This is a genomic window from Zarconia sp. (genome assembly GCF_057467645.1).
Genome location: NZ_JBRJXU010000034.1, coordinates 1 through 54,750, shown reverse-complemented (window position 1 = coordinate 54,750; position 54,750 = coordinate 1). Strand labels below are relative to the sequence as shown.

Here is a 54,750-nt window from a genome sequence, read left to right as displayed (position 1 = left end):
GCCAATCATCGAAGAACCATCTACGGAGGAAGACTCAAACACCGAGCCTCCCTCAGATTCAGAGCCGCCAATCATCGAAGAACCATCTACGGAGGAAGACTCAAACACCGAGCCTCCCTCAGATTCAGAGCCGCCAATCATCGAAGAACCATCTACGGAGGAAGACTCAAACACCGAGCCTCCTTCAGATTTAGAGCCACCAATCATCGAAGAACCATCTACGGAGATAAACCTAAACATCAATCCTCCTCCAGGTTCAGATCCATGGGTCAAAGAGCCGTCAGCAGTATACTTTCGACCTCCCATCGAGCGTGAAGAAAGTAAGTGATTTGTCAAAAGGGAGTTCTTCAGAACAGAGACATCGCGTACCACTCTCTATCTCATCGGTTGGACTGATGTTTAGACACTACCCCTAAAACTCAATACTCTGCGGTGCGCGGGGAAAGGGAATCACGTCCCGAATATTTCCCATACCCGTCATAAACTGCACCAACCGCTCGAATCCCAACCCAAATCCAGCGTGGGGAACGGTTCCGTAGCGCCGCAAGTCGCGATACCACCAGTAATCCTCAATCTCCAAACCTTGCGCCGCAATCCGCTTCTCCAAAACATCCAGCCGTTCCTCCCGCTGGGAACCGCCGATAATTTCTCCCACCCCCGGCGCTAACACGTCCATTGCCGCCACTGTTTTTTCATCGTCGTTGAGGCGCATGTAGAAGGCTTTAATTTCGATCGGATAATCAGTAACGATCGTCGGCTTTTTAAATAACTCTTCAGCTAAATAGCGCTCGTGTTCCGATTGCAAATCCACCCCCCATTCCACGGGATATTCAAACTTGCGCTTTGCCTTCTCCAAATGGGCGATCGCCTCAGTATAGGAAATCCGCGCAAATTCGCTATTAATAATATTCTCCGCCCGTTCTAACACGGATTTATCGATCCGCTTATTGAAAAACTCGATATCCTCGGGGCAGTTATCTAAGACGAATTTGAAAATATACTTTAAAAAGGCTTCTGCCAAATCCATATCCCCCTGGAGATCGCAAAATGCCATTTCCGGCTCGATCATCCAAAATTCAGCCAGGTGGCGGGAGGTGTTAGAATTTTCAGCGCGGAATGTCGGTCCGAAAGTATAGACATTACTAAACGCCATCGCCATCACTTCAGCTTCGAGTTGTCCGCTGACGGTGAGATAGGCGGGTTTGCCGAAAAAGTCCTGGCTGTAATCGATTTCTTTGGTGTCGGTGAGGGGAACGTTTTTTAAGTCCAGACTCGTCACTGCCAACATTTCTCCGGCCCCTTCACAGTCACTCGCCGTGAGGATGGGGGTATGCACCCACATAAAGCCCCGTTCTTGGAAAAACTGGTGAATGGCGGTGCTGGCGGCGTTGCGGACGCGGAATACCGCCCCGAGGGTATTGGTGCGCGATCGCAAATGTCCCAAGCTGCGCAGAAACTCGAAGGAGTGGCGTTTTTTCTGCAACGGGTAGGTTTGGGCGTCGGATTCTCCCACTACCGTTACCGTTTGCGCTTTCAGCTCGATGCGCTGTCCTTTCGCCGGAGACTCCACCAACGTCCCCGACACTTCCACAGAAGCCCCAGTACTGAGCTGTTTGAAGATATCGGCACTGTTGGGTAAATCTGCGTCGAGTACCACTTGCAGATTGGCGAGGGAGGAACCATCATTGACTTCCATAAAGGCGAAGTCTTTCAACTCCCGCACGGTGCGTACCCAACCTTTGACTGCCACTGTGTCTTCGGGTTCGCCGCTCCGCAAAATCTCGATAATTCGTCGCATTCCCATATTGGCTTCGTGTCTATAACTGGCGATCGGACTTATTGTATTGTGGCACGGTATTCTGGCATTGAAGCAATCTCGTGGGATTCGATCGCTCAAGGAGAGCTTCCGGAGAAAGGGAAGTTGGGGGAGCGGGGGAAGCGGGGGAAGCGGGGGGAGCTGGGGGAGTAAGTCCCGGTAGAGTTACAGCTGTAACTGGCGACTGCGATACCTTCAACTCCCCCTTCGCAAAGGTGGTGTTAATGCAAAATGCGATCGCGCGCCATGGTTCTGAAATCTTCTGCGTTATCCGCGCATTGCTTCAGTGTGTTGAAAACGATGAGATGGCGAACTTGAGGCATCAATCTTCGCAACGCTTGCAGATAAGCCTCTGCATCGTTCCGGCGACTGAATCGAGCGACGGTCAGTCGCTGCAAGGAAGGCAACTGACGCACGATGTACCAAGGCTGAAGTTTATCCCGGTAGGTCAGTTGAGCGGGTATATGTGTTGGTATCATAGATGTATCCTTCCCACGTTGTGGGTTGTGAAAGAAATGCGATCGCCCTTGATTTTCCAGGTCGGAGGGCGATTGCTTGCTCTTAAAGAAGTTTCTTCTCGAACGGGTATTCCCTACACGACGATTGCTACTTATGCAAAATCGACAGGCATGGCAACTGTAGACTATACGGCTTTACACAAAATCGCTCGTGTTTTTGACATTTCGATCGAAGATGTGGTGGAAATCGTAGAAGAGTAAACGAGTTCCGGGTGAGTCAGACTCTTGCGCTCAACTCGAACAAGACTTCAACATCCAACCAATAACCAGACCCAATCCGCCGTAACGCACGGCTTGCCAGAAGGGTTCTCGCAGCGTTTCCCAAGACACCAGAGTTGTTTCTAAGCGAATTTCCAACTCTTCGATTTGTTGGGCAATTTGCTGCAGTTGAGTCTGTAACTGAGCGCTCGATTGGGGGGTGACGGTGCGGCGCAGTTGCTTTTTGAGTCGATCCTGCTCGTCGGTGAGTTCGGCATGGCGTTGGGTGTCACGCTGAATCTGGCGGTAGCGTTGTTTGAGTGCTTCCAGGGAGACTTCGACTTCTGCGATCGCGGCGTTGAAATCCGAGTCTTCGCCGTTGTTGCTTCTTGGGGAAGGATTGGGGTCGGGAGGCGATGTCATGCGGTCGGGAAAGTCTGTGAATTGGGCCGATGTTGCTCGGGTCGATCGCCAGTATAGCAGTAGTAATATTCGTTAGGGCACAAGTGACCGTAGGCCCTGGAAGCCCTGGAGGCAGGTTAACAAGTGTAGTTTTTTGACAATCTGGCAATTTCAGGTGGTGACGGCAACGAAAATTCAAGGGTTTTGCTCCCACCGCGATGGCCTGCTCAAATCCACCCAAATATTCAAAACCTACACTTGTCAGCTGGAGGCAGGGGGGAAAGATTGCGAGTTAATGACATCAGTATCCGGCATTGTCCGCGCCCGCCCTGACGGTTGCTATACAATACACAAATATATCAGTTCTCCTAAGATCCATGACAGAATCTGCGCCCATCCCAACGTTTCGCCCCACGGCACTGAGCGATCCCAAACTGAGTCGCCTCGATGAGATCGAAACCCTAGAACTCGCCCAAACCCTTGCCCAACGGCTGGCATTGGGGGAACGAGACTGGCACCGACTCAAGAGCGATCGCAACGTGCGGGCGCGCGAACAGGTGGCAGCCGCTTTGGTGTTTCTACTCAAGGGCAACTCAGAGGAAGCTCTCCCTCGCCTGGAACAGGCTGTGGGTTGGCTAAATCGCTCGATTTCGGCTCCCCCTTGTCCGCAACATGGGACGAAGGGGAACAAATCGCGCTAAAATTCGACAGAAAAGCAGAATGAGTTGGATTCGGATTGGATTCTTAGGTGAAGGCGAGCGCCCGGGACGCTTTCACCTGCTTGCACAGTTGCAGTTCGCAACGTTGCGGATTCCATTCGACCCGATCGAAAATCTGTTGGAGAATAAACATTCCCCGACCGCATTCCGATTCATGTTCGGGTAGAGCTTGCTCTTCGGAGCAATTGCAGGGATCGCTGCCGCGACTTCCACCATCTGAGATCGACCATTGATAGGTTTCTCCCCGGATACAAAACCGAACTTCAACGGTTTTACTCGGATCGAGTTGGTTTCCGTGCTTAACCGCATTCACCAGGGCTTCTTGGAGTCCGAGTCGAAGTTCGGGTTCTATGCGGTCTGGAACTTCGGCGAGTAAGAGGTCTAAAACGGAACCGAGGTACAAGGTCGAGGTAAAACTGATCGTACCGGATTGGCGTCCGGGGGGACGCTTTGCTAGAGCCATTACGGAAAAAATCACTGCTCTTTACGGGTTTATAGACATTAGCTGACGAAGTAGTGACCCTGAGAAGGAAGAGTCATTTTGGTTAGAACTCAATCTGAAAGATACTGAGTCTGCGTTCACCATACCAAAGCTACCCTGCCGTAGATTTCTTGACTGAATAAAAAGATTTCTGAAACCAAATTCAAGTATCGATTTTTCGATCGATTCGGTAAGCCAGCGAAAGTCAACCGTTTATCCTCTGATTAATCGTTAGCCAGCGATCGTACGCGGATCTAGAAAAGTTGGAGAGTCAGAGGTTAAGATTGCTTCAATTTAGAGTTCGAGAGTCGCGTTTTTTCAGGAAAGCCATAGAAGTGAATTGAAGCATTAAGCTAAATTACCGATTGACGACTGACTCTTCTATTGTAGCGAAATATGCCCAAAAATCTAGAAAAATCGAGAGTCAGCTTCGCTTCATTTGAGTAATTTCCCCCATTGCGCCACCACGAAATCCCGGCCAGGATGGATATTTGACTCGATCGGCTCGAGATCGCGAATCTTTGAGAAAACACGAGGATGCCCGCTAAAATATCAACTCAGATCGCATCCTTCATTCACGAAAGAACATTCAACGCGGTTTGACTTCACATCGAGAGCAAGATTGCTTTTGTATCGAAATTCACAGTATAAAAAATTTAAATAGTAGGAAATACCCAAGAATCCCGTGACATCAATTTGGCTCGAAATCGACAAGATGTTACAGCAGTTTCAACGGTTTGGCGTCCATCTTGGCTTAGAGCGCATCGAAGAACTGCTCGATCGATTAGGCAACCCTCAAGATTCCGTTCCCACCATCCACGTTGCCGGAACCAATGGCAAAGGTTCCGTCTGCGCCTACCTCTCCTCCATCCTGACCCAGGCTGGCTACCGCGTCGGACGCTATACGTCTCCCCATCTGGTGCATTGGTGCGAGCGAATTTGCCTTAACGATCGCCCCATCGCCCCCGAAGACCTGGTAGATTGTCTCGATCGCGTTCGAGAAGCCATCGACCCCGAATCCCCCTCTCCCACCCAGTTTGAAGTCATCACAGCCGCTGCATGGCTCTATTTTGCCGATCGCAAGGTGGATGTAGCAGTTATCGAAGTGGGGTTGGGGGGACGCTTGGATGCCACCAACGTCATCGATCGCCCCGCAGCCAGTATCATCACCTCCATCAGCCGCGAACACTGGCAGCGTTTGGGAGATACCCTGGGTAAAATCGCCACGGAGAAGGCAGGTATTCTCAAGCCGGGATGTCCGGCAATTATCGGCGAGTTGCCCCCAGAAGCGAATATCGTTGTCGAAGAACGCATTCGGGAACTCAATTGTCGGGCTGTATGGGTGGAAGCCGCCCGGCCCGTAGAATCGGCAAATGCCTTCCCCCGAGCCAATTCTCGCGGCATCGAATATCCCTTACCCTTATTGGGGGACGTGCAGTTAACCAACTCTGCCCTCGCCGTTGCCACCATCCAGGGTTTGCGAGAACGCGGTTGGAAGATTGCCGACGATGCGATCGAAACGGGGATGGCAAATGCTCGATGGCCTGGACGGCTGCAATGGATGGAGTGGCGCGATCTCCCCTTACTCGTCGATGGAGCGCACAACGTCGCCGCGGCTGGAGTATTGCGCCGCTACGCCGACACTCAACCGCAACCGGTGACCTGGGTGATGGGAATGCTGGCCACCAAAGACCACGAGGGGATTTTTCGGATGCTGCTGCGCGGAGGCGATCGATTGTTTCTCGTTCCGGTTCCCGATCGCACCTCTGCCGATCCCATTGAACTCACCACCTTAGCCCGCAGCATCTGCCCGGATTTAGCTGAATGTCGAGCGGAATCGAACCTCGTCGCTGGATTAGAAGCCGCCCGCGCGTCGTCGGATAATCTGACAATTCTGTGCGGTTCTCTGTATCTACTCGGACATTTTTTCCACACAGAGGGATTTACCCCGTAGAAACTTACGTGAATGGACAATTGACAATTGACAATTGACAATGGGTGAATCGTTTTTCTATGTGTCACCAGACTTTCCCCTTCTAGTGTCCTTTCTCCCGAGCTGAGAAGGGGTTGGGGGATGAGGTGACGTCCGCCTTGTCTCTCTTTTACCCTGAATGAGTACAGCGCTAAAACCCTCAACCTCGCCAACGGCGATCGCCGTTAAGTTTATCCGTTTGGCGATCGCCACCATGGCATTGGTGCTGCTGGTGTTTCTCATCTACACCGTCGCCACCACTACCATTCCCTTCGATAACGACGAAGCCAACCACGCCGTGGATGGATGGCAGGTGTACTGGGCGCTGATGCATCTCAACCCCACAGATTTATACCGGGCGATCGTCTCTCAATCTTTTTATCCCCCCGTTCACTCAGTTTTCGTGGCCCTCTCCTATACCCTGGGGGAACCCGGTATTGCTGCCAGCCGAATGCCGACGGTGTTGGTTGCGGCAATTACCGTCCTTGGAATGGCCCGATTCGTCTTTCGAGTCGCCCGAGAAGACTCCGAAACCGATCGCTGGCTGCCCCTAGCGGGTGCGATATTGAGCGTCACCCTGGCGATTTTTAGCCTCACCTTCATTGTCAACTCAGTGCTGTGTATGTTGGAAATGACGGGGGCGATGCTGGGGGTCGTCTTAATCGCGATCGCCCATCGGATCGATCGCGGCAATCGATGGCGTTCTGGATGGGTTGCCCTGAGTGCGATCGTGGTGATGGCGATTTTTCTGACGAAATATTCCTTCGGGTTATTTTTCGGATGCGGACTCATTGCCGCTCTTTTGGGGAAAGACTTTCCGCGGGCAATCTGGACTCAACCCACGGCACTATTCGATCGGCGAACCCGGCGGGACTTGGTGACGGTTCTGGGCATTTACGCCACAATTTTAGGAACCTGGCTGCTGGTCACCCATCGCCCGACGATGTGGCTATTTTTTACCGGTCATCCGAGTTACGCCCCCTTCTGGTCGATGGAAAACCTCCTCTTTTACCCGAAAGTTTGGTTGAGCAGCTATTCGAGTAATGCCATTGTCGGACTGTTTGCTTTCATTTTGGCGATCGTCGGTGCGGTGGGCTACTGGGATCGCCTCTGCGTCCGCGTTGCTGCCGGGTCGCTTTTGGCAGCAACCGGTATTCTGACGATTTCCACCACCAATTCACTGCGGCATCTCTTTGTCGTCGTACCGGTCATGTGGATGTTGGCGGGATTGGGGCTAGCCAACGTGTTGCGGTTTCTGCGGCATCGTGGGGGAGACGCTGTTGTGGTGCGGGCGATGGTGCTGTTGTGGGCGTTGATGGTTGTGAGTGCGATTAAACCGGCATTGCAACTGCACGGCGAACTTTTGAGCGCCTTTGAAGGATTGCCCGTTTACACTCAAATGCAGGAGTTTGCCCTGGAAAATGTCGATCTCGATCGCCCCGGACTGTTAGTGGGCTGGACGAGCGACCAATATCGCTTGCTGGCAATCCGTTGGCGGGCCGCTCTGGGGTCAGATCGAAGCTTGGACGATCTCGATCTCGATTATTATCCCTTCGACAAACGAGAACGATCGCTCCATCGCACCCATCGCAAACCCCAAATGGCTTCGATCGATCCGAACTTCCCCCGCGAACCCCTGCCAGCGGTTCTCGAGACCGGATACTATGCTTGGGCGATCGAGACTCGCAAGAGCGACGAACCCGCCGATCCGTCCCTCGCAGTCCTGCAAGCCTATCCGAGTACCACCCGTGTTTTTGAGGATTGGCAAGTGACGGTCTACCAACTCTTCCAACAACCCTAGCCTGGATTATTATTGTGTATCTCTGCCTATTTTTCAAATGCAAGCAACTCGGGTGGATTCATTTTTGAGGGGTCGCCAAAGTAGTAATCGAGGATCGCATCTACCGAATCTTAAAATGTACTCGTGCAGCATCGCAGAAATAAACGATCGGCATCCAACCCGTGGAAGCTATGTATAGTCAGCATTTTTAATTTTTAATTTTTAATTTTTAATTCTGCCTAGCAGCACTAGTCACTCCGAGCCTAATCTGTTAGTCTAACTTAAATAAGTCTTGGGAACAGTAACAATAGTGGATATTTCAATTGGGCGAGGTAAGACTGCTCGCCGAGCTTACGGAATTGACGAGATCGCCCTCGCTCCGGGAGTGCGCACCCTCGATCCGACCCTTGCGGATACGAGTTGGAGTATTGGCGGAATCGAGCGCGACATCCCGATTCTCGCCAGTGCGATGGATGGTGTCGTCGATGTTCGTATGGCGGTTCGACTCTCAGAGTTGGGGGCCTTAGGTGTATTGAACCTCGAAGGCATCCAAACGCGCTACGACGATCCCAATCCGATTCTCGATCGCATCGCTTCGGTGAGCAAAACGGAATTTGTCACCTTGATGCAAGAACTCTACGCTAAGCCGATTCAACCGGAACTCATCGAACGGCGAATAGCTGAAATTAAAGAGGGAGGTGGAATTGCCGCCGTTAGCGTCACCCCGGCAGGGGCGGTCAAATACGGTTCGACGATTGCCAAAGCGGCCGCAGATTTAGTTTTCGTACAAGCCACGGTGGTTTCTACCGCTCACTTATCCCCCGAGTCGGTTACCCCTCTGGATTTGGCGGACTTCTGCAAAGAAATGCCCATGCCGGTGGCGTTAGGAAACTGCGTGACTTACGAGGTCACGTTACAACTGATGAAAGCTGGCGCTGCGGCGGTCCTCGTGGGGATCGGACCGGGGGCGGCTTGTACCTCTCGCGGCGTTCTCGGGGTGGGCGTTCCCCAGGCGACGGCCGTTGCCGATTGTGCGGCGGCGCGGGATGACTTCTTGAACGAAACGGGCACTTACGTTCCCATCATTGCCGATGGTGGCTTGATTACCGGGGGCGATATTTGCAAAAGTATTGCTTGCGGGGCCGACGGCGTGATGATCGGTTCTCCCATCGCTCGGGCGGCCGAAGCACCGGGACGAGGCTTCCACTGGGGTATGGCAACGCCAAGTCCGGTTCTGCCGCGCGGTACTCGGATTAACGTGGGAACCACGGGAACCATCGAACAAATTCTCCGAGGACCGGCCCAACTCGATGACGGCACTCACAACTTCCTTGGGGCGCTGCAAACGAGCATGGGAACCTTGGGAGCTAAGAACCTGAAGGAAATGCAGCAAGTGGAGGTGACCATCGCTCCATCGCTGCTGACGGAAGGGAAAGTCTACCAGAAAGCCCAGCAACTGGGTATGGGTAAATAACGTCAGGCACTCGATCGAACAGTGACTGGTGAAGGTGGGGTATAGGGTGTAGGGGAAAAGGGAATCGAATCCTAGATGAAAGCCTCCGTCGATCGATTCTCCTTTCTATACAAGATCCGAACCCACCTCGCTGCCCCACCACTCGAAGCTCCTTAACCCGCGTCTGGCGTTAAGTCACATCAGTATCGCTTCGATCGAACTGAATTGTTGCGATCGAAGCGAGAAAAACGCTTCAATTCCCTACGGTAAAGGATGATGCTCGGCAATGAGTTTTTCCACTCGGGCTTCATCAATGCGAGTGGTAAATTTTTTGGCTTCGTGTAAATCTCGGGTCGTTTTCGCGACGTTAAACGCCGAACCGACGGAAAATAGCAATCCCATGCCCATAAAACCCTTCGTCCAATTATCGGCAGGTAGATAAATAATGCCGGCAGTTGTCGCACTAATGGCAAGGATAAAAGAAGCCCACGCTTGAAAAATCCAAGCCGCGCTATGAGATTGTTTTGTATATTGTTCTTGCATCGTTTTCCTCCTGAGGCGAAGATATCACTCTTGAGAACAACTAGATAGACGATGTCATAAATTTGGATTCATGAGTAAAGAGAACGGGACAGTTTTTGAAGTGGATTAGTCTCGAATGAGGGTATAACATCGCCCTTGAGACGAAGTAAAGTCAGGTCTCTTGGGAATGCAAATTGTTTGGATATTTTAGGTTTAAAATTCGCTCAAACATACAATAGTCTCCTTCAATTGAGACTCGACTTTATCGGCGCGATCGACATTGACGATTCGAGGGAAATTGTAAAGTTTATTGAAGAATAAAAGCCGTAAAGGTTGCCCGTCGCGAATTGTCCCCTCCAAGGCGTAAAATCGATCGAGTAACGCGCGCGAAAACTGGCTCGAACCGTGACTCAAAAACCCACTTCCCCAACACAGCCCGATCGCTCTGTTTCTGGCATCGAGAACGTGCATCGTTGGTGGCGACGAGGGCGATCGTTATTGCTTCCGATCGTCGCCTTGCTGTGTCTGTCCGGTTGCGTGCGCTACGATGTGGGGGTGAACTTCGACAGCCAAACCCACGGCACGATCGTGCAGCGAATCGATCTGTCAGAGCGGCTGGCAAATTTGAGTGCCGGTACGGTGCAAGAGTGGTTGGATAGCATCGAGCGCCGCACCCGCAAACTCCACGGAAAAGCCAAGCGAACTTCCGATCGCGAAATCCAGGTCACCATCCCCTTCAATAACGGTGCCGAATTGGTGGAAAGATTTAACGGATTTTTTAATCCTGAAGAAGACGCTTCTCAAGAGGGAGAACCGGATACCTCGCAGCTTCCCAAACTGACATCCCATCTGGGTCTCAAGCAATATAACTGGGTTTTTGCCCTGTACAATCGCTTGAGTTTGGATTTAGATTTGCGCGCGCTGGGGGCGATTTCCGACGGCGATCGCATTGTCATCACTCCAGACTCGATCGTCGATTTGAGCTTCCAACTCAATACCCCCTGGGGGGCTACTCGCGTTCAACCCAATGGCAAGAAAGCCAATCTCGAGAGCGATACCGACGATCTTCAACTGGCGTGGCATCTAGAATCGGGTCAGCTCAACCACCTCGAAGCGGTCTTTTGGGTTCCCAGTCCCATCGGCATCGGAACGGCGATTATCGTTGCCCTGTCGATTGCCGGACATTTTCTCAAACATCGCCTCCTGCCTGCTTGGGGACTCGATCGTCAGCCTCGCACCCGGCGTCGCCCTCAAATGCCTTAGTACTGACCCTGTTTAGGATGGTGACGGGTTTGGGGGCTTGAGATCTAGTTTTTCAAATCTAACGTCAGTGCCGGATATCCCCCATGCCGATCTCTTTTAACGCTATCTCAATCTCGTCAAACGACCGACATTGCAGACTCAAAAAAAATTTGATAGAATATTCAGCGATTATTTAGACTAACAGCGTTCTAATTCATTAATCGTTCACAAGCGTTAAGTCTAATCGTTACGCTTAAAACTTGCGCGCTTTTCAAACAGCTCGAAAAATTTAAGTACCTATTGTACTGAGTCAAATTTAAATCGACAAGTCGTGCAGACGCGAGTATTTTTCTGCAAATCTTATTGCTCGCTTTGCCTTCGGGGTGAATCTTAAGTTATAAATTTGTCAATTTTAATTTGAAAATACTCTTATCGATTTTCATCAATCGTGAGGTTAACTCAAGCATAATTTTTCTATTCAGAATTCATTTATTTTACTCTCAAACTTAGCGACATTACTTCCAGTCGATTTAATGTTATGCAGTAAACCGTAACGCAATTCACGCAATGAAGAGGTGCTAGTCGGTGACTCAGATAAACTTGCAAATCCAAAATAATAATGCCCGGTAGCCTACCCCAAAACCCAATTTTTACTCCGAATCCCGCTCAACCTCTTTACAATCTTGGCAAGGTTTTAGCGAAGCAGGAAAAGTGGTCGGAAGCCGTCGAAGCCTATCGTCAAGCCCTCAAAATATCGCCCCATTACAAAATTCATCTAGCTTTGGCTGTGGCATTCGAAAACCAAGGAGAAATCGCCGAGGCGATCGAGTGTTACGGCACAGTGCTCGAACTTCAGCCAGACCTGAAGGAAGTCCGCCAAAAACTTGAATCTCTGCAAAATGCAACATTTCAAATTCAATCCCCATCGCGGAATGCTGCGCCCGAGCTAAGTGAAATCAAAATTTTCTTAGAAAAAGCCCAAGCCTGTTTTGACAATCGGGAGTGGGATGAGGCAATTTCCCTGTGCGAACGGGCATTGCAAATTCAACCGGAAGCTGCGGAAATTCACGCGCTACTGGGCAATATCTTCTACGGAAAGCGAGAACTGGAAACGGCGAAAAATAGATATCAAAAAGCGCTCGAACTCCAGCCCCACTTAGCAGATGTGCGAGCAAATTTGGGCAGCGTCTATGCCGAACTCCAGCAACCGGAAGCGGCGATCGAATGTTATCGCGGGTCGACTCAAATCGACGACAATCAACCTCGGGTGTACTCTAACTGGGGGCGGTTGCTACTGCGCTTGGAGCGATTTGAGGAGGCGGCTGGATGCTATCAAAAAGCCATCGACCTGGAACCGGATTTCGTCAAAGCGCATCTCGGTTTGGCGGAGGCATTCACTCGCCAGGAAACCTGGGCAAAGGCAGTCGAGTGCTATCGCCACCTCCTCACCCTCGAACCGGATTCGATCGCGGCGCAAACTCGGCTGGCAAAGGCACTGCACCGTCAAAGTCAGGCATTGCTCGATGAGTCCGTGGGGATTTACGCCGAGGCGATCGCCACAAAGCCCTATGAGGTGGATTTGTATCATAGCGCTTTGGAGGTCGATCCGCGCAACGCCCGATTGTATTTTGGCTTGGCTAAAGCCTTGGAAGAACGGGGAGAGACTGCCCAGGCGATCGTCTTTTACAATCTCGCCCTCGGGCAAGATCCCGATCGAACCGAAGAAGCCCTCACTGCCTACGGTCGCCTAATGCCCGACGAACCCGGTGCCCTGAAGCGCAAACTAAGCGAAGCCTATGCTAATGCCGGTCGGGTTAGCTTGGATAAAGCCCTCAACGCTTACCAAAGGGCCCTCGAACTCGATCCCGACAATCCCCAGTTTTACTATCAGGCAATCGATGCCAATCGCAGCAATGCCCGGTTGTATTTCGGATTGGCAAATGCGTTGTGGCATCGCAGCGATCGTGGCGGTGCGATTTCGGCCTATCTGAAGGGACTCAAAATCGATCCGGATAATGCAGAGGCGATCGCCCATCTTAACGAGTTATTCCGGCAGCCGGGTGGGAAGGTTGAGGAAAATCGCGATCCGATCCCCGATAGTCTGGCAGTTCCCCAGCCAGAGCGATCGATTTCCGATTTCGACTGGACGTTTTATATCGAATCCCACGACGATTTGAGCCATTTTTCCACCTTTGAGGAAGCCTACCAACACTGGCTAGAGGTTGGGAAAAAAGAAGGTCGCATCGCCACCCCAGAGCAGTTTTGGGCGGCCTACGGAGATCGAAAATCCGATTTGCCGGCAGATTTTAACTGGTCCGATTATCTCGAACTCAATCCCGACTTAAAATCGGGTATCAAATCCAAGTGGCTGGCGATTCGTCACTTCTTAGCCCACGGCATTCAAGAAGGGCGGTTGCATTCCTTCAATCAACTTTATTACAAAACCCCCGAGGCTCAAACTCAAACCGAACCTCAAACTCAGGTCGAACCAACCTCAAATTTATCCAAACAGTCGAACCTCGATCTCGATGCCGAATTTGATTGGCGATTTTATCTCGAATACAACAAAGATTTAAGTCATCTCTCAACAGAGGAAGAAGCTCGATCGCATTGGTTTAAATTTGGTAAAGCTGAAGGTCGAATTGCTTCTGAGGCGCAGTTTTACGAAGACCACGGGTTTAACCCATCCTTGCTCCCCGTAGACTTCGATTGGCAGGGGTATTTAGACTTACATCTCGACCTCAAAGAAAATATTAGCTCGAAATGGCGGGCGATCGCCCACTACTTAACGATTGGTCGGCAAGAAAAACGGATTTACGCGATCGACCAACTTCACAAAGGGTCGCAAGTTGCCTCCAAATCCAAAATTCAGATTCCCGCAACGCCGGTTGATGCCTCTGGGGTGCGACGACTGGCGGTCTTCTTCCACCTCTACTACTTCGATTTATGGGAAGAAATTCGCGGATACATTCGCAATATTCCCGAAGAGTTCGATTTATATATCAATATCGTTGAAAGTATCTGGAAGCCGGAAATGCACGATCGCCTCCGCCAGGATTTCCCGAATGCAAGTATTGGGATTTCACCCAATCGCGGCAAGGATATTGGCGGTCATTTAGCCTCGATGGAACGGGTTGATTTTTCCGCTTACGATCTGTTTTGTACCATCCATACCAAGAAAAGCCCTCACGTCAGCCATTTGATTTCCGATCGCTGGCGGCAAGATTTATTCGAGGCGATTTTGGGAACCCCGGAAAAAGTCAAAGAAAACTTAGAAATTATGCGCACTGACCCGTCGGTGGGGTTAATCGGTTCTCGATATTGGCGCAATACCGATGTGTTGAATAATGCCGACCATTACGATCGCCTTTTGGATGTGTTTGAAATTGAAGGAGATGCACGCGAGTGCGAGTATCTTTCCGGGACGATGATGTGGGTGCGACCGCAGATTTGGAAAACGATGTACGACAAGTTTAAAAATGACGATCTCGAAACGGGAGATGGCAAAGATTTAAACTTCCAAAAAGACGGACAAATTGCCCATTCTCTCGAACGCATTATCGGCAATTTGGTACGGCAAAATGGAATGCGATTGTTCTGGCAGGAGTGAGGTTAATGATAGTACGATGAAAATAATCTTTGTTTCCCATGCTTCTTCCCTCACCGGCGCGCCGAAAGTGGTGTTCGAGTTAGCGAAAATCTTTGCCAGCCGCCATCAGGTGATTTTCGCAACTAAGAAAGATGGTCCGCTATTACAGCAGGCAATGCAGGATAATCCCGAGGGAATCAAGTACTTCAATATCAATAACAGCCACGAAGTGCGCCTGAGTCCTTTTCAGGAAAAGGTGGAAACGGCAAAAGCATTTATCTCGGAGCACCAACCGGATTTAGTTTACGTCAACTCCGTGGCTTCGGGAGAGTGGGTGGTGGCTTCGAGGTTGTGCGGGGTTAAAAATATTTTCCACGTTCATGAGATGCGCGATGAATGCCTCAGTTTGCTGCGGGTTCGATGCGCAACACTGGATATTATGAACTATGTGGATTTATTGGTTTGCGTCTCTCAAGATGTGGAACGGGACGTGCGATACTTTTTTGACTCGATGCCACCAGCTTGTACGATCGTCGATCACTTTTTTGATTGCGAAAAGATACAGTTGCGATCGCAAGTTGAGGAATCCTTGCCGAAAAATGCAAAGGGTGGCATAATAAGTCGAAATCGACCCATTATTTGTGCCTGTGGAGTGGCATCCGATCGCAAAGGAACGGATATCTTTTTTGACACGGCAATTCGGCTGCCTCAAATTCAGTTTCTCTGGATCGGTAAATGGCATTCTACGGATATTGCTCACAATCCTGTTGAGGAGAGATACGAACGGGAGCAACTTGATAACTTTTTCATTTCCGGGGAAGTAACGAATCCTTACTTCTATCTCAATTTAGCGGATTTATTCGTTCTCTGTTCCCGTGAAGATCCGCAGCCGTTGATTGTCTTTGAAGCGTTGATTTTAGGGAAACCTGCGGTGTGTTTCAGCCACGCGGGGGGAAGTAAGTTTATTCTCGATCGATTTGGGTATGTTTTGCATGGAGAAGCGAGTATCGATCGATTGGTTTCGTTTATCGAAGGCTTGTTTCCTTCAACAGGCGATCGGTTTGAGTCGGGATGGTTGACGGGTGTGCAGAAATTAATGCTCGATCGATATGATAAGCGAGAGGTCTTGCCAAAGTTTGAGCAGCTTATTGAGGCGATTCGATAGTAATTATAAACACTTTTTGCCATTATATATATTTAATTAAATATAAAAGATGAAAATACTGGTAATTGGAAAACCTAAAAGTGGAACATCCATGCTAGCTGGCAGAATAAAAACGGGTATGGATGCTTATTTAGGTCTTGATTCTCAGCTATTATTTGAACCAAAAGAAAACGATTGGTTGAATAAAGTTCAAGATAATAACATTACGAAAATTTTGTACACATCCAGTCCTAAAAATATTTCAAATATTGAAGAGGCAAAAAAGATAGGCGTTCATTTTGACAAGAAAATTATTATTTGCCGAGACCCAAGGGATATTTTGATTAGTGGGACGTTATATCGTTGGTTTTATGGTCATAAGCCGAAAGAAGAATACTTTAAGCAAGCTTTTGATTTAGTATGCCAAAAAGAAAAAAATCCTTCTTCAGTCAACTTGTATGAAATATCTACTATTAGTATTCGTCAAGGTCGCCACAAATTATTAAATAAATATAAAGAGAGTCTAAAAAATGAATACAATATTTTTGTTGAAGACACTTTAAAACTACATAAAGAAGACTGGTATGTGGTGAAGTATGAAGATGTAATAACTAATCAAATTAACTCACTCAATCAATATATAGGTTTTGAAATTCCTCAAGAAATAAATTCTACTAAAAGAGTTTTTCGGATAACAGCTCGTTCTAAAAAATATGGCAATTGGAGAAACTGGTTCACTGAAGATGATATAACTTTTTTCAAGCCTGTGTTTAACAATACATTGAACCAATTAGGGTATGACATCAATGATTGGGAACTTAATTCCCCACAACAGATTTCTTCCGAAACCGCATCGGAATACATGAAAAGTATATTTGACAGGAAAATTTTGAAGGATAATTAGTGCAATATTTTTTAGCGATTCTATATTCTATATAGATGCTGATGATTAAAATTAAGCTAATAGTCTAAGATTACTTATAATTAAATTGAAAAAATAATTATATGTTCGCACTCGATTTTACTTTAGTTTGAGACCATGAAAGATCCGATTGTCATATTGGGACCTGGAAGGTGTGGTAGTACCCTATTACAGAGAATTTTGAATACCTCAAGTGAGATTACAATTTGGGGAGAGCATTCGGGTTTTTTGGCTAAGCTATCTGAGTCCTATTATATATTAACAAAAGATAAAGGAATACAACAAAACTTATATTCTCGATCGAGACCTCTCGACCCTTCAATTGTCACGGGTCAATTAAGCAATTATTCCATCGATATTAGCTGGATTAATCCATTCGATTGCGAAATAGCTAAAGAAGTCTATATCAATCTAATCGTTCAGCTATTTGCTCGAAAAATAAATCCAGAACAAGTAGCTTGGGGATTTAAAGAAATTCGATATACCCAAGAAGATCCGGCATTAAAAATGATACTGGAACTTTTTCCAGAAACTCGGATCGTTTTTTCAATTAGAAATCCGTTTGATGTGATTAAAAGCATGATACTTGCTTGGGTTCCACCCACTCGGCTCGAAAAAAAATTTCAAAAATCGGAAAGTCAAGTTGCTCTCAAAACTGTTCTTCACTACGCCAAGCGATGGAACGATGTGGCGAGTAGTTTTCAGTATTGGATCGCGCAACACCCAAACTGGAATTATCATATCGATCGATACGAGCATCTCGTACAAGCTCCAGAGTCAGTAATTAAAGAACTTTTTGAGTTTCTAAATGTTCCCATGCCAGACACAGCACTCAAGCCAATGTCTGCGAAAGCGGGAAAGTCTCCAAAACGGACTACAAGTTACGAACCGAAGGTGCGGCACGCAATCTACAGCGCGCGTCACCAGATTTGGGATTTACTCGAAAAACCCGCTGAATATTTTAATTACGAGCTAGACAGCGTGAATTCTTTTAATGCTTAACGATAGCCAACTGGTTTGATCTAGTTATTAAAATGGTAAAGATTATGCAATCTCCACAATTCAAAGTTGTTATTGTTATAACAGTCAAAAACGAAGCCGCTTATTTACTTGAATGGATTGCATACCATAGAGCGATCGGAGCTGACCATTTCCTCATTTATAACAATGACAGTACCGATGAAACCCCCCAAATATTACAGTGTCTTGACAAATCCGGAATTATTACTTATGTAGAATGGCCCAGTCAACCGAATTGTAACAACCAACTTGAAGCTTATCGCGATGCTTGCAAGCGTTTAGATGGAAAATGCGAATGGGTCGCTTTTATTGATTGTGATGAATTCATCGTTCCCACTCAGGATAGCGACTTACCAAGCTTCTTATCGAAGTATGAAGATGTAGCTGGTCTTGCCGTTAACTGGAAGCTATTTGGCTCTTCAGGACACCTGAGTAAAACGGAGGGTTTAGTGATGGAGCGATTTACTCGGTGTGCAAGTTCGGATTTTCATATGCATCAACGTTTTAAAACCATTGCTCGCCTGAAATTTCTGAAGGACGTTGGAATTCATATGTGTGAATTCGAGCCAGGGGAAACCTATTGCTATGCAGATCGCGTTCTTACTCCAAAAAAGCGTCTAGGGAGAGGAGAACATATTACCTACGATCTGATTCAAATTAATCACTATTTTAATAAAAGTCGAGCAGAATGGGATTTAAAAAGAGCGAGAGGACGAGCAACTCAAGATGTAGACGGTTTAAGTAAAATTCGAAAAGAACAAGGATTTAATCTCCACGATCGAAACAAAGAAAAAAATTTATCAATTCTTGATTTTTTAGAAACAACCAAAAAAGAAATAAAAGGCTTAAAAAATATACTGAACTTACATTCAATTCAGACTTTTATCTCAACACCAAAAGATACGATTAAAATCTCACAATGGTTACCATTAATAAAGTACAATAAAAAGTTGTTGGTTGGCTCTCATATAGGTTTACCTAAGGTGGGAGCAGAGGTCGAGTCAACGTCGGTTAAGATTTCGGGTTGGGTTCTCGGACGAGATGCAACAGCCACTACTGTAGAGATTATCTGTAATGGTCGTATTTTATCTGAAGCTTCTGTTGATAAAGCTCGTCCCGATGTAGCAAAAGCACATCCAACATCTCCACATGCTCAAAACAGTGGATTTTCAACTTCAGTTTCCCTAATGGGGATGCCTAGCCAATCGGTGATTCTCGTTCAAGGTATTTTAGAAAATGAGAGTCGCGTGCCGCTCTATCTAATTAAATATCATAGTTCTGAAAATTCTTTAACTGTTAATGAAATTGAACCTGAGAAATACCAATTAGCCAAGACTCCACTGCTGACACCCAAAGCAAATAAGTTTTTGAAAGATTTTTTATCTAAGAATATAGATGCTAGAGTTTTAGAGTTTGGTAGTGGAGCATCGACTGTCTGGCTATCAAAGCGGACTGGAAATCTGGTTTCCATCGAACACGATCGAGATTGGTACGATAACGTTAAAAATTCTATCGAACAACATGAATCATGTAGCTCGGTAGATTTAAAAATTTTACCCACTCCTTACTATTCAGTTTGCAATGAATTTCCCGACGAACACTTTGATGTAATTATTGTCGATGGTCGAGATCGAATCAAATGTCTAGAATCCTCAATTCGGATTTTGAAAAAAGGAGGATTTTTGATATTAGATGATGCTCAACGAGCACGCTACGAAAAAGCGGCTTGGTTACTTCAAGATTGGGAATTTACCCGATCGATTAGCCCAACACGTCAAACCCATTGGTGGCAAAAACCGCTAAAGTTTGAGGCTCTTGCTTCAGACTGGAGCAAAGTACTCGAACAAAATTCTATTCGATTGTATGCAGGAGATTTAACTGGACGCGCGCGCAAAGATGGATGGGTTGGGGTGAGTAATAGAAAATCAGACGAGAATCATATCCAGCATGACTTAACCAAACCCTTCCCCATTCCCGATGCAGTCGTTAATGCATTTCTATCCGAAGACGTTTTTCAGTTGATTCAGCCCTATAAGCTCTTAACCGCTACATTTCCCGAACTTTACCGCATCCTCAAGCCCGGTGGTTTTATACGGATGGCATTACCGGACTATCGTTGCGATTTGTTGCAAGATGGCGTTGGGAAAGACGATCGATCGCAATCTGGTTCTGCAAACTCAAATATTGCTCATCGCGGTCACGTTTGGTTTCCCACCTATGAAACCCTCAAGGGATTAATCGAACTCTCTCCACTTCGCGATTGCCAAGTGCACTGGTTGCATTATTACGATACCAACGGCGAACCCGTAATGAATGAGATTGACTATTCAAAAGGATTCGTGAAAAGAACGCCCGATAACGATCCTCGCGTTCAAAATCCTCGCCGTCCGATGTCGATTGTGGTCGATCTTTATAAAGTTTCAATTTAGCTTGGGGTAGAAAAACTAGCTCGATCGAACTTTCAAAATTAGACCTTAAGAAAAAATACAAAAATGGGCGATCGTCTGACCTCACAGAAAATCAAAGTAGAAGCAAGAAGGCAAGAATCTAAAACCTTCATTGAGGCAGCGAGGCAATTTATGGAAAAAGGTAATCTTCAAGAAAGCCTGACTTATTTTAAAAAAGGCATCTCAATCGAAGAAGATTTGCCTGCGCAGGTTTACCACGAAATTGGTAATCTATTGGTAAAATTAGGTCAGCCATTAGAAGCTATCGTATATTATGAGAACGCTTTAAGTCGTAATCCAAGCAATCCTCATGTTCTATATTTAAAAGTTGGTAATATTTTCAAAAGTAATCGAGAATTTGATAGCGCGATTAATGCCTATAAAAAATCGCTTCAATTTAAACAAAATTGGCATCAGCCCTATGAAAAACTAGCAGAATTAATGGCTAAAAAATCTCTATTAAAGGAGGCGATTGGATACCAAGAAATAGCCGTAAAACTAGCTCCAAAAAACGAACGCTCTAGATTTAATTTCATTAACTTATGTAAACGCAATGAAAATCAGTTGGGACTAGAAAAATATAACTATCAAGTTATTTCTTTAGGTCTGGATTGTTTATCAAGAACTTTACCGACTAGATGGGGAATTAAAAAAGTTAAATCGCAAGGAGAAGTCAGTATGCCCTTCGATTTATCTGTTCATCCTTACTCCAGTATTTGTGCGCTAATAGAAAATGATTTTCGGGACTATTTAAATCCCGATTTATTGAAGGTATTTACCAGTAAAAAAAAATCTATATCGTGGATAGAAAATTCTCAATATAATTGTTCTTTTAATCACGAACAAGGAAATTATTGGTCGGATAATAAATTTAAAAATTTCATCGAAAGATATCAAACTAGAATTCACAATTTTTATAATGCTATCGATCGAGGAAATATTGTTTTTATCTTACATGTCTCTAAAAATAGCGTCGATATATCTTGTCTGTTATATATACTAGAAAGTAAATTTACTAATTTATTTTTTAAGCTTGTTGTGATTGATACAAGTATTCAAAATAAATCGATAAAAGTTGTAAATAGTTTGACAAGCTCAAATCTTGTAACAATCCAAGTTTCTAGACCTTATAAAGGCTATAAATGGCCGAATCCGACTCATTATCAATCCTCAGCTGGACTATTATTTGAAGAAAATATATCAAATTCTATCATTAAAGTGATTAAAGAAAATTTTCCCCAAAAATAAAATCTTAAACTTAACTAAAAATCAAAATTTTTTTCTTGATTAAATAATTAAAACAATCAATCAAGTCAACAAATTAAATTTTAATCTTTATTAGCTTTTCCAGCTCTTCGTTATAAGGTTGAAAATACTCATCCAGCCTTTGCTTTACTTCTGGGGGAGGTTCCGGATAATTACTCTGAAAAACCGGTTGAACATCTCTGAGTAAAAAGTCTTGTAACCCCAGAAACCCAAAAACCTTTTCAACAAATCGATCGGGATCGGTTTCCAACTCGTGATAATCTAGAACTAGTATCTGCTCTTTAGGGAACACCTCAAACCAGTTTTTCAGGTGCTGGGCGTATAATCCGTTTCTAATGTAGTGCTCGGTTGAAGAGAGTGGCTTTTTCCCAATCTTTGCCAGTTCTGCTTCGCTAAAAGCTGTCTCGATCGATCTCTTTTCATTTTGCACCCGCTTCACCTGGTGGTAGTACTGGGAGATTGCCCGATCGGTGGGATTTCTCAGAGAGGCGATAATTTTGGTGTTGGGGAAGAATTTTCGAACTCGTGCCGGTGCTTCTGGATCAACTAAATACGTGGGACTGGCTTCTCCGGTTAATAAAGGTTTGCCCTGCAGATTTTCCCGAACTGGGGAAAACTGCGAGAGATACCAATCCAATCCTCGATCGAAATACAGAGTGAAGAAATGTAGCTCTTTGGGATAGCGACGAATGACGCGAGGATGATGGCTGAGATAATCGTAAATTGCCGAGGTTGCCGCTTTCATCGCGCCGATAATCAGAAAGTCGGGACCGAGTTTTTCCACCGAATCGTATTCGAGGAGCTGGCAACTGAATTGAACTCGGAAAAGTGGTTCTAGGCTACCATCTTCAAAAACTGCTTGGATGAGGAGTTGCGAGGCTTCCGTCTCGCAGATAGCTTCCATTGCCAGTGCTGTGGAAAAGCCGACATTTTCTGGAGACACCGAAACATCTGAATGCGCTTTAAGTACGTCCGGACGGGGATGATTTAACTGGGTCTTGTGTAACAGTTTACCTTCAACGATAAACTCAAGAGATACGATCGGGGACTTTTTGCTGAGTACCCACCCTGCGAATGGTAAATGATGAGTATCGTAATTATCTCCTTTTCTGGGGCGATCGAGATGGTAGGCGTAGATCGAGCCGGAATTTTTCGAGCCAAGTCGAGTGAAGTCGAGAATCCGAACGATTGGTTTTTGCAGCATTTTCTCAGTCCTAACGTGATGAATCAATAAGTATAGCTAAGCACCGTGGCGCTGATGAGAAATTGAAAACTGAGAAGCTAGACACAGTAGAGCTTTTACTGAGGGCTGAAAGCTGAATGCTAAGTGCTCTGGGCTATATTTGCTCGATCGTTTTCATCGAGTTCGAAATAGAAAACAATGTTAGGAATCTGGGCTACCTTCGAAGACTCGCCACCTGCCAGGAATGACGAGATTCTCCTTCAACCGATCGAACCCTGGTATCGGGCTATTCTCAAAGCACAGACGCAATTAACTCTCTCCACTCGAGGGAGTTACTTAAACCGTGAAAATCTAGTTCGCAATCGTATTCTTTGGTATACCAAACAAATGTTTGTACCCAAGCCGATAGGGTTTTAGAAACCGAAAATGGCGAGTACTCGATCGATTTTTTTAGATACCGAACCATCTCGCGAGTGCGGTTAGTATAGCACAATCGCCACGCAATCCACACAAGAGTAGCGTAACAGGATAACTGTTCCACATCTCGCAAATGGTCGGGTAAATCGGGTCGCTCGAAAAAGTTGCGCCGCACGGCCCAGGATTCCTCCGCTTGCACGAGGGTATTGAGAGAATCGTTGCGATCGTGCTGTCGGTAATCGACAGTGATTTGTCGCACCCAAGCCGTCTGGCAACCCATCAGCATCAGGCGCTGCACCAAATCCACATCGCAGGCTTGCTTGTATTGCGAATCCAGAGGGCCGACACGATTAAGACAAGTGCGGCAAAACATCATCGCGCTGAAGAGAACCGGCATCCATTGCAACCAACCAGCCGCATCTAGGGTAGGGACGTGGTGCCACATTTCTACGTTCGACTGGGGTTTGCCCTCGGCATCGACCCGCTGCCAGCCGCTATGAACGATATCCACCTCCGGATTCTCCTCGAAACTCGCCACCTGAAGAGCGAGTTTTTCGGGGTAGCAGATATCATCTTGATCGAGGAAAACGACGAACTCCCCACGAGACTCTTGCAGACCTCTATTTCGGGCCGCTGCAACCCCTTGATTGGCTTGGGGAATGTAGCGCAGGCGATCGAAATAAGGTTCGAGAACTTGGCGAGTTCGATCGGTAGACCCATCGTCGATGACGAGAATTTCAAAATCTCGATAGGTTTGACATAACACGCTTTCGACAGCCTGGACGATATAGCGATCGCCGTTGTAGGCGGGGATGATAATGCTAACTCGGGGGTTGGGAGTGTTTAAAGTGTTTGAAACCATGGAATGCTGTATCTCGATTTGGGGCGAATGTCTCGAGTGGAGTTCCGATCTCGGGTAATGCACCACTGCCGCAATCTTGAGGAGGAATGAGTAAATCCCTTAGAAGCAAGCTATTTAACCTCAACCTCAACCTCATACCGTTTCCCTGACCCGTGGGGTAAATTGTTGAACGAGAGATTCCGGGATTAGCTCGACTTGTCTGAGCCAATAACTCCACCACAGAGGCGATCGCGCATCATTTCACCGGGGCAACTCCCTCCTTGAGAACCCTTACGACAAAGCTCGATCGAACTCAAATCTTGCCTCAATTCAGGTCAATTTTGAGTCAATTCTAAAGTTATACATAACTTATACGCGACTTGAACTCCAAAACGAACACCCGCATTTCATTATAAATATCAGTTACACCCCTAATAGACATGTCCTACCGCCCTTACTGGTTACTCAAACTAGAGAGGGTGATTTTTTTTGAGGGTGCGCACCTGGGATGTTGCTGGGTTGAGAAAGCTTAAGAATTCGATCTCGCCTGGGAACTGATGCTCTGTGAGAAACCGATTATTTTCCCCAGCCTGAAAGATCCTTCTCCAAAACATCAGCGCGCAACAGGACACAATTTGCGATTTTTCCAGGAACGTCTCAGAGGAAAGTTTCAGCTTAGCAGTACAAGTACGGAGTCTTGAAGGCAATTTTAAAAAACCGTCCGTAAAACAACGTATAAGATGATGCGATCGAAGTCGATCGCGATCTCGTTTCCAGCCAAGAATTCGGAATTGAAGATCGACGAGACCTTAAACGCCCGACATCGCGCTCTTGATGCCGAGTTGAATTTCAGCACAATAACGGATAGAAAATATCATTTGAGTCATTTAAAATTTGAGATATAGCGCTCGCGAAATCATAACGCAGCGTATGGATGAAAAATCAATAAAACTTGTAGACTGTATCCATCGCCTCAACGTTCATCGTACAGTCTACAAAAAACACTCCAATTTATTTTGGCTCTAGACTAAGCTCTAACTTAAATATGCTATTCTACATTCGCTCTCAGAATTTAGCAAAAAATATACAAGATTTTTTCCTAAAAACGATTAAGAGTGTTCTCTTCATTGCTTCTTTTGTCATTGTACTTGTCTTAATTCTTCCTTTGGCTTGGCTCTCTGAAAAAGTTCTAGACAGTCATCCAGATAAAAATGAGACCGATCGATGATGACGCTGATGTATTGGAAAAGGGTGAGGAGACGAAAAATCTGAGGTCGGTCCTAATATTACTCTCGAGGAAACATTTTGATTCTCTCGATCGCGATTGTAGGTGACGGGTTTAGCTTGTGAGACACTTGTCAATAATAATGGGTTACTCGAAAACGATTTTAGATTTGGTGTCTTCAAGATGAGCATCGAGCTGTTATCTAAAATCGTCGAAATCTGAATCCTCGATTGAGCAGTAATACTTAATTTTTGGACTTAAAAACTTAGATGTAGCATGGTTCTCGTCTAATATTTAATCATTTTTGCCAAAGCCAACTTGTTTTTAGAGCGCTAATTTTTAGTTCGGGACTTAGAGATTCACTTTTAGCCATCCGCTTTACAGAAACTCAAGTGAAGAACATCATTTTGCGGTACCGATTCAGCAATCGAAAATAGTCTAAGTATTTAACCCCTAATTATGCATGTAAATAAAGAATAAAGAAATTAAAAAGTTTGCGTAAAAGTTCGATCGAAAATTATTAGAGTTCGAGACCAACCTTGTACGATTACTGAAGTTATACATGACTAGATAGTGATGTATTTTGCGTGAGTCTATTGAACTTGAGTCTTAACGAATCATGATGTTATCTAACCCGAAGCTCTTCAACCTAAAACAATTGGCGATCGCCACCAGTACCCTCACCAGCTTAGGAATTCTGGCGACTACTCCAGCTCGTGCGGCGATGGTTGAATTCGATCTGAAGTTTTTTGAGAATGACGTACAAGTCGGTTTTGGGGAATTTAGCTACGATGACGCGCAACCCCTCGAAGAAACTTTTGTCGGTGAGGTTGGAGTGTTCGAGATTGTTGCGAAAGATGGATGGTTCGAGCTAACGAGTTTTTCGGCAACCATCGGAGATTTATCTTGGGATTTAGGGGATTCTGTTTTTGATGCGATCTCTTGGATTCCAGAGCCACCCGATTTTTCTTTGGGGGGTGTTTCCTACGATCGTGAAGGGGTACCGAAGCTTCAAAATCATTGGCTATTTGGCGGTGTTATAACATTGCCCGTCATGGCAATGTTTCCCGATGGGAGTTGGTTTCAATCCGAACAGGTGAATAGCCTCGTAGGAACCTGGGAAGCCGAAGCGCGCGTCACGGTCACTCCCGTTCCAGAACCCTCCACAACGCTCTTAATGTCGGGTTTGGTCTTGGGAGGTGGCAGCCTGCTCAAAAAACGCAGCAGTGGTGCAAAACACAGCGCAAACGGACGCGGATAAGACCAGAGCAATAGCCGTCGCTAGATCGGACGCGCACACAAGTGACCGTGCGCTTCGGGGGTGGAGGAAACCCGAGAAGCGACCGGAGGCAGAGGGAGAGTGAATGGACAACGGACAATTTACAGTGGGTTATTTACAACCCTCTTCTCCCTTATAGTTCTATTCACTGTAGTGAGGGACTTGCCAAAAAATAAGATACCGATCTGCTGTAGGGGTCAACGGCCGCATTCCCCCTACGGTTGGTATGTTATTTTCCCGCAGATCCCTTAGGACACTTCCAGCAATCGTATCGTTGGAAACGCGAGTAAGATGTTTGTGCGCTCCGCACACGCACGCGCGGCGCGCACTATTGTCCTAACGGGACTTAATACGGCTATATCTCCCCCCTGGAGCGTCACCCCTTCACCTAACAGGGAATGGTTTTTGACCATTGGGCAATTGTCGGTGATGAGGTCAAGGAAAATGCAAGGGTTCGGCGATGGCCAGCAACGCCTGCTCCCCCAGCTCAAATCCATCCAACAGTTAAAAACCATTCCTTGTCAGCACCGCTTCCCCCCATCTACCCCGGAATCGAGATTCCCCGATTTTGGTTTTTTTTCTTCGATCGCCCCCAAAAGAGTTGACAGGTACCCCAAGTTACTTTAATGTAAGAAGTCGCGATTGAAATTCGCATCCAGCGGAACTGGCGGAATTGGTAGACGCGCTAGATTCAGGTTCTAGTGTTCGCAAGGACTTCCGGGTTCAAGTCCCGGGTTCCGCATCCAGCCATTAGTACGTATAAAATCGAAGTCGATCGAGACTTCTAAAACGAAAGCAGAGTTGGGTTCTCCAGCTCTGCTTTCAAGTGTTAGATATTGAAGGGATGTTGGACGGTTCGTCCTCAGTCAACTTTGGCGCGATTGTCAGATGACTCCGATTCAGAGGTTTCATCGTGGATATACCCACTACTGGGTAACTCTAAACAATACCCCGCACCATAGACGGTTTTAATGAATTGAGGATGACGGGGATCGGGTTCCATTTTCGTTCTCAGATGGCGAATATGGACTCGAATCGTCTCAATATCGTCATCGGGATCGTAACCCCAAACTTCTTTGAGAATTTCGCTGGGGGACACGGTCTGACCGTGACGCTGAAGCAAACAGTGCAACAGCTCGAATTCCAAATGGGTGAGTTTGACGGTTTTATCGAACCAAATGGCTTCAAACCGTTCCGGGACGAGCGTCAGCGCTCCGTAACTGAGAATTTCCGTGTGTTTCGCCGCTTGGGGGATGCGATCGGTTCGTCGCAACAGCGCTCGCACGCGGGCAAGCATTTCTTCTAGCTCGAAGGGCTTGGTCAGATAATCATCAGCACCGGCGTTGAAGCCTTCGACTTTATCCTGGGTCTGACCCAAGGCGGTCAACATCAATATAGGAATATCCGCGGTACGTTCGTCGCGACGTAAGCGCTGGCATACGGTAAATCCATCAACCCGAGGCAACATCAGATCGAGCAGTATCATGTCGGGCACGAGCTGAACCGCTAGCGCCTGACCTTTGATACCATCTTCGGCCTGACTCACTTCGTAGCCAGCCATCTCTAGATTGACAGAGACGAGTTCTGAAATTGCAGGGTCATCGTCGATGACGAGTATCCGGGGCATCACTCACCATAAAGAAATGTGTACGATCGAATTGAGCACGAAAGCCAATAATTTTGACGCTTCGTTTACAACTATTAAATAGTATAAAGAAGACTGTCATAATTATAAGCAAACATGACAGATTTCTGCGAGAGAGAATTCTGTTTTGGTAAAAATACGATACAAATCTCAAAAGATCTGCCCGTTCGCTAGGAAATTCGATCGCTTTGAGAGTCGATTTGCCCCGCCCGAACCCCCAAAATTTGGGAGGTTTTCAACCACTGAGCGTCAAATGCCCCCAGGTGGGTGGTGGTAATGAGCGTTTGGAAGCGATCTTCAATGGCTTCGAGCAATTGATTTTGGCGGTTGGGGTCGAGTTCGGCAAGCACGTCATCGAGTAGCAAGACAGGAGGTTCCCCCACCACCTCTTCGATTAACTTCAACTGAGCCAACTTCAGCGCCAGTACCAGGGTGCGCTGTTGCCCTTGCGAGGCGTATTGGCGGGCGGGAGTCTCGTTAATCAAAAGCGCCACTTCATCTCGATGGGGGCCCACCAGGGTCGTGCCGCGATGGTATTCGGCGATCGCTTTTTCTTGGATGCGATCGAGAAACCCTTGCCGCAGAACCTCTGGTTTTTCCCACATCCCCAGCGGTTCCGGCAAGGTGACATTGGCCGCATACCGAATCGATAACTGCTCCGCTCCACCGCCAATAGAATCGTGCCAGGCACGGGCGATGGGGGTGAGGCGTTCGATGGCCCGCGCCCGCCGACGCATCACTTTCGTCCCCAGTGTCGCCAGTTGAACGTTCAACACCGGTAGTGCCGAATCCGTTCCAGGGGGCATGGAAAACTGGGAATCGCGGTTCTTTCTTAACAGGGCATTGCGTTGGCGCAGAACTCGCTCGTACTGTTTTAATAGATGGGCGTAGAGGGGTTCGAGCTGGACCACCAAACCATCCAACCAGTGCCGTCGGGATTCGGGGCTACCGCGCACCAATTCCAAATCGAGGCTGGAAAACTCGACCACATTGAAAATGCCTAAGAAATCCAATTGTCGTCGGCACCCTTGACGATCGACGGCCACCGTACGCCGTCCGGTTCTGCGCAGGGTGACGCTCAACTCGATGGGGGCAATTAGTCGATCGACGAGACCGCAAACCCGTCCCACATCAGTCCCTTCGCGGATTAAATCCCGATCGCTCGCGCTGCGATAGCTTTTGAGGGTGGAAAGTAATGCCGCGCCTTCGAGGAGATTGGATTTGCCTTGGGCGTTGTCTCCGACCAAAATCGTTTTCGGCGCTCTGAACTCCACGTGTCGATCCCGATAGTTGCGAAAGTCTCGCAGGTGCAGCCTTTTTAAATACACGATCGGGAAATATTCGGAATCAGGACGCAGAATGGAGAAAAGAGAAACAGGGAATGGGTCAAGGTTATCACATTACCACCGTCTAAAGTCATACCCGATCGAGGTATGCCCAATTCGGTCGATCGCCTCCGCGCGAACGGAACCACCCACTTCATAAAGAAGTTTGCATCTGGCTAGCTGACTTCATCGAGTTAATTATGAGTGCTTGTACCAATGAAACCGATCGACCTTCTGAGATACCTGGCGATGGTCATAATTTTGGCAGCAGCCTATGTTGGGTTGAGCCAATCGATCGCCCTTTGGGCGAACCCCGTTGTCCAACAGGCTTTAGTCGGGGTTCCCACCAGCATCGCCCTCGCCATCGCCATCTTGATGGGAAAACAATATTGCGCGGCTATCTTTTTGGGAAGCGCGTTCGCCGCTGGGTTCGAGGGAATGCCTTGGGGCATTGCGATCGCGATCGCCAGCACTCAGGCGATTTCTGCGTGGGTGGGGGCGACCCTACTCGCAGCGAGGGACTTCGATCGGGAGTTGAGTCGCACTCGAGATGTCATCTGGTTTGTCGTTCTGGCCGGATTAACATCCACTCTCTTGGAAACGACCTTTGAAACTTTTATTCAATGTGGTGCGGGACTCGAGACCTGTAGCAGCGTGCGGCGATTGTTCTGGTCGGGTTGGATTGCGATGACCGCAGCAGTGTTGGTTGTGGTGCCGATATTTTTGACCCTGTTCGTCCGCCACCAGGATTTGATGCCCCATCCATCCCAATGGTCTCGATGGCGAAGATTGGAAGCCATGAGTCTGGTGCTGTTACTACTTCTGGTCAGTTGGACGATTTTCGCCTCCCGCACCCGCGTTTACATGGCCAGCTACCCGTTGGAATACCTGCCGTTTCCCCTACTCGTGTGGACGGGATTGCGCTTTGGCAAGCGGGGAACGGTCTTCGCAAACGTGCCGATCGCGATCGTCGCAATTTGGGGCATTGCCCGCGACAGCGGTCCCTTCCTCCTCCACGGCAACGGAGATTTTGGGGCGGTCATTTCCCTACAGATTTTTACCGGTGCTTTGTCCGTCACGTCCCTGGTGTTGGCGACCGCGATCGTCGGTCGCCAGCAGGCGGAGATGTACCTCCAGCAAAGTCAGCGCAATCTCGCCAACGCCCAGCGAATCGGTCAGTTGGGAAGCTGGGACTGGAACGCCATCGACGGTCGGTTGCGCTGGTCTGAGGAAATGTATCGGATTTTGGGTGTGACTCGCCAACCGGGATTGCCCGACTGGGAACGGCGGCTGGAATTGGTGCATCGCGACGATCGCGCCACGGTTCGGCAGTGCCGGGAACGAGCTTTAACAGAAGCGAGCGCTTACTGCCTCGATTACCGGATGTTCCGAGGGGATGGGGAAGAGCGCATCGTTCGCGAACGGGTGGAAGTGCAAGGACATTTAATCACCGGAACCCTGCAAGATATTACCGAACACAAACGATCTGAAGAACTCAGACAAGCCAAAGAAGCAGCGGAAGCGGCTAACAAAGCCAAAAGTGCCTTCTTGACCACGGTGACTCACGAACTTCGCACCCCGCTCCACGCCATTATCGGTTATAGCGAGATTCTCGAAGAAGAAGCCCTCGAACTCGGTCAGCGGCTGTTACTTCAAGATGTGGGGAAGATTAAAGCTGCAGGCAAACATTTGCTCTCTTCCGTCGACGACATTCTCAGTATCTCCAAAATTGAAGCGGGGGATATCAAATTGCACCGGGAACCGATTGAGGTGTCGAAGTTGATCTGGGAAGTTGCAGCGACGGTTCGATCGCTCGTCGCCAGAAATGGCAATACCTTAGACATCGATTGCGACGAGAGTCTGGGTCATATCTGGGCCGATCGCGCTAAAATCCAAAAAGTTTTGCTCCATTGCCTGAGCAACGCCAGTAAATTTACCCGCAACGGTCAAATTACCCTAAAAGTGTATTGGGACGCCTCCCAAGAGCCAAAAGAGCCGCAGTCCTCAAAATCGATCGCATTTGCCATTAGCGATACGGGCATCGGCATGGCACCGGAGCAACTACCTCAGGTGTTCGAGCCATTTTCCCAAGCTGATTCTTCGATCGAGCGCAAATACGAGGGAACGGGACTGGGTTTAACCATCACCAAAAAGTTATGTCAGTTGATGGGGGGAGATATTACCGCCGAAAGCCAACCCGAGATCGGATCCACTTTTACCATCTCTCTTCCCGTAGAAACGATCTAGGGGGAGCGTGGGGGGAGAATTAAAAATGCACGCATTCAAAATTCAAAATTCCAGGTTTTCCGCGTCACCGTGTCTCTGCGTCTCCGCGTCTTCCCCCTCTCCCTTATCTCCCTCCAAATCACCCATCACCATGTCCCAATTTTGCATTTTTAATTTTTAATTTTTAATTATCTCCCCCGTCGAGATCTCAAAATCTGACCGGCCAACACGGCTGCCCCAAAACCATTATCGATATTCACCACCCCAATTCCCGGCGCGCAGGAATTGAGCATCGTCAGGAGGGGGGCAATGCCATCGAAACTGGCACCGTAGCCGATGCTGGTGGGAACGGCAATCGTCGGACAGGCCGCCAAACCCGCCACGACACTGGGTAGGGCCCCCTCCATCCCCGCCACCACGATGATGACATCTGCAGCGGCGATCGCATCTCGGTAAGCCAGCAGTCGGTGAATCCCCGCCACCCCCACATCCGTAATCCGCTGCACCGAAAAGCCGCTGAGTTCGAGCGTTACGGCCGCTTCTTCAGCCACCGGAAGATCGGAAGTCCCGGCACAAAACAGGGCGATATTACCCGAATGCTGGGGTGGTGGCAGTTCCGGGAGGATGGCGCAAATCCGAGGCATCGCGTAGTATTCCACGTCTGGAACTTTCTCCCGCAGTTGCTCGTAAACCACCGGGGACACCCGCGTTGCCATCACCACCCCCCCATCTTGTCGCATCACCTCCATAATTTGGGCGATTTGTTCCGGGGTTTTATCCTGTCCCCAAATCACTTCGGGAAATCCCGTCCGCCGGCTGCGATGGCGATCGATTTTGGCAAAGTCCCCCACGGGTTCGAAGGTGACGTGTTTGAGTTGATCGAGGGCGAGTTCCGGCGACAGTTCCCCGGCAGCAACGGATTCGAGCAGAGATTGTAAAGTGTCGGCATTCATCGGCAACGAGCTGAAAATATTAATTGACGTCTAATATGAACGATCGCGCAACCCTGGTGAGAGTGCGGAATGGGGAATCGAATCGGTGGTCAAAAGTCACGAAAAAGTAAGAATTTGAGCGTTTATTACCCATTCGGCATCATTTGAGAATATCGTTGAGCCGATGTGAACGGTTCGGCGGGCACTACTCTTGGGGTTCCTCGGCAACATCGAGTTCGTATATGTTCCAGAACGCACCCCCCAGGGCAGAGAACTGCAAGTTTTCTACGGTATTGCGAACGGCAGCCATCGAGAAGGGATTCACCAGGTAAATAAAGGGTAAGTTTTCTTGGGCGAGAATCTGCGTTTTGCCGTAAATTTCTTTGCGTTTGGCTTCGTCAAATTCTTGTGCCCCGCGAATATACAACTGGGCGATTTCTCGCTCCCAATCGGCAATTTCGCGACCGACAATCGGGGGATCTTCACGATTTTGATTAAAAGAGTGCAATCGTCCCTCAGTCGACCAAATCGTCGTGCCGCCGTGGGGTTCGACCCCGCCGGTAAATCCGATTAGGTGGCACTCCCAGTTGAGGGAGTCCTGAATTTTGGTGACCAAAGTATTGAAGGCAATGGGTTGGAAATCGACTTTGATGCCGATTTTGGCTAAGTCTTGCTGAATTTGCACCCCAATCGCCTCTCGAATTTGATTGCCACTATTGGTAACGAGCTCAAATTGAACTCGATTGCCCCCAGCATCTTCAAGTTGTCCGAGGTTATTATATTTAAATCCGGCTTCTAATAACAGTTGCTTGGCTTTTTCGAGATCGTAATTGTAGGTGGGCAATCCTTCTTCTGGAGAAAGATAGTAAGGACTCGGCACGGAAATGGGAGAATGTTGCAGGCTTCCCAGTCCCCGATAGATATTATTAATCATCGTTTGCCGATCGATGGAATAAGCAATCGCTTTGCGAAAGTTTAAGTTGTTAAACCAAGCGGATTTGACGGGATTGACTAAGGGATTGCCCTTTTCATCTTTGGCTTTATTTAAGTTGAACGTAATAAAGGTTGTCCCCATCGCCGGACCATCTTCATGAATGGTAAAGTTTCCCCGCTCTTCCTCGCGCTTGAGAAGTGAAAAATAGGGCGGCGATACAGATATTGAGGTTAACCCACCCGATCGAAATTGTAAAAGCTGCGTATCTTGATTTTCGACAATTTGCCAAATAATCCGATCGATATTCGGCAACGCCTTCCCGGCATCATCTTTTCGCCAATAGTAAGGATTGCGCTCGAAAATTAATCGCTGACTGGGAATATATTCTTTCAGTTGGTAGGGGCCGTTTACCACTAGTTTTTCGGGGGGGGTATTGGTTCCCCAAGTGGATAAAAATAACGGGTTTCCTTTATCATCTAAAGTCTCGACCGACTCTCGTAGAATATGAGCCGGTAAAATCTCTGCCCCGCCCATCGCACGAATGACCGGAGAAAAGGGTTCGGGTAACGTAAATTCAACGCGGCGATCGTCTAACTTTTTTACCGTCGGCCGAGTCCCACTTTCACCAATCCGCAAAACGTCACCGGTGGGGGCGGGAATTTTATCGTTCAGATAAATATCTTGGAACGAAAACACCACGTCATCTGCTGTAATAGGTTCTCCATCCGACCATTTTAGATCCTCTCTTAGAGTGAAGACGATTTTCTTTTTATCGGCCGAAATTTCGGGTAAGGCTTCGGCAATTCCCGGCTCTATTTCTGCTTGCCCGTTTGAGATTAATAAGCCTTCATAGACGTAGCCAAAAATATTCGGAGATTCTTGGGAAAGGGCGGCGTTAAACGTTTTCGGATCGCTAATTTGTCCCAAAACAATTTGGGGAACTTGGGCCGATTCTGTTTTTAAGTTATCGGTGCTGCACCCAGACACGATCGCGATCGCCACAAACCCGATCGCCAACCCGATCGTTCGGCGAACGAGACTGAAAAAATGGGTGTTGAGATTTATCATGTTTCTCGGACTGAACGATCGTCTGTCAATATTTATAGCAGTTCGCGCCGGTATCATTACAAATTTTCAGTCATGGGGAATGGGGAATGGGCATTGGTGAGGCGGTTTTGCTTGTATGCTACTTGTGTCTTGGGGTGTGGGGTGTAGGGTGTAGGGTGTGGGGTTGGGGTGCGCGAAGAGAGTTGGTGTGGGGTCTGAGCATCGAGCGCTCATCGGAAACAGTCTAGATCCCAAGAGTCAACCGAGGGGTCACACTAAATATGGGGCTTGACAAACGAGCGATTTCCTGAAGCTTTCACCAATGGGGAATGGGGAATAGAAAATACCGATGTCTTCGATGATTGTAAAGAGACGGCGACCGTTGCGCGATAAATGTTACGGGTGAATTGTCCTCAATGACGCGCATCTGGACGATTGCATGTTGGTAAATTCCTCAAACTTTACTGATGGCTTTCTCCCCTAGAGGCAGTAACATCGATAACTGATGACGCATTTGGATGAAGCATTTGAGAGAGGTTAGAACTGCTGGCGATTTGTCAAGCCCCGCACCTAACACCCCACACCCCTTGAAAAAAGGCACACAACTTAACCTTTCACGAGTGTCGATTACGAGTTTTCGATCGCACTGAGCAAGGCAACGGCGTAGGCGGAAATTCCCTCTTCTCGTCCCACGGGACCGAGTTTTTCATTGGTGGTGGCTTTGATACCAATGCGATCGAGATCTAATTTTAAAACACTCGCGAGGCGATCGCCCATCGCATTCAAATGGGGTTTGAGTTTGGGACGTTCGGCAACCACCACCGAATCGATATTGCTCACTTCCCATCCCCGATCGCGAATTAGTTGGTTCACCTGGGCCAACAATACCAAACTATCGGCCCCTTTCCAGCGATCGTCCGTGGGGGGAAAGTAGTGACCGATATCCCCCAAACTCAATGCCCCCAGCATCGCATCCATTATCGCGTGAGTGAGGACATCGGCATCGCTGTGACCGAGCAACCCCAACTCGTGGGGAATTTCCACACCGCCTAAAATTAACCGACGATTCTCTCCCAAGCGATGAATATCGTATCCGTTGCCAATGCGAATGTCGATCTTCATTTCCCATCAGATATAGAGTGCCGACAAATTGTACAATAGAGCAATTCCATTGAGGAGAGCGATCGTGCCACAAGCCGTTGGAGTGATTGAAACCCTGGGTTTTCCCGCCGTCCTCGCCGCTGCCGATGCAATGGTGAAAGGGGCGCGAGTGACGTTAGTCTCTTTTGACAAAGCCGAACGGGGAAACTTCTTCGTGGCGGTTCGGGGAAGTGTCTCGGAAGTGAAGTCGGCGATGGATGCGGGACTCGAAGCCGCTGAAAATACCTATGGGGGTAAGGTGATGCTTCACTATACCGTCCCCAATCCCCCAGAAAATATAGTGACGGTTTTACCCATCCACTATACAGAAGCGAGCGAGCCTTTCCGATAGCCCCAGATCGATTGATTCGATCGAAGTATCCACAAGACTAACGAGACTTGAGGGCGGCTTCACACAACTTCGCGCTCCATAAAAACGACCGTACACCCCCGTACAATGAGCTACCCTGCCAGCACCCTCCGCGACGCTTTACCCTGCGCTCTACTCCGCAACGGAGGGCGATCGATCTCCAAGTGCCCGTTCGTCGCGCAGAGCGAGCGTCGCGTGGGAATAGCCGGTCGGGTATAGTATTCAAAGCAGGTAAAACCAACAAGTGTTAATCGCCGCCTGTCAACTCAAACAAATTCAAGAACAGAACCGGTGCGGAGGGGCATCCCGTATCGTTACTAAAGCTTACCGAGCAACCGAAGCAATAGCTGGTGTTGGTAAGAAGCCTGCGCTCTCGGGCACTTGGGAGCGTCGGGAGTATGTCACTGCGGTTCAACTCAAAATTCAATCTAGGAGAATAATAGAAAGTGACACAGCAAGCAGTGGGATCGTTGGAAACAAAAGGATTTCCAGGTATTTTGGCTGCCTCCGATGCAATGGTGAAAGCCGCGCGGGTCACCTTAGTCGGCTATATTCGCGTCGGCAGCGCCCGATTTAACGTCAATATCCGGGGAGATGTCTCCGAGGTCAAAACGGCCATGGAGGCGGGAATAGCCGCCGTAGAAACAGCTTATGGCGCAACCCTTGAATCTTGGGTGATTATTCCCCGTCCCCACGAAAATATCGTTGCTGTCTTACCCATCGATTTTTCGCCGGATGTGGAAGTCTATCGCGATGCCGTCGAAGGTCGGCGTTTGCCGGGATTGTCGGGAACGCGCACTTGAGGAAGCTTTCGGAGGCAGGGAACGAGAGATCTTCGTCAATTCCGCGCCTCCAAATTCCCGATCTTCAGACGAGCGGTTTCAGATCGCGATATTCGGCTTCCATCTCCTCGGCACTCAAACTATCCGCAGCCGTTTGGGGACTCCACAGCAACTCCAACACCATCAAATCTTCGGGCGGCATTCGAGTCAGGGTTTCGAGAATCCGTTTCAACCCAGAATGCGACAAGGCAGACTCGTCCCCGACACCATCCCATCCTCGCCAATCGCCAGCGATTCCCAGCAGCAGCGTCACCACAATGTAAGCCGGCGTACCCCTATCTTCAACCAGCGGTGGCGGAGTTTGGGCGATACAGCCGTCAATATTGGTCAGGGTTTCGGCGCTAAATTTACTGCGTTCTTCCGTCGAAAGCAAATCGAAAAATGTTTGGGCTTCGTTGGGAGAATCGAACGTGCGAGAGGATGCCCCGGCGTGCGTCCAAAACTGGGCAGATTCGACGATCGATCGCACTACTCCTTGCAGCAGTTGCCACAATCCAGGCTGCGTTTGAGTATCTGCTTCCAGACTCAAGTTCGTCAGCGTCGATTGCACCCCAGAAGCATCTGCACCCAGGGCAATTTGCAGTTTACTCACCGTAATGCTCATCTCGCTTCATCCGATCTAAAAAATTCACGTCTAGCTGTCGTCACGACTGTTTGGACACTTCGATCGTTAACCCGCGATCTTTCTGCCCCCACTCACCAACACCAGAATCTAAAAAACTCGCCCGTTGAACGCCCCACCTCCCCCCCCTTTTCCCACATTAGGCTAAAATAAGTGCGATGCGTTCGGATGCCAACCGTTGCGTGGCTCCGAGCCTGCCAATCTCTGTTGTCAATGAGAAATTCCAGCAGAGATCGGCATTGTTTAACCGAGTTTTTAGTTTGGAGATTGTCTGTGGACCTATCGCTGATTCCCGCTCAACCGAAGCCTGGAGTTGTGAACGTTCTCATCGAAATTCCAGCCGGGAGTAAGAACAAGTACGAGTACGATAAGGACATGCAGTGCTTCGCACTCGATCGAGTTTTGTTCTCTTCGGTTCAGTATCCCTACGATTACGGGTTTATTCCCAATACCCTCGCGGATGATGGCGATCCTTTAGATGGTATAGTCCTCATGGACCAGCCCACCTTCCCCGGCTGTGTGATTGCTGCCCGTCCTATCGGAATGCTCGAAATGATCGATGGGGGCGATCGCGACGAGAAGTTGCTGTGCGTTCCGACTGAAGATCCCCGCTTCAAAGAGATTACTTCCCTCGACCAGATTTCTCCCCATCGCTTGGAAGAAATTGCCGAATTTTTCCGCTCCTACAAAAATTTGGAGAAGAAAGTGACGGAAATTCTGGGCTGGAAAGGTGCCGATCTGGTTGCACCTTTAGTTGAAGAATGCATTAAAGCGGCCGGGTAAGCAACTTTGCGTTTGTCCGTCTGAATTGATGTTTGGTAACTCCCGCACTCGATCGCATCGTCGTTTGGGTGCGGGAGTTGTGGACTCACCGTAATTTCAATGAAAACCCGATTCTCATGCTACGGAACGCGACTGGGAAGGTTATGTCCAAACATATTGCTGTATTGACGTTTTAGCGATCGCACATTACTCGATCGCCCAGAATGCCGGGATTGGCGACGATCGTATTAGCGTTCGTGTTCGACCACAAACACGTTGGCATAGAGATTGGCGACGATCTGCTTCCCTTGCTGCGTCAGTGACAGATATTGCAAAGCTTCTTTAATACAAGGATAAATATCGCTCCAGTAAATTTTCGAGTAGCTTTGCAGCAAGTCACCGGCGTGGCGATAGCCGAGCTTATCGTTGAGTCCGGTTTCCTCATACTCGTAATACAGCGCCCCCATTTTCTTCAAGTATCGCGGATCGCTGAGTTGACCGATCGAATCTGCCGCTCGCAGCAGTCCTGGAAAGCTTGCCGTATCGGTCTTTCTTTCCTCATTCGCATTGTAAGGACGAGTTCTTTCGATATTTTCTTTAATCGTTTCGGCCTCGATGAGCTTATGGCCGCTGAATCGCTCGTCCACAAAAAGCTTACTGCGATCGACGTGATAGGGCGCGAGGCTCGCATCGGTTGCCCCCGGCGGCAGGGAAATCAAAGAACCCGTACCCGATGCATAGGAGTTGAGATCGATTCTATCCTGCTGGCAAACTCCTTTGATATAGCCAATATCACTGCAAACCAGCGACAGAATAAAATGCAGCCAATCTTCGCAAGATACGCCTCCCTCTCGAATATGCTTGCCTCGTAAAATCTCTTGGCCCACCAATGTCACCATGATGGTGTGTTCCATATTGTGATACAGGGCATCACTATTCGAGATATTCTCCAGGGCCATGCCCCCCGCCCAAGCGATAATATCCGCATAAGCCGGCTTATACCCCCCGTAAGTGCGGTGGTAACCCTCCCTCAATCGCCGAACGAAGTTTTGAATCAGAATTTCTGTGGCATTAAACATATAGAATTTAGCTCGCTTTGTAACAGATACCGAGTTTGAAGAACGTTAAAGTTCTTTCTCAACCCTAGTGATTATACGGACGGTCTGTATTGCGATCGTATGAGGTTTTTGTGACACTCTCCCATATGAATCATGAAAGACTTTTTGTGCTCGGCGAAACCACATCAGCCAAGGGAATTGCGTTACCGAACTCAGAGGTGGGATTCTGCCCCAGCTTAAAAGCGGGTATGCCCAACCCTGTTGGCCGATTGCAAGTCCTTTTTTTGAAGAGGCGATCTCGCCTCTAATGCTGTTTGTCTAGTCTCTATGAATCTTTGACCGACTAGTAGAGGAAAAACGAGAACAATGTTGTAGAACCCGAGAGATTCAATAGTCAATGTTCAGCCCTACCACTAATCGTCTTAGGTGGTTTGAGTGGTTGATTACCTTTTCGACTCAGATGAATCTACCAAACCTGACGGCGGTTCAAACCGCCTGCGGCTTGCTTATCTCCCAACTTAAAAGGTTGGGAGTTGGATTCGCTCGAGAGCTAGATAAACCATTTTAATTATGACTTGCAACGAGTCAGACTTGCCACACCCTACAGAATTGATGCTTCCCTCAGTATATTGCTCTGCGATCGAGAAAAACGATACAATTCAGGCTCGATCGAGCAAGATCGGGCGAAACGCCAAATTGTGGCTGCATCATGACTTTGACCAGACGAACCTTTAATCGACGTGTCATCCAGTTTGCAACCGGTGCCGTTGCGCCTTCGGTGCTGCTCGAGCGATGTCAGCCCCCGAAAGCCACCCCCCTCAACACCACCTCTATGGGCGCCGGGTTGAAAGCCTATATCAGCGACGTCGTGGACGAGCTCACTCCCGAAACCGAACTGCTCGTCCCCACCTACCTGGGAAACGATCGCCGCCGATTTTACGGTCGCGGCGTGCCTCAAGGGTTAAACCTGCTGCACCAACTCCCCCTCGGTAGCGGTCGCAGCTATCTGGGTCGCAGCCTCAAAACTTGGACGGGGGCCGGATGGACGGGACAGCCGACGATTATCAAAGATTTCGGTAAAACCTACGCCATTATCGGCGCTTTCGACCACCATTTACGCAAACTCGATCTGGGCACCAACCAAGTGGTTTGGCAGTATAAATTCGATGATATTCTCAAAGGCTCCTCCACGGTCTACATCGATCCCCTCGCTAGCAATGACAATCGGGTCGTGATTCTCCAAGGTAGTCGGCGAGGATTGCAAAATCCCATCCGGACCCCCAAACCCGTCCCCAGTTTTCGAGCCGTGTCTTTCCGCACCGGACAAGAACTGTGGCGGCTCAACCTCCGCCTGACTCGAAGTTTCAGCCGAGATAACGACAGCAGCGCCATCAATTTAGGCAATGGGTTGCTCTTCAATGTAGGAGAAAACGGCATCGGCTATTTCCTCAACAGCGCCACGGCAACGGCAACTCAGAAAGAGGGTATCCTCCAGCCGCAGGTTTTTTCGGAATTGAAGCTCTATCAAGATAGCGACGCGCGCCGCTACGGGGGCAATTTGGTGGCCGAATCCTCCCCGGCCCGACTCAACGATCGCATTTTCCTAGCAGCCGGGGGAGGACGCATCTACGGCATCAGTACCACCACCCGCGAGATTATCTGGCAGTTTCTGGCTGGGGGCGATTTGAACGGTACGCTCGCCATTTCCGATGAAAATAAGCTCTTTTGTGCGATGGAACGGGAAAAGATTCCCGGTCGTGGAGGGGTTTTCAAACTCGATCCCAATAAACCCCCCCAAGAAGCGGTTGAGTGGTTTTTCCCCACCTTAAATCGCGGGTTTAGTACCTGGAAGGGGGGGATCGTGGGGTCGGTTGCCCTCAACGACGAATATCGATCGCCCGAGATTCCAGCGCTGTTTGCCACGAATTCGATCGATGGCAACTTATATATCGGCAGCCAGCATCAAATAACCGGAACCCAGGTCAAAGGGCCGTTTTTGCAAAAGACCTACAATACCCCATTAATTGCCTTTCAAAAACGATTGGGGGCATCGATTTCCACCCCCGTTTTTACGGACGGGAATCGCTTGGTGGCAGCCGGGTATAACGGAGTTTATTTGTTTCAGCTCAATTTTGAACCCACCACCTCGGCGGAACCGAACGCCCTCAAGAGCGATGGGGGGAACTTCTATCGTTTGAGGGTTGAAGAAATCGGTCGGTTCAAACCGGGTATTTCCTTTGAATCGACTCCGGTGGTTTGGGATGGAATCGTCAGGATTTGCTCGCGGGATGGGTGGATGTATACCTTGGGTTAAGGGGGAATGGGGAATGGGGAATGGGGTGTGGGGTGTGGGATGTGGGGAATGGTTAATTGAATAATTCTCCTCTCCCTTGTCTTCCCCCTCTCCCTGCTCTTCCTTGTCTTCCCTCTTCCCCATCCCGCTCAAGCTAACAGGGCAAACCGATCGGCTGTTAATTCGGGAATACCTTGGAGGGTAGCAATTTGGGTCGCCGCACCGGGTCCGATGCCATCGACATCGAAGCTCAAATTGCCGGTATTGGTGTCGTAGAGAAACGTCCCGTCGGTGGTGGAGGGAATCGGGGTCGGGCCGCTGACAAAAGCGGTTAAGACCGTCCCAGTCGCCAACCCACCGCCAAATCCCGATGCGGAGACCATGATAATGTCCCCTTCTGCGGGATTGAAATCGGCAATTAAATCGCCGCCTTCAGCAGGGGAGTTATAGATAAATCCATCTAACCCCGGTCCGGCGGCCAGGCTATCGACACCAATGCCACCGGTGAGTCGATCGGTTCCGGCGCCTCCTTCGAGGATATTATTCCCGCTATTGCCGACGAGGGCATCGTTAAAGGCAGAACCGATAATGCGATCGACATTACTGATGGGAACCGTTGTCCCAGTGGCGTCGAGAATGGCATCGAACCAAGCATCGGCAATTTTGACGTACCCCCCGGCATTGGGGTGAATGCCGCTATCGACGGATAAATCGGCTAAATCTGCCGGTGCGCTGACAGAACGATTGATATCGACAAAGGCGACGGATTTGCCGTCGGCGACTCGTTCGGCCACTACGCCGGGAACGCGGGTGTTATACCGATCGACCAATTCGAGTTCGTCGGTCGTTCTGGCATCGGGATGGAAGGGAACGATCGATCCGACGAGAACCGTCCCATCAAAGGAGTCGGAGTCGGTAATGCGATCGATGGTACGACCGAGCGCTCGACTCAGATTATCGGCACGAGCGTCACTGTTATCTCGGGTGTTGCTAATATCATTGGTTCCGGCTAGCAACAGCACGATATCGGCCGGGTTGACTTCGATGAAGCCAGTGCCGTCATCGCTGGTGACGTTATCGCGGAAAAATCCGATGTTTTGACCGGAGTGCGCTTCGTGATCGCGATCGAGCAAACTCGACGGACCGCTCGATTGGGAACCGACAAAATCGGGAATAAAGCCGAAATCTTGGAGTCGCTCGTACAGAGTGGTGCGGTAGCCGCCTTCTTCCTCAAATGGAGTTATCCCATCGTTTCCTCGGGTAATCGAGTCTCCCAGAGGCATAATTCTAGGAAAGGTGCCGAACTCGCTCAGGAAAGTGAGGTTGCGATCGAGACGGACGATCACCCCCTCCGTGGCATCGGTATAACTCAGAAAGTTGCCCGACGGCGCGCCGAAGGGAGAATCCGGTGTGGGAGTCTCGGGGGTGGGAATCACCGGTGGCGGCGTCCCCGGAGGTAATGGCGTGGTGGGAACTGTGGGAAAGGCTTCGAGAAAGTCGCTTTGATTGATTTCGTTGGGACTGATACTTTGCAAAATTGCCAGCACTTCCCCCGTGGCGGCATTTTGAACGATGGTACCACCGGCATTTTCGCCGGTTCCCACCCCTAAAGTGAGGTTGGCAAAGGTCAAACCGCCGCCGAGTTCGATGAAGTCTTCCCCTTTGCGAAAATCGATAATGTTATTCACGGCTAAAGTCCCGCTGGGACCATCGCCGATGACAAAAAAGTCAGTTCCCGCGCCTCCGGTGAGGGTATTTGACCCCAGGTTCCCGAAGAGTCGATCGTTTCCGGAACCGCCGGAGATGCGATCGTTGCCCTGTCCCCCAAACAGCACGTCGTCTCCCTCATCCCCGGAGATGACATCGTCTCCTTGGTTGCCAAAGGCGAAATCATTGCCCGGTCCGCTAAAAATAAGGTCGTTTCCCGCGACGTCCAAGGCTCCACCATCGCTAGTGCCCCCCATTAAGACATCGTTGCCCCGATCGCCGTAGAGAATGTCGCTACCGAGGTCTCCGGTCACTAAATCTTCATTGGCGCCGCCGCGTACGGTATCGTTTCCCTGGCCGCCGCGGACGACGTCGTTTCCTTGATTTCCGTTTAGGTCGTCGTTGCCATCATTGCCGTTAATATCGTCATTGCCTTCAAGCCCAGATGCGATATCATCTCCAGAAAGTGCGGTGATTTCATCAATACCCGAAGTTCCGGTGAGGATGTCATTATTTGTCGTGCCGACAATCATTCTTATTCGTTCCCGATCTCAGAGGTGGTGTTAGTGTAGTCGTTGACTGGGGAAATCTGTGCCTTGCCGCACAATTCTTAAAACATCTAATTCAAACGTCTAAAACGAATCGGTGTTTGAGAATCGCGCGATTTCCCAGTCTCGACATCGGGTCTCAACCCGATGGTTGCCAATTTTGTCGTAGATTCACCCCAGAATTGAATCGGTATTCAATACCGACTCTCGAAAAAGACCTATTGCATCACGATTGAAAAACCCTTTTCACTTGCACTATTTTGGGTGGGTTGGTTCTATCTAGGTCTGGCTCGATCGGTTAACTAAATCCGATCGATTTTTGGTTGCTTGAATTGTCGTGTAACGTGCGTTTGACACAGTCTTCTGACATTTTACAATAAATACACCACACCGGTGCAATTTCCACGAGATGGCAGGCAACGATCGATCTTCTGTTAATGGGTTTCGGGTGCGTTGTTGCTTCTAGCGCGCGATCGGAATTTCCAGACTCAAGGTCGTGCCTTGTCCGGGCGCAGAAACACAAGTTAACGTCCCTCCATGTTGGTTGACAACGATATCGTAGCTGGTCGAGAGTCCCAAACCCGTGCCTTTGCCGACGGGTTTTAGGGTAAAAAACGGATCGAAAATGCGAGTGCGGACCTCTTCACTCATGCCAATGCCATTATCGGAAATGTGAATGGCAACGGTTTTTTCTTTCATCTGGGTCTGAATGCAAACGATCGCTTTTCCCACTCGACGGTCATCTTCTCGCTGACTGGATAAAGCATCGATCGCATTTGCCAAAACGTTCATAAATACCTGATTTAACTGACTGGCATAGCATTCAACCCGTGGGAGTTCGCCGTACTCTTTAATGACTTGAATGCGATCTCCCGCCGTGTTCAATTGATAAGATAACAGTGAAAGCGCGCTTTCAATTCCTTCGTGAATATCGACTTTTTTGCATTGCGATTCATCATGGCGGGAGAAGTTTCTTAAAGAACGAACGATATGGGTAATCCGTTGAGTTCCCACTTTCATCGAAGCCAAGATTTTGGGAATATCCCGACGCATAAAATCTAAATCTAGCTCTCGAAGGCGCTCTCGAAGTTTGGGTTCTAAGCCGTCATCGTGTTGTCGGTAAAGGTCGATCGACTCGATGAGTTCCTCTGTGTATGCCTCCAAATAGGAGAGATTGCCGTGAATGAAGTTAACGGGGTTATTAATCTCGTGGGCGATTCCCGCCACCAACTGCCCCAAACTCGACATCTTTTCCGTATGGATGAGTTGCGCTTGAGTGGTTTGCAGTTCCCGTAAGGTTTTCTCGAGTTGGCGAGCTTGTCGTTTTAAAGAATTTTTTGATTGTCGCAATGCGCTTGCCGTGCGTTTGCGCATCTTCACCTCTTCTTGCAGAGTGGCGTTGGCTTCTGTGAGTTCGATCGTTCGTTCTTCCACCCGCTTTTCTAGCTCGTCGCGAGCCTTTTGTAAGGCTTCCGAGGCCAGATTTTGTTCGGTAATATCCCGCGTGACGGTGGCAAAGCCGAGTAGTTCGCCGCTTTCGTTACGCAGGGAGGAAATGGTCACATGGGCCCAAAAACGGGAGCCATCGCGGCGCATTCGCCAATTCTCGTACTCGACTCGACCGTGGAGGATAGCGCGATCGAGTAAGGTGGCGGGGGTTCGAGCCGCAATCTGTTCGGGGGTAAAAAAGCGATCGATGGATTCTCCGAGGATTTCCCCTTCGCTCCAGCCGTTGATGCGTTGGGCACCCTGATTCCAGCTAATGATGCGTCCGTGGCGATCGAGCATGTAGATGGCGTAATCTTTCACCCCTTCAACTAACAGGCGAAAGTGTTCTTCGGGAGAATTAAACTGGGTATGGGGTTGGAGGCGGTCTAAACTGCATCCGGGTCGCTCTCCCAAATCTTGCACGTTGGCGTAAAAGAGTTGGCGTTCGGGACAAAACGTCACCTGCCAGCGCAACCATCGATATAGGTTATTGCGACTCCGAAAGCGATTTTTATAGGTGACGGTGTCTCGTTCCCCTTCGAGCAGCGCCCAGAGATGCTCCCGCGTCATCGCCACATCGTCTGGATGTATCCAATCGAGATAGGGCTGAGTCTGTAACTCCCCCAGGGACCATCCCAGGCTTTGCGTCCACATGGGGGCAATTTGCTTGAAGTTGCCATCGAAGCCAATCGCGCACAACATCTCCAAAGAGAGAGCGAGTAGTTTCTCCGGTGCAGCGACTATCGCTCGAGGGGTTTCGAGCCATCGAATTTTTACTTTTTTAACACAGCGATCGTTGGGCTTTTGGCTGGCAAACTTTATCTTAGCAATGTTGCCATTTTTACTCATTTGTAAATTATAGTTAAGAAAAATTTTAGTTTATTAGTTTCATTGTACAGACTCGTTATAAACATCTATCAAATTAGGTATAATATTTATTTAATCTTTTAACAGAAATCCTAATACTTTTCATCTTTCTCTAACTTAATGGTGGAGATCGCGCATCGAGAGGAAAAAGTCGCGCGCGTCACCTTTTTAACCGAAAGCGAGAGATGAGTGAAACCCTCCGCGACCCTTCGCCCCCATCTTCTGAGTGGGGAAGTGTCAAGATTCGCCCGAATTCCAAGCGAGTACCAGTAGGGCATTGAGAATCGCTGCGGCGACTGTAGAGCCACCCTTGCGTCCTTCAATACGAATCTGCGGTACGTCCGTTTGCGCCAGTGCTTGTTTGGATTCGAGTACTGAGACAAAACCAACCGGCGCACCGATAACTAAAGTGGGTTTAATTGAGGATACCGCAATGCGATCGCACAGTGCCAGCAATGCCGTCGGTGCGTTGCCAATGACGTAAATCCCCTGAGGAAACCGATCGCAGCATTTCAACATTCCCGTTTCGGTGCGCGTTTTTCCCGGGAAAGCCGAGGGGGCTAGATCGATCGCACAGACGATCGGGTTGCCGAAGGTTTTCGAGACCATCGTCACGATACCCTGTCGCACCATCGTGACATCAGTAATAATGGGTACGGCTTTGGGTAAGGCGGCGATCGCCCTTTCGATGGCATTGGGACTAAACCGGATGAGTTGCTCGAACTCGAAGTCGGCAGTGCTGTGGATCGCTCGCCGCAGAATCTGGTATTCCGACGGACTCAGCGCACACTCGCCAATCTCGCGATCGATGATGGCAAAGCTTTCTTCGACGATCCGGTGGTTGAGAGGGTTAGACATGAAAATGGGGAGATGCTCCAGACGCGGTGATGGGGTAGTACCAATTTTCCATTCTCGCTTCTTTCAGTTGCTGAAAATGCCGGTGACAGAATCCGACAGCGATCGCGACTTGGCTCAAAATCGCAAAACCCTCAGTCAGAAACTGAGGGAATCATTCTTATGGCGTTTTTCAATAGAGATACAACCCACGGAACGAGTTTGACTATAAATGAGCCAGATCCATCAAATTGACAGAGCGCACGCAACTTACATTCAGAGAGTTGATATCGGTGAAAACGGCTATAAGAAAATTAAAATATCCAATCGGAAAATAACTTGCTTGTGGCTTCAGTCGTTACCATTGAAAACTTATCAATTGTAAGAAACATTGCCGCAATGCTGGGTCGGTGCAGTTCTGTCTAGAAACCGCCAATGACCACGATCGATGCCACACTGCAGAACAAGATTAAAGCCCAAGCCCAGATTGTAATATAGGGGGCATGGTTAACGGCTTGAAAATATTCGTTAATTTTTGCATCTTTTTCTTCTGGATGCCAAATCATCGGTTTCATTATTTTTACCTCTTTTTTGCGTCGAAAGGACTCACTTTTTGACATTCAATTCACGCAAGCTCGAGGTTAACTTTGGCGAGCTGAATGTCTGAATAATAGGAAGAATAGCTCTTTTGTTAGAGAAAGAAAAGTCAAAAAAAGAAATCTTCATTTCTAGTATTAAATGTTTATCACAGTTTGTTGCGAACGTTGAGTGGGGGTCAGCATTCAGGCGTCAGCTCTCAGTCATGTTAGATCTAACTGGAGTTTAGACAAATTTAATCGCTAAAACTGTCAAATCCTCTCGGGATAAGGGTTTGACAGTTGAACGAGTGAGGCAACGATCGAAACACTAAAACGCTACCCCGTCAGGCTTGTAGCCGGTTCGATCGAGATTTTGTCTAAACTCGAGTCACCTCACTGAATACCGCTATATTTTTTCAATGAGTGTAAATAAACCAGCGCGAAGCACGATATATTTACCCGCCTGAAGAAGACCGATTCAGAGTGCGATTCGTTTTTTCTCAGCTTGCATACACCAAGAGAGTAACGAATGACGACAGTCTTGGAAAAGATAGATTTAAACGGAGAGAGAGGGATTCGAACCCTCGGTACGGCCTGAACCGTACAACAGATTAGCAATCTGCCGCTTTCGACCACTCAGCCACCTCTCCATGGGTGGTGCCATTGTATTGTAACATAGCGCGCTGCTGCGAAAAACGTTTTTTTCCAGACATGGGGCTGCAATATGACAGACCCAACCCTCAAACCGGCAAACACCTAGAATTGTTCGACTTTGGGGGCGAGCAAAATAACTTGGCGGCTATCGACCATCATGGCCAAAAAGCCATTAGAACTGAGGGTCTGTAAGGTTGAATTGGCCGATCGCTCGTCTTGGGTGTGCATCACTAACAGATAGGGTCGCTGTCCGTAGGAGGCTAAACCCACATTTTTACCCACTGCCTGTTGAATTTGAGCGGCTAACTCCGGTCGTTCGACGTAATCGACTAGAATCGCGTAACCGGCATCGAGGGGTTGGGGATTGAAGGGCGGTACGGAGGATGTGGCTGAAATCGGTTCCGGTGGCGAGGGATTTCCATCGGGCGGCAATGCCGATCGCAATGGCGGAACTTCTGGCAACTCCCGGCTTTCGGATTCTCGGATGGGCGGTTGAGATCGCACTTCCAAATTGGGAATTGGCTCGCGATCGTTTTCGGGGGACGATGCAGAGACCTGTGGCGGGGGATTGTAAGCCGGTGAGTCTGGGGTGGAAGACTCATCTAGGGAAATTGCCGCCGAACTGAGATCGAGGCTGGGTAATCTCGTTGGCTCGGTCGAGGCAGTCGAGGCGGTTGGGGTGGAAGTTAGCACCGGAGGAGCCATGGCCGCGGTTGGGGTGGAGACGGTCTCCGGATCGGGGGTATTACGACCAGAGGTTTCGCGATCGCTCCGGGCAGAGGTCGGTTCTAGCTCGATGGCGCGACCGGGAATCAGGGGAATGCCACCGGTCGAACTGGATGAAGAGGTGTAGTTTGGAGGATTGGGGGCAATTTCTACGGAAGGAGAAACCCGAGGAGATGGGTTCGGAACCGATGCAGATTCTGAAGGTGTAATCGCGGGCGCTTCTTCAGAAACTTCCGCGGCTTCTACTTGGGGGGGACGGGTGACAAATGCCCCCAATCCCGTTTCCGCAGCGATCGTCTGAGCTAACACGTTGGCATCTTGCTGCTCGCGGTAACCCCCCACTCGGGTGACGATTTCTCCCAAATAGTTACAGATCGTGGCATCTCGTTCGGGCGGAATCAGTGCGGCAACGGCTTCTTGTTCGTCGTCTTCTGGATTGATGACCAGAATCAAGTATTCTCCGGGTTGAGGGGGAACGCACTCACCCCGTTCGGCAAGGGCAGCTGTGGCGATCGCGCCCCATCCGAGCGTTCCAATCAGGGCGCTTCCTAACAGGGTTTTCCAGGTGTTCGAGCGGGTAAAACCCATGGAATTGTGAGGTGTAGACATTATTCGGGAATCCGTCGGCATGGCTGGGGTGGTTCGCGCGATCGGTGCCGAGCTTGTTGGGTTCGATCGGACCCTCGCTTTGTGCACCCCCAGCCGCCCCAACCGTTAGCTAAATGTCCTGTAGTTTATCATACCGATGCCAATGAGGCTAGAGGCTCGGGAATGGTGTCCGACGGTCCTTGAAATTCCCCGACGATGACGTATTCCAGTCGCAGCTTCAGCCACGTGATAAATTGCGGATCGGTGGAAATAATCGCAACAGCCGGTTGGGGGCATTGGTTTTTGATGGCGTTCATTTCCGGTGCTTCTAAAAACGCGGGTTGTTTGACGACCCAAAAATCAATTTCTTTTTCCCGTTCTTGATAGTTTCGAGTTCGTTCGCGAATCACTTCATCAATGGGTTCTTCTTCGAGTAAAAACGTTTGGCTGGCGAGAACGTAATGGTAAGTTTGCATGGTGGACTTGCTCCCTTGGTCACTTTGTCACGGGCAATGAGTGGCGATTCTAACACGAGAGCGGGAGCATTCGACAGACACGGTGAAACGGGGACGCGGGGACGCGGGGATAAGGAATCATTATGGGCGTGGATTGGATTAAGTTTAAATTCAAAGGTGATGTCAATCTTCAAGAGTTGAGAATGTGGGTGGAACGACAGTCTCAAAACTTTGCTTTTTCATTTGGATATCTACATCGAATTGAAGGTGCGAACGATGACTTATTTTCACTCACACCTGAAGAAGAAGCCATCAAACGTAACATGTATCGAGAAGCGTGCGATCGCCTGATTGAAGAAGAGTGCGGACTCTATTTAGATTATTAATTTCACAACATAAACCTTACTGCATAGAGTTTTCTCTTGCCAGTTTTCACTCTCCATTCTCGAGAGCTCGAGAGATGAAAATCCCAACTCTTACGTCGCACCTTCTGCCGATTCGCCAACACCCATGGGAATCATCATTTTAAACATTGCACCCTCTCCCGGTTGAGAAATACACTGCAGTTCGCCGCCGTGGAGGTGGGTGATAATTCGATCGCAAATTGACATGCCAATGCCCGTTCCTTTCCCGACGGGTTTGGTGGTAAAAAAGGGATCGAACATTCGCTTTTGTACGGATTCGGAAATACCCGGTCCGTTATCGCGAATACAAATACTAATGCGATCGCCCTCAAGAACTTCCGTTTGAATGATAATTTGCGGCGTGGAACATTCCCCTGTTGCGATCGCCTCCTCTAACGCATCAATGCCATTGGTAATAATATTCAAAAACACTTGATTGAGCTGTCCGGCATAGCACTCGATCTTCGAGAACTCGCCGTACTCGCGAATCACTTTGATTTCTGGCATATCGGGTTTGGGTTCGAGTCGGTGCTGAAGCATGATCAAAGTACTTTCAATCCCTTCATGAAGATCGACCCGTTTGCGTTCTGCTTCATCTACCCGCGAAAACGTCCGCAGCGATTGCACCACCCTCCGAATGCGTTGGGTTCCCACTTGCATCGAACTCAGCAATTTGGGTAAGTCGTAAAAAATAAAATCTAAGTCAATCTCCTCAGCAATCTCTTGAATGGCAGGCGTCGCTTCCGGGTACTGAGTTTGATAGGCTTTGACCAGTTGGAGTAAATCCTCAACGTAAATTCGAGCGTGATTGAGATTAGCGTGAATGAAGTTGGCGGGATTGTTGATTTCATGGGCGACACCGGCCACCAGTTGACCCAAACTCGACATTTTTTCAGTGTGGATGAGTTTGGCTTGAGTCTGTCGCAATTCCCATAAAGTTTGCTCTAACTGCTGGGTGTTCTGCTCTAACTGTTGGGTTTTATGTCGTAATTTTGCCTCTTTGCGACGCGAGGTTTCTTCCGCGAGTTTTTGTTGGGTAATATCTGTCGAAATGCCCCCGATCGCGTAGATTTGACCTTCAGAATTTTTTAAGGGAAACTTGACTGTCAGATAGGTATGCAATCCATCGGGCAACGAGAGAATTTCTTCTTTAGAGATGGGACGCTCGAGATCGACAACATCGCCATGTCTGCGTTGAAGTCCGTGTTGATCGGGTTGGGCAATATCCGGTGCCGGTTCGTCACCTGCGGTGGATTTCGAGAGACCTCGATCGTTGAGATGCCGCACTTCCTGAGCTTGCCGGTTTAGCACCATGTACTCCCCCGCCAAGTTTTCAATGGAAATCAGTGCCGGTGCGTAATCTAAAATCGCTTGGAGTTGCTGCTGGCTTTGGCTGCATTCCAACTCGGCTTGCTTGCGTTCGGTGATATTGCGCGCCACCCAAATCACCGTTCGGTCTTTGAGGGGTGCGATGCTCACATCGAACCAAGTTTCTATTCCCCCCAAGTTCAACAGATGTTCGAGTTGGATCGTGGTTTGGGTTTCCAGGCTGGTTTGAATTTGGCCCACCAAAAAGTCTGCCGTGGAGGCCGGTAGCACATCGTGTAGGGTTTTGCCGATGACATCCGGTGGCGTTCGACAGAACTGTGGGGGATTGGTGGGAACGATTCGCAGAAAGCATCCTTCGTCATCGAACACCAAAATCACATCCTGCATTGCCCGGAAGAGCGTGAGTAGCTCGTTTTGGTAATCGAGGAGAGCTTTATCGAGCTGTTTGCGTTCGGTAATATCCTCCATCGTCCCCAAAATTGCCATGGGGTTGTCCGATTCATCGTGGAGTAACGTTTTTTGAGTATCGAACCAGGTTTGCGGAGAATGGGTGGGTCGGGGAGATTCGAGAATCTGTCGCACCGGAGACCGATAGGCGATCGCCTGTTTGTCTAACGCTTGCAAGGCTTGGATAATTTCCGGCTTCCAGGGCAAATCTCGATCGGTTTTGCCGACGATCTCCTTTGGGTTTTGGAGACCGATCAGCTGGGCAAATTGGCGATTGCATCCGAGATATTTGAAAGAGAGATCTTTCCAGAAACAAGCTTGGGGCAAATTTTCGATCGCCTCTTCGAGAAGTTGCGTTTTCCGCGGGGACGATCGATCTTTGAGATGCATTTCGATGGGCGATCGGGGATTTTGAAGTTCCCGAGAAACTTCGACGAGCAATCCCTGCCAAAGAATACTTTTATCGCGCTTTTTTCGGGGGCGCGCTGAAGTCTGAACCCACACAATTTCTCCCGATTCTAAAATCAATCTTCCCTGCCAAACCCACGTGACGAATTCGGCAGCAGAACGTTCGAGGGAGCGATCGAAACGAACGCGATCTTCTCGATGAATTTTCGAGAGCAGCAGATTCGCATCGGTTTGTACGGCCGTTGCATCGAGTTCTAAGAAAGTTCGGACGCTAGAACTCAGAAATGGAAATGCGAGAAAACCATGGCGATCGCGCTGAAGCTGGTAAATCAGACCGGGTACATCAGCGGCGATACACTCTAATGGGGTGAACTCTGGCTCGAGACTAATTTCTTGCGTTTTATGCAGATCTCTAGAATCTCGCATACTCTGGCTGTAACTTTAATGCATCAACATTCGATCTAGACAAGCAGATTTAGACAAGCGCGCCCCAAGCGGGAACGATCTCAACAGCCAACTTTAGATGAGCAGTTCTTCTGTCAAGAAAACGATCCACTCTTGACGGATACCTACGATCCGATTTCCAATGGAAACCCTAACTTTTGAGGAAGTTTTCCCATATTACTTTGACATATTGTCTGGAAAAATGCATATCACCGGAGGTCGATCGGGCCCGATCGAGTCACGGAATCGTTGTCAAGAGTGGAGAGATTGTGGAAAAAACGCAGTTCGATCGTTCTTTCAATGGAACTGGGGAAACACCGCTTCCGAGGTTAGCGTTCGTTCCATCAATTCGGCCACCGCTTTTTCCGGGGAAATTTGACCGTTGAGGAGGCGATCGACCCGATAGGCAATCGGCACTTCAATTCCCCGTTGCGCCGCTAATTTCACCAAAACTCGGCTGGTATTCACCCCTTCTGCCGTCCCCTGGATTTCGTCCATAACCTGCATCAGGGATTTTCCCTGGGCCAAACCGTAACCCACTTGATAGTTGCGACTCAAAGGGCTATTGCAGGTTGCCAGCAAATCCCCCAAACCCGACAGTCCCCAAAAGGTTTCCACTTTACCGCCCAAACTCGTTCCTACTCGCACCATTTCGATCGCCCCTCGGCTGAGTAACGCCGCTTTGGCATTCGTTCCCAGTTGCAAGCCGTCGCAGACTCCCGTTGCAATCGCCATCACATTTTTGAGGGTTCCCCCCAGTTCCGTCCCCAACGGATCGGTATTGGTATACACGCGAAAGGCATCAGACGAAAAAATCCCTTGAATCGTCTTCGCCGCATCGACATCGTGACTGGCGGCAATCGTCGCTGCCGGTAGTTCCGCTTCGATCTCTTTCGATAAATTCGGACCCGAGAGAACGACAATCGAACGATCTGTTAAAGTAGCTTGCCAGATTTGGGAGGGGGTGCGCGTCGTCACCAAATCTAAGCCTTTGGTGGCTGTAACGAGGATAGCGTGGGGGGGTAGAGATTGTAGCTTAACCGCAATTTCTCGAACCCCTTTCATGGAAACAGCCGAGACGACAACATCTGCATCCTGTGTCGCTTCGGTCAGGGTTTGGGAACTGCGGCGAGACCAAATGCAGACACGATGTCCTTGCTTGCGGGCGAGGGTTGCTAGTGCCGAACCCCACGCTCCCGCCCCTAAAATTGTAACGGCGTAGATCGTCATTTGGGATTTTAGATTTGGGATTATTTGAGATTTTAGAGTTGAACCTCTGTTCGGAATCGGCTGAAATTTTCATTCTTCCGTGGGTTCAAAAGCTAATTTTATCGTGGCATTACCCTTACGAATAGTCTTAACCCGAACTCACGTAAGTTTAGACGATCGGTTTAGATGATTTGTCTGTATCCAGGTTAAAGTTCTGTGCGATCGAACTCACCCCTAACTCCTCGACCCTAACTCCTCGGCGAGAGGGAAACGATCGCCTGAAAATTGGGCTTATATAGCAACCGCCAGGGCGGTTTAGGCATAAACTCGAAGTGGTGCTAACAATTCGTAGGCGATCGTTATCCTCATGCCCAAACCCTACAGTTACGACCTTCGCCAAAAAGTGATACTGGCGATAAAGCTCGATGAGTT

At 48.8% G+C, this 54,750-nt stretch carries 43 protein-coding genes and 2 tRNA genes; 20 read left to right on the top strand and 25 right to left on the bottom strand.

The window, feature by feature from the left end:
• The 3 genes from AC2215_RS05340 to AC2215_RS05330 form a co-directional block, all read right to left on the bottom strand.
• The coding region (locus AC2215_RS05340) for a hypothetical protein (RefSeq protein WP_486808925.1) at window positions 1–240 on the bottom strand (240 nt) is incomplete at its 3' end.
• Window positions 241–412: 172 nt separating this feature from the next.
• A complete protein-coding gene (asnS, locus tag AC2215_RS05335) occupies window positions 413–1,804 on the bottom strand; it encodes an asparagine--tRNA ligase (RefSeq protein WP_486808924.1) in 1,392 nt (463 codons plus the stop codon).
• 233 nt (window positions 1,805–2,037) lie between these two features.
• Complete coding sequence (locus tag AC2215_RS05330; protein ID WP_486808923.1) at window positions 2,038–2,295, bottom strand: hypothetical protein; 258 nt, start codon at window positions 2,293–2,295, stop codon at window positions 2,038–2,040.
• Between the two features lie 72 nt (window positions 2,296–2,367).
• Here AC2215_RS05330 and AC2215_RS05325 point away from each other — a divergent pair, with 72 nt between their 5' ends.
• Window positions 2,368–2,535 carry a helix-turn-helix domain-containing protein gene (locus AC2215_RS05325; RefSeq protein WP_486808922.1) on the top strand — a complete coding sequence of 56 codons (168 nt, stop codon included), beginning with the start codon at window positions 2,368–2,370 and terminating at the stop codon, window positions 2,533–2,535.
• A gap of 30 nt (window positions 2,536–2,565) precedes the next feature.
• Here the strand turns inward: AC2215_RS05325 and AC2215_RS05320 are convergent, their stop codons facing one another.
• Window positions 2,566–2,955, bottom strand: a complete 390-nt coding sequence (locus AC2215_RS05320) for a sll0565 family protein (protein ID WP_486808921.1) — start codon at window positions 2,953–2,955, stop codon at window positions 2,566–2,568.
• Window positions 2,956–3,311: 356 nt separating this feature from the next.
• On the opposite strand from AC2215_RS05320, the gene AC2215_RS05315 reads away from it, so the two are divergent.
• A complete protein-coding gene (locus AC2215_RS05315) occupies window positions 3,312–3,635 on the top strand; it encodes a DUF6439 family protein (protein WP_486808920.1) in 324 nt (107 codons plus the stop codon).
• 43 nt (window positions 3,636–3,678) lie between these two features.
• Here AC2215_RS05315 and AC2215_RS05310 read toward each other — a convergent pair whose 3' ends face one another.
• Window positions 3,679–4,116, bottom strand: a complete 438-nt coding sequence (locus tag AC2215_RS05310; RefSeq protein ID WP_486808928.1) for an ATP-binding protein — start codon at window positions 4,114–4,116, stop codon at window positions 3,679–3,681.
• 733 nt (window positions 4,117–4,849) lie between these two features.
• Here AC2215_RS05310 and AC2215_RS05305 point away from each other — a divergent pair.
• From AC2215_RS05305 to AC2215_RS05295, 3 genes are all read left to right on the top strand, one after another.
• On the top strand, window positions 4,850–6,088 hold the full coding sequence (locus AC2215_RS05305; protein WP_486808927.1) for a bifunctional folylpolyglutamate synthase/dihydrofolate synthase: 1,239 nt from the start codon (window positions 4,850–4,852) through the stop codon (window positions 6,086–6,088).
• Between the two features lie 157 nt (window positions 6,089–6,245).
• Window positions 6,246–7,907: a hypothetical protein gene (locus AC2215_RS05300; protein ID WP_486808919.1), complete on the top strand. Its 1,662-nt coding sequence runs from the start codon at window positions 6,246–6,248 to the stop codon at window positions 7,905–7,907.
• Window positions 7,908–8,196: 289 nt separating this feature from the next.
• Window positions 8,197–9,360, top strand: a complete 1,164-nt coding sequence (locus tag AC2215_RS05295) for a GuaB3 family IMP dehydrogenase-related protein (RefSeq protein WP_486808918.1) — start codon at window positions 8,197–8,199, stop codon at window positions 9,358–9,360.
• A 240-nt stretch (window positions 9,361–9,600) separates the two neighbouring features.
• Here the strand turns inward: AC2215_RS05295 and AC2215_RS05290 are convergent, their stop codons facing one another.
• Window positions 9,601–9,882 (bottom strand): YiaA/YiaB family inner membrane protein, encoded by a 282-nt coding sequence (locus tag AC2215_RS05290; protein ID WP_486808917.1) that lies wholly within the window; start codon window positions 9,880–9,882, stop codon window positions 9,601–9,603.
• 384 nt (window positions 9,883–10,266) lie between these two features.
• Here AC2215_RS05290 and AC2215_RS05285 point away from each other — a divergent pair, with 384 nt between their 5' ends.
• The 7 genes from AC2215_RS05285 (at window position 10,267) to AC2215_RS05255 (ending at window position 21,473) form a co-directional block, all read left to right on the top strand.
• Complete coding sequence (locus tag AC2215_RS05285) at window positions 10,267–11,124, top strand: DUF3153 domain-containing protein (RefSeq protein ID WP_486808916.1); 858 nt, start codon at window positions 10,267–10,269, stop codon at window positions 11,122–11,124.
• A gap of 598 nt (window positions 11,125–11,722) precedes the next feature.
• Entirely contained in the window at window positions 11,723–14,713 is a 2,991-nt protein-coding gene (locus AC2215_RS05280; RefSeq protein WP_486808915.1) for a tetratricopeptide repeat protein, read from the top strand.
• A gap of 16 nt (window positions 14,714–14,729) precedes the next feature.
• A complete protein-coding gene (locus AC2215_RS05275) occupies window positions 14,730–15,857 on the top strand; it encodes a glycosyltransferase (RefSeq protein ID WP_486808914.1) in 1,128 nt (375 codons plus the stop codon).
• 49 nt (window positions 15,858–15,906) lie between these two features.
• Complete coding sequence (locus AC2215_RS05270; protein ID WP_486808913.1) at window positions 15,907–16,740, top strand: sulfotransferase domain-containing protein; 834 nt, start codon at window positions 15,907–15,909, stop codon at window positions 16,738–16,740.
• A gap of 135 nt (window positions 16,741–16,875) precedes the next feature.
• Window positions 16,876–17,760 carry a sulfotransferase family protein gene (locus AC2215_RS05265; protein ID WP_486808912.1) on the top strand — a complete coding sequence of 295 codons (885 nt, stop codon included), beginning with the start codon at window positions 16,876–16,878 and terminating at the stop codon, window positions 17,758–17,760.
• Window positions 17,761–17,804: 44 nt separating this feature from the next.
• Window positions 17,805–20,207, top strand: a complete 2,403-nt coding sequence (locus AC2215_RS05260; protein WP_486808911.1) for a glycosyltransferase family 92 protein — start codon at window positions 17,805–17,807, stop codon at window positions 20,205–20,207.
• Between the two features lie 63 nt (window positions 20,208–20,270).
• Window positions 20,271–21,473: a DUF1796 family putative cysteine peptidase gene (locus AC2215_RS05255; protein ID WP_486808910.1), complete on the top strand. Its 1,203-nt coding sequence runs from the start codon at window positions 20,271–20,273 to the stop codon at window positions 21,471–21,473.
• A gap of 73 nt (window positions 21,474–21,546) precedes the next feature.
• Here AC2215_RS05255 and AC2215_RS05250 read toward each other — a convergent pair whose 3' ends face one another.
• A complete protein-coding gene (locus AC2215_RS05250) occupies window positions 21,547–22,695 on the bottom strand; it encodes a sulfotransferase domain-containing protein (RefSeq protein ID WP_486808909.1) in 1,149 nt (382 codons plus the stop codon).
• A gap of 271 nt (window positions 22,696–22,966) precedes the next feature.
• Window positions 22,967–23,953 (bottom strand): glycosyltransferase family 2 protein, encoded by a 987-nt coding sequence (locus AC2215_RS05245; RefSeq protein WP_486808908.1) that lies wholly within the window; start codon window positions 23,951–23,953, stop codon window positions 22,967–22,969.
• Window positions 23,954–25,776: 1,823 nt separating this feature from the next.
• Between AC2215_RS05245 and AC2215_RS05240 the strand changes: the two genes are divergently transcribed.
• Window positions 25,777–26,418: a PEP-CTERM sorting domain-containing protein gene (locus AC2215_RS05240; protein WP_486808907.1), complete on the top strand. Its 642-nt coding sequence runs from the start codon at window positions 25,777–25,779 to the stop codon at window positions 26,416–26,418.
• A gap of 676 nt (window positions 26,419–27,094) precedes the next feature.
• Window positions 27,095–27,178 (top strand) — tRNA-Leu (locus AC2215_RS05235).
• Window positions 27,179–27,298: 120 nt separating this feature from the next.
• Here the strand turns inward: AC2215_RS05235 and AC2215_RS05230 are convergent.
• Both AC2215_RS05230 and recF read right to left on the bottom strand, forming a co-directional pair.
• A complete protein-coding gene (locus tag AC2215_RS05230) occupies window positions 27,299–28,063 on the bottom strand; it encodes a response regulator transcription factor (RefSeq protein ID WP_486808906.1) in 765 nt (254 codons plus the stop codon).
• A gap of 188 nt (window positions 28,064–28,251) precedes the next feature.
• Window positions 28,252–29,409: a DNA replication/repair protein RecF gene (gene recF, locus AC2215_RS05225; RefSeq protein WP_486808905.1), complete on the bottom strand. Its 1,158-nt coding sequence runs from the start codon at window positions 29,407–29,409 to the stop codon at window positions 28,252–28,254.
• A gap of 213 nt (window positions 29,410–29,622) precedes the next feature.
• On the opposite strand from recF, the gene AC2215_RS05220 reads away from it, so the two are divergent.
• Window positions 29,623–31,653: an ATP-binding protein gene (locus AC2215_RS05220; protein ID WP_486808904.1), complete on the top strand. Its 2,031-nt coding sequence runs from the start codon at window positions 29,623–29,625 to the stop codon at window positions 31,651–31,653.
• Between the two features lie 167 nt (window positions 31,654–31,820).
• On the opposite strand, the gene larB is transcribed toward AC2215_RS05220, so the two are convergent.
• The 3 genes from larB to ispF all read right to left on the bottom strand — a co-directional run bounded on the left by larB (window position 31,821) and on the right by ispF (window position 35,661).
• On the bottom strand, window positions 31,821–32,585 hold the full coding sequence (larB, locus tag AC2215_RS05215; RefSeq protein WP_486808903.1) for a nickel pincer cofactor biosynthesis protein LarB: 765 nt from the start codon (window positions 32,583–32,585) through the stop codon (window positions 31,821–31,823).
• A 184-nt stretch (window positions 32,586–32,769) separates the two neighbouring features.
• A complete protein-coding gene (locus AC2215_RS05210) occupies window positions 32,770–34,566 on the bottom strand; it encodes an ABC transporter substrate-binding protein (RefSeq protein ID WP_486808902.1) in 1,797 nt (598 codons plus the stop codon).
• A 606-nt stretch (window positions 34,567–35,172) separates the two neighbouring features.
• Window positions 35,173–35,661, bottom strand: coding sequence for a 2-C-methyl-D-erythritol 2,4-cyclodiphosphate synthase (gene ispF / locus AC2215_RS05205; protein ID WP_486808926.1), 489 nt, complete (start codon window positions 35,659–35,661; stop codon window positions 35,173–35,175).
• Window positions 35,662–35,731: 70 nt separating this feature from the next.
• On the opposite strand from ispF, the gene AC2215_RS05200 reads away from it, so the two are divergent.
• Both AC2215_RS05200 and AC2215_RS05195 read left to right on the top strand, forming a co-directional pair.
• Window positions 35,732–36,037, top strand: a complete 306-nt coding sequence (locus tag AC2215_RS05200; RefSeq protein WP_486808901.1) for a carbon dioxide-concentrating mechanism protein CcmK — start codon at window positions 35,732–35,734, stop codon at window positions 36,035–36,037.
• 464 nt (window positions 36,038–36,501) lie between these two features.
• Complete coding sequence (locus tag AC2215_RS05195) at window positions 36,502–36,858, top strand: carbon dioxide-concentrating mechanism protein CcmK (protein ID WP_486808900.1); 357 nt, start codon at window positions 36,502–36,504, stop codon at window positions 36,856–36,858.
• Window positions 36,859–36,922: 64 nt separating this feature from the next.
• Here the strand turns inward: AC2215_RS05195 and AC2215_RS05190 are convergent, their stop codons facing one another.
• Window positions 36,923–37,489 (bottom strand): DUF1517 domain-containing protein, encoded by a 567-nt coding sequence (locus tag AC2215_RS05190; protein ID WP_486808899.1) that lies wholly within the window; start codon window positions 37,487–37,489, stop codon window positions 36,923–36,925.
• 303 nt (window positions 37,490–37,792) lie between these two features.
• On the opposite strand from AC2215_RS05190, the gene AC2215_RS05185 reads away from it, so the two are divergent.
• Entirely contained in the window at window positions 37,793–38,302 is a 510-nt protein-coding gene (locus AC2215_RS05185) for an inorganic diphosphatase (RefSeq protein WP_486808898.1), read from the top strand.
• Window positions 38,303–38,529: 227 nt separating this feature from the next.
• On the opposite strand, the gene AC2215_RS05180 is transcribed toward AC2215_RS05185, so the two are convergent.
• Window positions 38,530–39,360, bottom strand: coding sequence for an Npun_R2479 family HD domain-containing metalloprotein (locus AC2215_RS05180; protein WP_486808897.1), 831 nt, complete (start codon window positions 39,358–39,360; stop codon window positions 38,530–38,532).
• 688 nt (window positions 39,361–40,048) lie between these two features.
• Here AC2215_RS05180 and AC2215_RS05175 point away from each other — a divergent pair.
• Window positions 40,049–41,653 carry a hypothetical protein gene (locus AC2215_RS05175; RefSeq protein ID WP_486808896.1) on the top strand — a complete coding sequence of 535 codons (1,605 nt, stop codon included), beginning with the start codon at window positions 40,049–40,051 and terminating at the stop codon, window positions 41,651–41,653.
• Window positions 41,654–41,781: 128 nt separating this feature from the next.
• Here AC2215_RS05175 and AC2215_RS05170 read toward each other — a convergent pair whose 3' ends face one another.
• The 7 genes from AC2215_RS05170 to AC2215_RS05140 form a co-directional block, all read right to left on the bottom strand.
• Window positions 41,782–43,872 (bottom strand): GDSL-type esterase/lipase family protein, encoded by a 2,091-nt coding sequence (locus AC2215_RS05170; protein ID WP_486808895.1) that lies wholly within the window; start codon window positions 43,870–43,872, stop codon window positions 41,782–41,784.
• Window positions 43,873–44,349: 477 nt separating this feature from the next.
• Window positions 44,350–46,224 carry a PAS domain S-box protein gene (locus AC2215_RS05165; RefSeq protein WP_486808894.1) on the bottom strand — a complete coding sequence of 625 codons (1,875 nt, stop codon included), beginning with the start codon at window positions 46,222–46,224 and terminating at the stop codon, window positions 44,350–44,352.
• A 255-nt stretch (window positions 46,225–46,479) separates the two neighbouring features.
• Window positions 46,480–47,100 (bottom strand): cobalt-precorrin-8X methylmutase, encoded by a 621-nt coding sequence (locus AC2215_RS05160; protein ID WP_486808893.1) that lies wholly within the window; start codon window positions 47,098–47,100, stop codon window positions 46,480–46,482.
• Between the two features lie 398 nt (window positions 47,101–47,498).
• On the bottom strand, window positions 47,499–47,651 hold the full coding sequence (locus AC2215_RS05155; protein ID WP_486808892.1) for a hypothetical protein: 153 nt from the start codon (window positions 47,649–47,651) through the stop codon (window positions 47,499–47,501).
• Between the two features lie 564 nt (window positions 47,652–48,215).
• Window positions 48,216–48,304: transfer RNA gene (locus AC2215_RS05150), tRNA-Ser, on the bottom strand.
• A 106-nt stretch (window positions 48,305–48,410) separates the two neighbouring features.
• Window positions 48,411–49,643 carry a hypothetical protein gene (locus tag AC2215_RS05145; RefSeq protein ID WP_486808891.1) on the bottom strand — a complete coding sequence of 411 codons (1,233 nt, stop codon included), beginning with the start codon at window positions 49,641–49,643 and terminating at the stop codon, window positions 48,411–48,413.
• A 128-nt stretch (window positions 49,644–49,771) separates the two neighbouring features.
• Window positions 49,772–50,098 carry an MgPME-cyclase complex family protein gene (locus AC2215_RS05140; protein ID WP_486808890.1) on the bottom strand — a complete coding sequence of 109 codons (327 nt, stop codon included), beginning with the start codon at window positions 50,096–50,098 and terminating at the stop codon, window positions 49,772–49,774.
• 122 nt (window positions 50,099–50,220) lie between these two features.
• Here AC2215_RS05140 and AC2215_RS05135 point away from each other — a divergent pair, with 122 nt between their 5' ends.
• Entirely contained in the window at window positions 50,221–50,463 is a 243-nt protein-coding gene (locus tag AC2215_RS05135; protein ID WP_486808889.1) for a hypothetical protein, read from the top strand.
• 90 nt (window positions 50,464–50,553) lie between these two features.
• Here the strand turns inward: AC2215_RS05135 and AC2215_RS05130 are convergent, their stop codons facing one another.
• From AC2215_RS05130 to AC2215_RS05120, 3 genes are all read right to left on the bottom strand, one after another.
• Complete coding sequence (locus tag AC2215_RS05130) at window positions 50,554–53,091, bottom strand: PAS domain-containing sensor histidine kinase (RefSeq protein WP_486808888.1); 2,538 nt, start codon at window positions 53,089–53,091, stop codon at window positions 50,554–50,556.
• A 315-nt stretch (window positions 53,092–53,406) separates the two neighbouring features.
• Window positions 53,407–54,339, bottom strand: coding sequence for an NAD(P)H-dependent glycerol-3-phosphate dehydrogenase (locus AC2215_RS05125; protein WP_486808887.1), 933 nt, complete (start codon window positions 54,337–54,339; stop codon window positions 53,407–53,409).
• A 148-nt stretch (window positions 54,340–54,487) separates the two neighbouring features.
• On the bottom strand, window positions 54,488–54,750 hold a 263-nt coding region (locus AC2215_RS05120), incomplete at its 5' end, for a hypothetical protein (RefSeq protein WP_486808886.1).

What these genes read in the sequence shown, in the direction of transcription:
- AC2215_RS05250 (WP_486808909.1), bottom strand. Translation starts at nt 22,695, where the DNA reads ATGCTGCAAAAACCAATCGTTCGGATTCTCGACTTCACTCGACTTGGC.
- AC2215_RS05330 (WP_486808923.1), bottom strand. Translation starts at nt 2,295, where the DNA reads ATGATACCAACACATATACCCGCTCAACTGACCTACCGGGATAAACTT.
- AC2215_RS05300 (WP_486808919.1), top strand. Translation starts at nt 6,246, where the DNA reads ATGAGTACAGCGCTAAAACCCTCAACCTCGCCAACGGCGATCGCCGTT.
- AC2215_RS05290 (WP_486808917.1), bottom strand. Translation starts at nt 9,882, where the DNA reads ATGCAAGAACAATATACAAAACAATCTCATAGCGCGGCTTGGATTTTT.
- AC2215_RS05240 (WP_486808907.1), top strand. Translation starts at nt 25,777, where the DNA reads ATGATGTTATCTAACCCGAAGCTCTTCAACCTAAAACAATTGGCGATC.
- AC2215_RS05265 (WP_486808912.1), top strand. Translation starts at nt 16,876, where the DNA reads ATGAAAGATCCGATTGTCATATTGGGACCTGGAAGGTGTGGTAGTACC.
- AC2215_RS05210 (WP_486808902.1), bottom strand. Translation starts at nt 34,566, where the DNA reads ATGATAAATCTCAACACCCATTTTTTCAGTCTCGTTCGCCGAACGATC.
- AC2215_RS05275 (WP_486808914.1), top strand. Translation starts at nt 14,730, where the DNA reads ATGAAAATAATCTTTGTTTCCCATGCTTCTTCCCTCACCGGCGCGCCG.
- larB (WP_486808903.1), bottom strand. Translation starts at nt 32,585, where the DNA reads ATGAATGCCGACACTTTACAATCTCTGCTCGAATCCGTTGCTGCCGGG.
- AC2215_RS05165 (WP_486808894.1), bottom strand. Translation starts at nt 46,224, where the DNA reads ATGAGTAAAAATGGCAACATTGCTAAGATAAAGTTTGCCAGCCAAAAG.
- AC2215_RS05320 (WP_486808921.1), bottom strand. Translation starts at nt 2,955, where the DNA reads ATGACATCGCCTCCCGACCCCAATCCTTCCCCAAGAAGCAACAACGGC.
- AC2215_RS05220 (WP_486808904.1), top strand. Translation starts at nt 29,623, where the DNA reads ATGAAACCGATCGACCTTCTGAGATACCTGGCGATGGTCATAATTTTG.
- AC2215_RS05140 (WP_486808890.1), bottom strand. Translation starts at nt 50,098, where the DNA reads ATGCAAACTTACCATTACGTTCTCGCCAGCCAAACGTTTTTACTCGAA.
- AC2215_RS05230 (WP_486808906.1), bottom strand. Translation starts at nt 28,063, where the DNA reads ATGCCCCGGATACTCGTCATCGACGATGACCCTGCAATTTCAGAACTC.
- AC2215_RS05315 (WP_486808920.1), top strand. Translation starts at nt 3,312, where the DNA reads ATGACAGAATCTGCGCCCATCCCAACGTTTCGCCCCACGGCACTGAGC.
- AC2215_RS05155 (WP_486808892.1), bottom strand. Translation starts at nt 47,651, where the DNA reads ATGAAACCGATGATTTGGCATCCAGAAGAAAAAGATGCAAAAATTAAC.
- AC2215_RS05245 (WP_486808908.1), bottom strand. Translation starts at nt 23,953, where the DNA reads ATGGTTTCAAACACTTTAAACACTCCCAACCCCCGAGTTAGCATTATC.
- AC2215_RS05255 (WP_486808910.1), top strand. Translation starts at nt 20,271, where the DNA reads ATGGGCGATCGTCTGACCTCACAGAAAATCAAAGTAGAAGCAAGAAGG.
- AC2215_RS05305 (WP_486808927.1), top strand. Translation starts at nt 4,850, where the DNA reads ATGTTACAGCAGTTTCAACGGTTTGGCGTCCATCTTGGCTTAGAGCGC.
- AC2215_RS05180 (WP_486808897.1), bottom strand. Translation starts at nt 39,360, where the DNA reads ATGTTTAATGCCACAGAAATTCTGATTCAAAACTTCGTTCGGCGATTG.
- AC2215_RS05175 (WP_486808896.1), top strand. Translation starts at nt 40,049, where the DNA reads ATGACTTTGACCAGACGAACCTTTAATCGACGTGTCATCCAGTTTGCA.
- asnS (WP_486808924.1), bottom strand. Translation starts at nt 1,804, where the DNA reads ATGGGAATGCGACGAATTATCGAGATTTTGCGGAGCGGCGAACCCGAA.
- AC2215_RS05145 (WP_486808891.1), bottom strand. Translation starts at nt 49,643, where the DNA reads ATGTCTACACCTCACAATTCCATGGGTTTTACCCGCTCGAACACCTGG.
- AC2215_RS05135 (WP_486808889.1), top strand. Translation starts at nt 50,221, where the DNA reads ATGGGCGTGGATTGGATTAAGTTTAAATTCAAAGGTGATGTCAATCTT.
- AC2215_RS05130 (WP_486808888.1), bottom strand. Translation starts at nt 53,091, where the DNA reads ATGCGAGATTCTAGAGATCTGCATAAAACGCAAGAAATTAGTCTCGAG.
- AC2215_RS05260 (WP_486808911.1), top strand. Translation starts at nt 17,805, where the DNA reads ATGCAATCTCCACAATTCAAAGTTGTTATTGTTATAACAGTCAAAAAC.
- AC2215_RS05125 (WP_486808887.1), bottom strand. Translation starts at nt 54,339, where the DNA reads ATGACGATCTACGCCGTTACAATTTTAGGGGCGGGAGCGTGGGGTTCG.
- AC2215_RS05280 (WP_486808915.1), top strand. Translation starts at nt 11,723, where the DNA reads ATGCCCGGTAGCCTACCCCAAAACCCAATTTTTACTCCGAATCCCGCT.
- AC2215_RS05270 (WP_486808913.1), top strand. Translation starts at nt 15,907, where the DNA reads ATGAAAATACTGGTAATTGGAAAACCTAAAAGTGGAACATCCATGCTA.
- AC2215_RS05170 (WP_486808895.1), bottom strand. Translation starts at nt 43,872, where the DNA reads ATGATTGTCGGCACGACAAATAATGACATCCTCACCGGAACTTCGGGT.
- AC2215_RS05160 (WP_486808893.1), bottom strand. Translation starts at nt 47,100, where the DNA reads ATGTCTAACCCTCTCAACCACCGGATCGTCGAAGAAAGCTTTGCCATC.
- AC2215_RS05310 (WP_486808928.1), bottom strand. Translation starts at nt 4,116, where the DNA reads ATGGCTCTAGCAAAGCGTCCCCCCGGACGCCAATCCGGTACGATCAGT.